The 55,745-nt window shown below is 69.8% G+C and carries 56 protein-coding genes and 1 riboswitch (1 of these 57 running past the window's edge); of the genes, 27 read left to right on the top strand and 29 right to left on the bottom strand.

Translation table 11 applies throughout. The features are described from left to right. Both B9S57_RS15585 and B9S57_RS15580 read left to right on the top strand, forming a co-directional pair. Positions 1 to 317, top strand: partial view of a hypothetical protein gene (locus B9S57_RS15585; RefSeq protein WP_103516177.1) — the 3' portion only. It extends 253 nt beyond the left edge of the window; the window shows 317 of its 570 coding nt (coding positions 254-570); its start codon lies beyond the left edge, outside the window; its stop codon occupies positions 315 to 317. Continuing rightward, positions 307 to 2,004, top strand: a complete 1,698-nt coding sequence (locus tag B9S57_RS15580) for a relaxase/mobilization nuclease domain-containing protein (protein ID WP_103516176.1) — start codon at positions 307 to 309, stop codon at positions 2,002 to 2,004. Before B9S57_RS15585 ends, B9S57_RS15580 begins: the two co-directional genes overlap by 11 nt. A gap of 173 nt (positions 2,005 to 2,177) precedes the next feature. Here the strand turns inward: B9S57_RS15580 and B9S57_RS15575 are convergent, their stop codons facing one another. Continuing rightward, positions 2,178 to 2,876 carry a hypothetical protein gene (locus B9S57_RS15575; protein WP_103516175.1) on the bottom strand — a complete coding sequence of 233 codons (699 nt, stop codon included), beginning with the start codon at positions 2,874 to 2,876 and terminating at the stop codon, positions 2,178 to 2,180. 181 nt (positions 2,877 to 3,057) lie between these two features. Here B9S57_RS15575 and B9S57_RS15570 point away from each other — a divergent pair, with 181 nt between their 5' ends. After that, positions 3,058 to 3,561 (top strand): DUF2716 domain-containing protein, encoded by a 504-nt coding sequence (locus B9S57_RS15570; RefSeq protein WP_258036401.1) that lies wholly within the window; start codon positions 3,058 to 3,060, stop codon positions 3,559 to 3,561. A gap of 94 nt (positions 3,562 to 3,655) precedes the next feature. Here the strand turns inward: B9S57_RS15570 and B9S57_RS15565 are convergent, their stop codons facing one another. The 4 genes from B9S57_RS15565 to B9S57_RS15550 form a co-directional block, all read right to left on the bottom strand. Further along, positions 3,656 to 4,201, bottom strand: coding sequence for an HAD domain-containing protein (locus tag B9S57_RS15565; protein ID WP_103516173.1), 546 nt, complete (start codon positions 4,199 to 4,201; stop codon positions 3,656 to 3,658). A gap of 15 nt (positions 4,202 to 4,216) precedes the next feature. Beyond that, on the bottom strand, positions 4,217 to 4,909 hold the full coding sequence (locus B9S57_RS15560) for a bifunctional 2-polyprenyl-6-hydroxyphenol methylase/3-demethylubiquinol 3-O-methyltransferase UbiG (RefSeq protein WP_103516172.1): 693 nt from the start codon (positions 4,907 to 4,909) through the stop codon (positions 4,217 to 4,219). Continuing rightward, positions 4,910 to 5,821, bottom strand: a complete 912-nt coding sequence (locus B9S57_RS15555; protein WP_103516171.1) for a phosphotransferase — start codon at positions 5,819 to 5,821, stop codon at positions 4,910 to 4,912. 79 nt (positions 5,822 to 5,900) lie between these two features. Beyond that, a complete protein-coding gene (locus tag B9S57_RS15550) occupies positions 5,901 to 6,650 on the bottom strand; it encodes a hypothetical protein (RefSeq protein ID WP_103516170.1) in 750 nt (249 codons plus the stop codon). Positions 6,651 to 6,852: 202 nt separating this feature from the next. On the opposite strand from B9S57_RS15550, the gene B9S57_RS15545 reads away from it, so the two are divergent. From B9S57_RS15545 to B9S57_RS15525, 4 genes are all read left to right on the top strand, one after another. Next, positions 6,853 to 8,208: a transcriptional regulator gene (locus B9S57_RS15545; protein ID WP_103516169.1), complete on the top strand. Its 1,356-nt coding sequence runs from the start codon at positions 6,853 to 6,855 to the stop codon at positions 8,206 to 8,208. Position 8,209: 1 nt separating this feature from the next. Next, positions 8,210 to 8,740: an NUDIX domain-containing protein gene (locus tag B9S57_RS15540; RefSeq protein ID WP_103516168.1), complete on the top strand. Its 531-nt coding sequence runs from the start codon at positions 8,210 to 8,212 to the stop codon at positions 8,738 to 8,740. A gap of 526 nt (positions 8,741 to 9,266) precedes the next feature. After that, the gene (locus B9S57_RS15535) at positions 9,267 to 10,010 is read left to right on the top strand and encodes a hypothetical protein (RefSeq protein ID WP_146057763.1); all 744 of its coding nucleotides are present in this window, start codon (positions 9,267 to 9,269) and stop codon (positions 10,008 to 10,010) included. A 501-nt stretch (positions 10,011 to 10,511) separates the two neighbouring features. After that, a complete protein-coding gene (locus B9S57_RS15525) occupies positions 10,512 to 13,244 on the top strand; it encodes a tetratricopeptide repeat protein (protein ID WP_181011359.1) in 2,733 nt (910 codons plus the stop codon). 597 nt (positions 13,245 to 13,841) lie between these two features. Here the strand turns inward: B9S57_RS15525 and B9S57_RS15520 are convergent. The 4 genes from B9S57_RS15520 to B9S57_RS15505 form a co-directional block, all read right to left on the bottom strand. Beyond that, on the bottom strand, positions 13,842 to 14,723 hold the full coding sequence (locus tag B9S57_RS15520; protein WP_103516164.1) for an SDR family oxidoreductase: 882 nt from the start codon (positions 14,721 to 14,723) through the stop codon (positions 13,842 to 13,844). Continuing rightward, the gene (locus tag B9S57_RS15515) at positions 14,720 to 15,082 is read right to left on the bottom strand and encodes a DUF952 domain-containing protein (protein WP_103516163.1); all 363 of its coding nucleotides are present in this window, start codon (positions 15,080 to 15,082) and stop codon (positions 14,720 to 14,722) included. Before B9S57_RS15515 ends, B9S57_RS15520 begins: the two co-directional genes overlap by 4 nt. 9 nt (positions 15,083 to 15,091) lie before the next feature. Beyond that, positions 15,092 to 16,096, bottom strand: a complete 1,005-nt coding sequence (locus B9S57_RS15510; RefSeq protein ID WP_181011358.1) for an NAD-dependent epimerase/dehydratase family protein — start codon at positions 16,094 to 16,096, stop codon at positions 15,092 to 15,094. A 72-nt stretch (positions 16,097 to 16,168) separates the two neighbouring features. Continuing rightward, positions 16,169 to 17,122 (bottom strand): LysR family transcriptional regulator, encoded by a 954-nt coding sequence (locus B9S57_RS15505; RefSeq protein WP_103516162.1) that lies wholly within the window; start codon positions 17,120 to 17,122, stop codon positions 16,169 to 16,171. Positions 17,123 to 17,376: 254 nt separating this feature from the next. Here B9S57_RS15505 and snpA point away from each other — a divergent pair, with 254 nt between their 5' ends. After that, entirely contained in the window at positions 17,377 to 18,048 is a 672-nt protein-coding gene (gene snpA / locus B9S57_RS15500; RefSeq protein ID WP_258036400.1) for a snapalysin, read from the top strand. Positions 18,049 to 18,195: 147 nt separating this feature from the next. Here snpA and B9S57_RS15495 read toward each other — a convergent pair whose 3' ends face one another. Together B9S57_RS15495 and B9S57_RS15490 are read right to left on the bottom strand one after the other, a co-directional pair. Further along, positions 18,196 to 18,555, bottom strand: coding sequence for a DoxX family protein (locus B9S57_RS15495; RefSeq protein ID WP_103516160.1), 360 nt, complete (start codon positions 18,553 to 18,555; stop codon positions 18,196 to 18,198). A gap of 196 nt (positions 18,556 to 18,751) precedes the next feature. Further along, the gene (locus B9S57_RS15490; protein ID WP_181011357.1) at positions 18,752 to 19,246 is read right to left on the bottom strand and encodes a cupin domain-containing protein; all 495 of its coding nucleotides are present in this window, start codon (positions 19,244 to 19,246) and stop codon (positions 18,752 to 18,754) included. Between the two features lie 81 nt (positions 19,247 to 19,327). Between B9S57_RS15490 and B9S57_RS15485 the strand changes: the two genes are divergently transcribed. After that, positions 19,328 to 20,179, top strand: coding sequence for a LysR substrate-binding domain-containing protein (locus B9S57_RS15485; RefSeq protein ID WP_181011356.1), 852 nt, complete (start codon positions 19,328 to 19,330; stop codon positions 20,177 to 20,179). Positions 20,180 to 20,225: 46 nt separating this feature from the next. Here B9S57_RS15485 and B9S57_RS15480 read toward each other — a convergent pair whose 3' ends face one another. The 4 genes from B9S57_RS15480 to B9S57_RS15465 all read right to left on the bottom strand — a co-directional run bounded on the left by B9S57_RS15480 (position 20,226) and on the right by B9S57_RS15465 (position 24,203). After that, positions 20,226 to 20,894, bottom strand: a complete 669-nt coding sequence (locus tag B9S57_RS15480) for a DUF6304 family protein (RefSeq protein WP_103516157.1) — start codon at positions 20,892 to 20,894, stop codon at positions 20,226 to 20,228. A 78-nt stretch (positions 20,895 to 20,972) separates the two neighbouring features. Continuing rightward, entirely contained in the window at positions 20,973 to 21,569 is a 597-nt protein-coding gene (locus tag B9S57_RS15475) for a GNAT family N-acetyltransferase (RefSeq protein WP_103516156.1), read from the bottom strand. Between the two features lie 93 nt (positions 21,570 to 21,662). Then, positions 21,663 to 22,706, bottom strand: coding sequence for a family 2 encapsulin nanocompartment cargo protein polyprenyl transferase (locus tag B9S57_RS15470; protein WP_103516155.1), 1,044 nt, complete (start codon positions 22,704 to 22,706; stop codon positions 21,663 to 21,665). A 93-nt stretch (positions 22,707 to 22,799) separates the two neighbouring features. Beyond that, positions 22,800 to 24,203 (bottom strand): family 2B encapsulin nanocompartment shell protein, encoded by a 1,404-nt coding sequence (locus B9S57_RS15465; protein WP_103516154.1) that lies wholly within the window; start codon positions 24,201 to 24,203, stop codon positions 22,800 to 22,802. A gap of 268 nt (positions 24,204 to 24,471) precedes the next feature. Here B9S57_RS15465 and B9S57_RS15460 point away from each other — a divergent pair, with 268 nt between their 5' ends. Next, positions 24,472 to 25,482, top strand: a complete 1,011-nt coding sequence (locus B9S57_RS15460) for a questin oxidase family protein (RefSeq protein WP_103516153.1) — start codon at positions 24,472 to 24,474, stop codon at positions 25,480 to 25,482. Here the strand turns inward: B9S57_RS15460 and B9S57_RS15455 are convergent. Then, a complete protein-coding gene (locus B9S57_RS15455; protein ID WP_258036399.1) occupies positions 25,463 to 25,966 on the bottom strand; it encodes an FAD-binding oxidoreductase in 504 nt (167 codons plus the stop codon). The genes B9S57_RS15460 and B9S57_RS15455 overlap by 20 nt on opposite strands. A gap of 130 nt (positions 25,967 to 26,096) precedes the next feature. On the opposite strand from B9S57_RS15455, the gene B9S57_RS15450 reads away from it, so the two are divergent. The 4 genes from B9S57_RS15450 to B9S57_RS15435 all read left to right on the top strand — a co-directional run bounded on the left by B9S57_RS15450 (position 26,097) and on the right by B9S57_RS15435 (position 29,576). Then, positions 26,097 to 26,549, top strand: a complete 453-nt coding sequence (locus B9S57_RS15450; RefSeq protein WP_103516152.1) for an Rrf2 family transcriptional regulator — start codon at positions 26,097 to 26,099, stop codon at positions 26,547 to 26,549. 131 nt (positions 26,550 to 26,680) lie between these two features. Then, complete coding sequence (locus B9S57_RS15445) at positions 26,681 to 27,877, top strand: globin domain-containing protein (protein ID WP_103516151.1); 1,197 nt, start codon at positions 26,681 to 26,683, stop codon at positions 27,875 to 27,877. Positions 27,878 to 28,020: 143 nt separating this feature from the next. Then, positions 28,021 to 28,611: an N-acetylmuramoyl-L-alanine amidase gene (locus B9S57_RS15440; protein WP_181011355.1), complete on the top strand. Its 591-nt coding sequence runs from the start codon at positions 28,021 to 28,023 to the stop codon at positions 28,609 to 28,611. Between the two features lie 29 nt (positions 28,612 to 28,640). Beyond that, positions 28,641 to 29,576 (top strand): 1-aminocyclopropane-1-carboxylate deaminase/D-cysteine desulfhydrase, encoded by a 936-nt coding sequence (locus tag B9S57_RS15435; RefSeq protein ID WP_103516150.1) that lies wholly within the window; start codon positions 28,641 to 28,643, stop codon positions 29,574 to 29,576. Here B9S57_RS15435 and B9S57_RS15430 read toward each other — a convergent pair. After that, complete coding sequence (locus B9S57_RS15430; protein ID WP_103516149.1) at positions 29,552 to 31,153, bottom strand: Na+/H+ antiporter; 1,602 nt, start codon at positions 31,151 to 31,153, stop codon at positions 29,552 to 29,554. The two genes, B9S57_RS15435 and B9S57_RS15430, sit on opposite strands and share 25 nt — an antisense overlap. Positions 31,154 to 31,188: 35 nt before the next feature. Between B9S57_RS15430 and B9S57_RS15425 the strand changes: the two genes are divergently transcribed. From B9S57_RS15425 to B9S57_RS15415, 3 genes are all read left to right on the top strand, one after another. Next, positions 31,189 to 31,449: a UBP-type zinc finger domain-containing protein gene (locus B9S57_RS15425; RefSeq protein WP_103516148.1), complete on the top strand. Its 261-nt coding sequence runs from the start codon at positions 31,189 to 31,191 to the stop codon at positions 31,447 to 31,449. Between the two features lie 230 nt (positions 31,450 to 31,679). Next, positions 31,680 to 32,093, top strand: a complete 414-nt coding sequence (locus B9S57_RS15420; RefSeq protein WP_033298218.1) for an anti-sigma regulatory factor — start codon at positions 31,680 to 31,682, stop codon at positions 32,091 to 32,093. Next, positions 32,090 to 33,052: an RNA polymerase sigma factor SigF gene (locus B9S57_RS15415; protein ID WP_374935940.1), complete on the top strand. Its 963-nt coding sequence runs from the start codon at positions 32,090 to 32,092 to the stop codon at positions 33,050 to 33,052. Before B9S57_RS15420 ends, B9S57_RS15415 begins: the two co-directional genes overlap by 4 nt. A gap of 28 nt (positions 33,053 to 33,080) precedes the next feature. Here B9S57_RS15415 and B9S57_RS15410 read toward each other — a convergent pair whose 3' ends face one another. Further along, on the bottom strand, positions 33,081 to 33,530 hold the full coding sequence (locus B9S57_RS15410; RefSeq protein WP_181011354.1) for a hypothetical protein: 450 nt from the start codon (positions 33,528 to 33,530) through the stop codon (positions 33,081 to 33,083). Positions 33,531 to 33,678: 148 nt separating this feature from the next. On the opposite strand from B9S57_RS15410, the gene B9S57_RS15405 reads away from it, so the two are divergent. Next, positions 33,679 to 34,647 carry a diacylglycerol kinase family protein gene (locus B9S57_RS15405; RefSeq protein WP_103516147.1) on the top strand — a complete coding sequence of 323 codons (969 nt, stop codon included), beginning with the start codon at positions 33,679 to 33,681 and terminating at the stop codon, positions 34,645 to 34,647. 320 nt (positions 34,648 to 34,967) lie between these two features. After that, positions 34,968 to 35,225, top strand: a complete 258-nt coding sequence (locus B9S57_RS15400; protein ID WP_003953983.1) for a WhiB family transcriptional regulator — start codon at positions 34,968 to 34,970, stop codon at positions 35,223 to 35,225. 195 nt (positions 35,226 to 35,420) lie between these two features. On the opposite strand, the gene B9S57_RS15395 is transcribed toward B9S57_RS15400, so the two are convergent. Then, positions 35,421 to 36,887, bottom strand: coding sequence for a sensor histidine kinase (locus B9S57_RS15395; protein ID WP_103516198.1), 1,467 nt, complete (start codon positions 36,885 to 36,887; stop codon positions 35,421 to 35,423). Between the two features lie 527 nt (positions 36,888 to 37,414). Here B9S57_RS15395 and nagB point away from each other — a divergent pair. Next, positions 37,415 to 38,200 (top strand): glucosamine-6-phosphate deaminase, encoded by a 786-nt coding sequence (gene nagB, locus B9S57_RS15390; RefSeq protein WP_103516146.1) that lies wholly within the window; start codon positions 37,415 to 37,417, stop codon positions 38,198 to 38,200. 78 nt (positions 38,201 to 38,278) lie between these two features. Here nagB and B9S57_RS15385 read toward each other — a convergent pair whose 3' ends face one another. The 4 genes from B9S57_RS15385 to B9S57_RS15370 form a co-directional block, all read right to left on the bottom strand. Then, on the bottom strand, positions 38,279 to 39,802 hold the full coding sequence (locus B9S57_RS15385) for a glycoside hydrolase family 3 protein (protein WP_103516145.1): 1,524 nt from the start codon (positions 39,800 to 39,802) through the stop codon (positions 38,279 to 38,281). Between the two features lie 9 nt (positions 39,803 to 39,811). Then, positions 39,812 to 40,651: a carbohydrate ABC transporter permease gene (locus tag B9S57_RS15380; protein ID WP_103516144.1), complete on the bottom strand. Its 840-nt coding sequence runs from the start codon at positions 40,649 to 40,651 to the stop codon at positions 39,812 to 39,814. Continuing rightward, on the bottom strand, positions 40,648 to 41,634 hold the full coding sequence (locus B9S57_RS15375; RefSeq protein ID WP_103516197.1) for a carbohydrate ABC transporter permease: 987 nt from the start codon (positions 41,632 to 41,634) through the stop codon (positions 40,648 to 40,650). Before B9S57_RS15375 ends, B9S57_RS15380 begins: the two co-directional genes overlap by 4 nt. An 81-nt stretch (positions 41,635 to 41,715) precedes the next feature. Beyond that, complete coding sequence (locus B9S57_RS15370; RefSeq protein ID WP_103516143.1) at positions 41,716 to 42,999, bottom strand: extracellular solute-binding protein; 1,284 nt, start codon at positions 42,997 to 42,999, stop codon at positions 41,716 to 41,718. 286 nt (positions 43,000 to 43,285) lie between these two features. Here B9S57_RS15370 and B9S57_RS15365 point away from each other — a divergent pair, with 286 nt between their 5' ends. Continuing rightward, a complete protein-coding gene (locus tag B9S57_RS15365) occupies positions 43,286 to 44,056 on the top strand; it encodes a GntR family transcriptional regulator (protein ID WP_103516142.1) in 771 nt (256 codons plus the stop codon). A gap of 126 nt (positions 44,057 to 44,182) precedes the next feature. Here the strand turns inward: B9S57_RS15365 and B9S57_RS35470 are convergent, their stop codons facing one another. Then, entirely contained in the window at positions 44,183 to 44,317 is a 135-nt protein-coding gene (locus B9S57_RS35470) for a hypothetical protein (protein ID WP_258036398.1), read from the bottom strand. A 20-nt stretch (positions 44,318 to 44,337) separates the two neighbouring features. Between B9S57_RS35470 and B9S57_RS15360 the strand changes: the two genes are divergently transcribed. From B9S57_RS15360 to B9S57_RS15340, 5 genes are all read left to right on the top strand, one after another. After that, on the top strand, positions 44,338 to 44,544 hold the full coding sequence (locus B9S57_RS15360; protein ID WP_103516141.1) for a DUF3311 domain-containing protein: 207 nt from the start codon (positions 44,338 to 44,340) through the stop codon (positions 44,542 to 44,544). Further along, positions 44,541 to 46,175, top strand: a complete 1,635-nt coding sequence (gene mctP / locus B9S57_RS15355) for a monocarboxylate uptake permease MctP (protein ID WP_103516140.1) — start codon at positions 44,541 to 44,543, stop codon at positions 46,173 to 46,175. The genes B9S57_RS15360 and mctP overlap by 4 nt, the downstream gene beginning before the upstream one ends. 150 nt (positions 46,176 to 46,325) lie before the next feature. Next, positions 46,326 to 46,829 (top strand): GNAT family N-acetyltransferase, encoded by a 504-nt coding sequence (locus B9S57_RS15350; RefSeq protein WP_103516139.1) that lies wholly within the window; start codon positions 46,326 to 46,328, stop codon positions 46,827 to 46,829. Between the two features lie 39 nt (positions 46,830 to 46,868). Next, a riboswitch (cobalamin riboswitch) is annotated at positions 46,869 to 47,005 on the top strand. Positions 47,006 to 47,141: 136 nt separating this feature from the next. Continuing rightward, positions 47,142 to 49,538, top strand: coding sequence for a ribonucleoside-diphosphate reductase subunit alpha (locus B9S57_RS15345; RefSeq protein ID WP_103516138.1), 2,397 nt, complete (start codon positions 47,142 to 47,144; stop codon positions 49,536 to 49,538). After that, positions 49,538 to 50,554, top strand: a complete 1,017-nt coding sequence (locus tag B9S57_RS15340; RefSeq protein WP_103516137.1) for a ribonucleotide-diphosphate reductase subunit beta — start codon at positions 49,538 to 49,540, stop codon at positions 50,552 to 50,554. Before B9S57_RS15345 ends, B9S57_RS15340 begins: the two co-directional genes overlap by 1 nt. Here B9S57_RS15340 and B9S57_RS15335 read toward each other — a convergent pair. Beyond that, a complete protein-coding gene (locus B9S57_RS15335) occupies positions 50,551 to 50,763 on the bottom strand; it encodes a hypothetical protein (RefSeq protein WP_103516136.1) in 213 nt (70 codons plus the stop codon). The genes B9S57_RS15340 and B9S57_RS15335 overlap by 4 nt on opposite strands. Before the next feature lie 81 nt (positions 50,764 to 50,844). Between B9S57_RS15335 and B9S57_RS15330 the strand changes: the two genes are divergently transcribed. Beyond that, positions 50,845 to 51,819, top strand: a complete 975-nt coding sequence (locus B9S57_RS15330) for a GlxA family transcriptional regulator (RefSeq protein ID WP_103516135.1) — start codon at positions 50,845 to 50,847, stop codon at positions 51,817 to 51,819. A gap of 22 nt (positions 51,820 to 51,841) precedes the next feature. Here B9S57_RS15330 and B9S57_RS15325 read toward each other — a convergent pair whose 3' ends face one another. From B9S57_RS15325 to B9S57_RS15310, 4 genes are all read right to left on the bottom strand, one after another. Further along, complete coding sequence (locus B9S57_RS15325) at positions 51,842 to 52,579, bottom strand: D-Ala-D-Ala carboxypeptidase family metallohydrolase (protein ID WP_103516134.1); 738 nt, start codon at positions 52,577 to 52,579, stop codon at positions 51,842 to 51,844. 180 nt (positions 52,580 to 52,759) lie between these two features. Then, on the bottom strand, positions 52,760 to 53,398 hold the full coding sequence (gene def, locus B9S57_RS15320) for a peptide deformylase (protein WP_103516133.1): 639 nt from the start codon (positions 53,396 to 53,398) through the stop codon (positions 52,760 to 52,762). Positions 53,399 to 53,478: 80 nt separating this feature from the next. Further along, a complete protein-coding gene (locus tag B9S57_RS15315) occupies positions 53,479 to 54,471 on the bottom strand; it encodes a hypothetical protein (protein WP_103516132.1) in 993 nt (330 codons plus the stop codon). Positions 54,472 to 54,562: 91 nt separating this feature from the next. Beyond that, positions 54,563 to 55,744 carry an HD-GYP domain-containing protein gene (locus B9S57_RS15310; protein ID WP_103516131.1) on the bottom strand — a complete coding sequence of 394 codons (1,182 nt, stop codon included), beginning with the start codon at positions 55,742 to 55,744 and terminating at the stop codon, positions 54,563 to 54,565. Position 55,745: the final 1 nt, after the last annotated feature.

The raw sequence follows: 55,745 nt of genomic DNA, 5'->3' as shown, positions 1-55,745 counted from the left end.
GCACCGCCGCTCACCAGCGCGGTCAGAGGTTCGCCGGATTCGTCGGGGACGCAGCCCTGGCTGTTGCACAGGGCAAGGCGGCGATGGTCGGCAGCCCGGAGGACGATCCTCTCCGCCCGCTGATCGAGGCCGTCGAGGCGCACACCGTCGCGCTGAACCGCATCGGCGGCAACCTCAACCAGATCACCGCAGCCATCAACCGAGGAACGGTGCCCGAGCGCGCCGAGACGGTTCTCGACCGCGTCGAGCAAGCAGCACAGAACAGCTTCCACCTCATCGACCAGCTCCTCGCGAACGGCACGACCCATGGTTCCTGACGTCTCCACCGGCTCCGACAGCCGCGGACTGATCGCCTACCTCTTCGGCCCTGGGCGCCGCGACGAGCACACCAACCCCCACATCGTCGCTGCATGGGACATGACCGGCGCCCCGGACCCCGGCCGCGACCCGGCAGCCACCTACTCCCAGCTCGCCAGGCGACTCGACCACCACGTCGACCTCCGCACCCGCGAGCTGGGCGGCAAGAAGCCACCGCAGCACGTCTGGCACTGCCCAGTCCGCACCGCCCCCGGCGACCGCTACCTCACAGACACCGAGTGGGCCGAGGTCGCCCGCCGCGTCGTGCACGCCACGGGCATCGCCCCCAACGGCGACGAGAAGGCATGCCGATGGATCGCGGTACGCCACGCCGACGACCACATCCACATCATGGCCACCACCGTCCGCGCCGACGGACGCCGCCCACGCACTCACCAGGACGGCCGACGGGCTCAGGCCGAGTGCCGCAGGATCGAGACCGAGTTCGGTCTGCGCCGCCTGAAGTCCGGTGACCTCACGGCGCCTCGCACCCCCACCGGCGCCGAGCGCGCCAAGGCCGAGCGCCAAGGTCAGACCGTGACGGCACGGCAGTGGCTGCGCGAGCGGGCGTACGCCGTCGCCGCTGCCGTACACAACGAGGCCGACTACTTCACCGTGCTGCAATCCCTCGGCATCAAGGTCAAGACACGCCTCGGTCCTGAGACCGGCGACGTGATCGGCTACAGCCTCGCTGCACCCGGCGACACCAACAGCGCCGGCGAACCCGTCTGGTACGGCGGCTCCAAGCTCGCACCCGACCTCTCCATCAACCGCCTCCGCGAACACCTCCCCGACCAGGAGATGACCGACCGCCCCCGGTATGCGGCAGACCCTGCCGAGCCGTGGGAGCACACCATCACCGCGATACAGATGGCGCACTCCGTCCTCGACTCCGATGACGATGCCGCCGCCCAAGGCCACCTCGCCGCCTTCGGCGACGCCCTGTACAACATCGCCAGCTCCACGAGCGGCCCACACCGAGCGGAACTACGGGCGGCGGCGATGGCGTTCAACCGCGCCCGCCGCTCCGCCACCCGCGCCGACCACCAGGCCGCCACTGCCCTGCGCCAGGCCGCCACGGAACTCGCCTATGCCTCCAACGAGCCCGGCGGACTCGCCATCGCCCTGCTCTTCGCCACCGTGCACCTGGCCCGCGCCGCCGCCACCTGGCACGAACAGCGCGGCCACGAACAGCAGGCCGCTGCGGCCGAGGAAGCCTTCCTCCACCTCCATGCGGGCTACCAGCAGGCCGCCGCACCGGCCTTGGCGGAGCTTGCCCACCGCACACCACGAGCCGCCACCGCCAGCCGCTTCGAGCAGGACGTACGCGCGGCCCTCCCCGACCACGCCGACCGGATTCTCACCGACCCCACTTGGACCGCCCTGACCACAACCCTCGCCCAAGCCGAAACCGCAGGCCACAACCTTCGACGTCTCCTGACCGAGGTAAGTGCCCAACGAGAGCTCGACAGCGCCGAGCGCCCCGCCGAGGTCCTCAACTGGCGCATCGCCGCACAACCGAACCGGCGGACGCAAGCCGCTCGCAGGCAAAGCGCCATCAACGGCACATCAGTCAGGTCCGCCACGCCACACCCGCCGGCTACGCCAGTGACCACGAGGCCCGAGGAGCGCAGTCGGCACCGCTGACCGCGGATTCTCCCAGCCAGATTCCCGACGAAGGGACCGGCGGGCAAAGGCCGGCGCAGCCCCCGGTGCGACACGTTCCCCGAGGGAACACCGGAAGTGTTCCCTCGGGGAACGCCCAACCCTGAAAGGACGGGGCTTTCCGTTCAGTTCCGGATGGCGTACCAGATCAGCGATCAGCTTGAGCGCTGAGCGGTTGCCTGAAGGTGCTCATAGAGGAAGGGGGCGTCGAGACGTGTGTCGATGACACGATCGCGCACGTCGGTGAGAAGCCAGCCCAGCAGTTCGGCAGTGGCGTCGTACTCATCGTAGAAGCCCATGCGCAAGTCGGTGATCTCGAACTCGAACATCACGTCGTCAACGAGGTCTGCCAAGTGCGCATCGGCGGCTGGGGTATTGGTCGCGGTCCATACGTTCAGCCAAGGACGCAGGCTGTTGGTGGCCACGGTGATGACGCTGAGGGAATCCCTGACGGGCACGGGGCTGGGGTGAGTATGCAGCGTGCTCTGCCACCAAGCGGACCAGACGTCCTGCAGGGCCTCGGCCAAGGGCAAGTCCCAGGTGGCCCAGCCCGCGTGGATCAAGCGGGAGGCAATGAGCTCCTCGTCGATGTGGAGCCGGCCTGTGACGAGTAGCCGAATGATGCGCGGGACGAGGTGACGATAGAGACGAGGAAAGTCTTCCCAATGATCAGGCGTCTTTGCGGCAACCGAGGAACCCAGGTTGTCGCCTATGAGGTGCAGCGGGCCGGAGAGTTCGGCGAAGTCGCGATCGCCGTAGCAGTACGTGCATCCTGTGACGAGGAAGGAACCTTCTGAGGCGAAGGCGTGGTCCAGGGCATCGAGAGCTGTCATGAGCTGCTCAGAGCAAGACATGAAGACCTGCCGGGGGACTCCGTCCGGGTGACCGGCGAAGATCGCAGGCTATCAGGCCGTCCCCCGCCTTTCACGGAATACCTTGATGGTCCGAGTGGAGGGGAGCGCAGTTCCGTGTAAGGACCTATCTCCGATCCTTACACGGGCGACTCGATAGGGTCGGGCCATGATGGAGAGTCCCGTGGTCGAGCTACTTGAGACCGAGTACCGGCGCGTTTGGGACCGCTTCTACGACGAGTTCACGTTCCGGCCGAGTACGAGTTCATTCAAGTGGCCGGCCATCAAGGAGCCCGTCGCATCGGTTACCTGGAGCCTTGCCGTGCTTGACGACGATCCTGAATACGAGCGTTTGGACCGCTTGGTCGAGGTGGTCGAGCAGGGGCTGAAGTCCTGCATGGGTCGGAGCGGAACACTGCTCGCGCTCGACTGGCAGCACACGTCGTATCGCTTCGCACCGCTGGGCGTCGGCGGCCCGGGGCAGCTGGCCTGGCCTTTGAGCCCGTATCCCGATGGGGACTACTACATCTACCTCTCGGAAGACTTCCGGACGGGCAGTTTTGGGCACCCCTGGGAACAGTCCCTCTGTCTGTTCGGTCAGGAATTCCTCGACGCCGCATCCGCGGAGGTGGAGAAGCTTCTCGGCCAGCCGATCCGTAGGTCCGGCAGGGCAGTCGGCACCGCCTGAGTTGGGCCCCCGACTCCACAGGAACCAGGGAGTCAACCCCACAGCGCATCCTGACGCCCTCGCTGCTCTGCTCGCGGCAGCGAGGGCATGAGCGTCAAACGGCGCGGGCTGTGGGTAACTGCGCGAGCCACATCGTCACCTCGGTCAGATGCTCGGGCTGCAGACCGAGATGTGGGTCGGGCTGAACGATCAGTGTCGGCGTTCCGCTGGCAGTACGCTCCGCCGTCCAGTCGTGGTCGAGGCTGGTGAAATCGTCGTCGATCCAAACGGCGGGGGCGTCTGCCAGCCAGACGTCGACGTGGTCGCGTTTCCAGAGGTAGCCGTCGGGGTGGCTGGTGGTGATCTGGGGGCGAGGCAGGTCGAGGTAAGGGAAGTCGGGCAGCCCCAGGAGAGGGCCGATGATCGTGGTGGCGTCCCTGCGCCAGCTCGTGCACCACACGGGGGTGACGAGTCCGCTGGTCAGGAGGTCGGTGAGCATGCAGCCGTGGCTCGGGTCGAGCCAGATGGGCACGGGGTCGTCGGGGTGCCGGCCGGTGGGCAGGACGGTGTGCCGTACGTGGGTGGGCGGGGTGCTGCCGTCGGCGGCCGGGAAGGGGATGAGGACGCCGTCGATGTCGAGGAGCAGGTAGGGCAGGGGCATCGTTTCCTCCATCGGTCAACGTTTGCGGGCGGTGATCAGGAGGGTGGTGGGCCACGGGTCGCGGCGCGGGTGCCGCAGCTCCACCGCCGAGGTGACGCGCAGGCCGGTCCGGGAGAGGTGGGCTCCCCAGCGGCGGGCGTCGAACTCCCATCGGGCTAGGGGCAGTCGGGTGCGGTCGGGCATGGTGACGTAGTCCTCGCGCGGACGGTCGTCCGTGGATGGATGTCTTCCGGCCCGTGCCGGGTGGGGGACGGAGAAGGCCAGGACACCGCCAGGTTTCAGGCGTCGGGAAATGGCGGCGAGGAGGAGCTCGGGGGCGACGAGGCCGACGGCGCCGAAGACGGAGTAGATCGTGTCGAAGGTCTGGCCGGTGGCCTGTAGGTGGTGCAGTGCGTGGCCGGCGGTGAAGGTGGCGCCGTCGATGTGGCCGTAGTGGGAGCGGGCGCGGCGTACCTGGAGGCCGATCAGGTCCACGCCGGTGGCGCGGGCCTGGTGGTACTTCGCGAGGTGGGCCACGTTGTGGCCGGGGCCGCAGCCCAGCTCCAGGAGGCGCTTGCCGGACAGGTCCCGTCCCAGGATCTCGGCGCCGGGACCGAGGCCGGCGTGGGTGCTCCATTCCATCCGGGCCGGCGCGGTGAGGGCGTGTGCGGGGGCGGCGGCTGTGCGCTGGGCTGCGTGGGCGTACCAGGGGGAGATCTGGGCGAGCACCTAGACCTCCAGAAGTTGGACCACGTCGTTCAGGTGGCGGCGGACGACGGGGATGTAGGCGGGGTCCTTGGCCGGGTCGTCGATCCAGCGGATGGCCTGCTCCATGAACCACTCCACGGCCCACATGCGATGCCAGCCCAGGGCCCATGCTTCTGCGGCCAGGCCGCCCCGAGCGGCGAGGGCGTCCTCATGACCACCTGCAGTGACGTACTGCTCTAGGAACACCCGCATGCGGAAGGGGCTCGGTACGTCGGTGGTGCCGTGGTACGAGGCGAGGTCGATCAGGCCGGGGCCGGTGAAGGCGCGTGCGAAGTCGAGGAGGTGCCATCCGTTCTCCCCGATGTGGACGCTCGTGGGGTGGAACTCGGAGTGCACCCAGCCGAACGGGTCGAGCGTCGCACCCTGGACACGGGCCTCGGCCGCGGCGGAGATCTTCCCCAGTGTGGTCTCGATGTCGTCGCAGTCCCTCCATCGGTCGGCTTTCCGCAGCCGCTGGAGGTGATTGAGGGCTCGGCCGGGCAGGGCTGCGAGGCCCTCGCCGTCGAGGAGTGGCAGACCGCCCGCCGGGCGGACTGCGTGGAGCATGACGGCGGCGGCGACACCGTCGAGGTCGTCGGCGTCCCGTACGGGGTTGCCGAGGTCGTCCATGAGCATCCCGAGCCACTTGTCCTGCATGGCAGTGGCGTGGAGGGCGGGCACCGGGAGGCCGCGCTGGTATGCCGCCCGCAGGGCCTGGGCCTCGCGGTCGAAGGGCTCTTTGGCGTACTTGAAAATGGCTGTCGTGCCGTCGGGGAAGGTAACGCGTTCGACGCCGGACATGCCCCAGACGCGAATCTCGGCACGGTGGGGGAGGGGCTTGCCGACGAGGGTGCACAGGTCGTCCAGCAGGGTGGCGGACGGGCTCTGGTCCATGGGGGGTCTCCAGGGGCTGGTGGGCTCCGGGGCGGGCGCGCGCGAGCTGGCCCGCCCCGGAGCCGTACTGGGGGCGGGGTTACTCGGCTGCGGTCACACGGTGGGCGTAGACCTGCTCGATCCAGCCCGCCTTGAACTCGGCCAGGTCGTCACGAAAGTTGGCCATCGAGGCACCGTAGGGCGCGACGACGCCGCCGGACTGGTCCGGCACGGACTGGCAGCCGTGCACGAGCCGACCGCCGAGCGCGGCGTGGGCCTTGATGGACTCAATCCGGCGGTGCTCGTTGAACCAGCCGCCGTGGTAGACCTCGTCCAGCATCCCGCCCGTCTCGTCGTCCAGGTCGAAGACGACGGACATGGCGGCGGGGAAGAACCAGCACGGGCCGACGTTGGAGATGTGCCCGTCCAGTTCGACCTTGTTGAGCGCCATCAGCGTGGCGGCCTCGCGAAGCATGCGCAGGTGGTCGGCGGTGATCTGCGGGAGGCCGAGGCCGGCCAGGTGCTCCTCGCGGAAGAGGTACGCGTACACCCCGTACGCCGTCGTCAGCACACGGGCGGCGTCGGAGGTGGATTCGCTGTGCTGCTTGATGAAGTCGAGCGCGAGCTGCTCGACCGCGCTCTCGGTCGTCTCGTTCACGTCCAGGAGCTGCGCCTTCACCAGCTCCCAGTCGGCGACGAGCCAGGTGTTGGACTCGAAGCGGAAGAAGTACTCGGCCGGGTCGATGGTGATGCGTCGGCCGTCGACCTGGATGCCGGGCAGGCGGTTCCAGCGCGGGTCGAAGGCGTCGGGCAGCTCGACCGTGATGGTCGCGGTGTCGATGGTGGTCACCGTGTCTCCGTCTCTGATCGTCCGGACCGGGGCACAGGAATGCCCGAGCCCGTTGGGGCGTACGGAACTTGGGGGCCGCCCGGCCCGCGATGCCGTGAGTGGGGCGGCTCTCGATAAGTGAACCGCCCGCTACGCAGAGTGGGTACGGTGTGACCGAGGCCAAGCGGTATACACGGTTTACGGAATCGGAGCGGAGGCGATCGTGCCGGCACCGACCAGCGCCAACTCCCGCCTGCGCGACACGATCAACGCCACCGGATGCACGTACGAGGCACTCGCCAAGGACGTACGCCGCATCGCCGCCGAGAACGGCGAACTGCTCCAGACGAACAAGTCGGCCATCTCCCACTGGGTGGGCGGTGCCCGCACGCCATCCGGCCAGGCAGGCCAGTACCTCGCCGAAGCCCTCTCACGGCGGCTGGGCCGCGTCGTCACCCGAACCGAGCTCGGCCTCCACTCACCCGACACGGAGTCGCCACCGGACACCGACCCCGTCACCGCGGTCACCGACCTCGGCCGCGCGGACGTCGAGCGCCGCCGCTTCCTCGCCATCGCCGCCTTCACCACGGCCGGCGTGGCCATGCCGCTACAGCACGACCACGAAGCCACCTCGCGCATGCTCCGCGCCCGCACCGCACGCTCCCTCATCGGCAGCGACGACATCGACGTCGTACGACAGATCACGGCAGCCTTCAGCGCCGCCGACGAACGGCTCGGCGGCGGGCACGGCCTGACCACAGTCACCGCGTACCTCGCCGACACGGCAGCCCCAATACTGCGCGGCCGCTTCCCCACAGAAGCCTTACGCCAGGCAGCCTTCGGCGCCGTCGCCGAACTCGCCTACCTCGCAGGGTGGAAGCACCACGACCTCGGACACGAAGGCGCTGCCCAGCGCTACTACCAGGTCGGCTACCAACTCGCCTGCGAAGCCGACCCCCACGGCCATGCCGCCTGGATGATGCGCGCCCTCGCCCATCAATCCCTCAGCCTCAAGCAACCCCACCACTGCGTGGACCTCGTCAAAGGAGCCCTCACCCGCGGCCTCGGCCACGTAGACGGCCAGACGGAAGCGCTCCTCCACATCACGCACGCCCGCGCCTACGCAGCCGTCGGCGAGAACCCATTGGCCGCTCGTGCTCTCCTCGCCGCCGAAGACGCACTCCTGCGCGAAGACGGGCCCCAGCCCAGCTTCTCCCGCGTCAGCGGCCCAGCAGCCGGCACCGTGTCCAGCCACACCGCCCGCACCCTGACCGACCTCGCCGACCACATCGGCACGGAACAGCAGCACCGCGACGCCCTCACCCGCTGGGACCCGGAGAAGTACAAGCGCGTCCACGCCCTCACCCACGCCGACCTCGGCGACAGCCTCGCCGCCCAGGCCCGAGCCGACGAAGCCGTCGCGGCCTGGACCCAGGCCCTGGTCCTCATGGAGGGCATGACCTCCGACCGCACCCGCAAGGCCATCACCTCGATCCGCTCCACGCTCGCGATCTACCAGCGCCGCCGCGTCCCCGGAGCCGCAGATCTCGCCCGCCGAGCCCGCGAGGCCCTCGCCTAACATGCCCAACAACCTGCCCGACGAAGGGAACCTCGTGGCTCAGCAGACCGACAACCGCCCCCAAGCCCTCAAGCCGGCGCTCGACTCGATGACGCTGCTGGTCGCGGCCGTCATCGTCCACGACAAGGCGGCCAACCGTGTCGTGCTCCTGCAGCGCAGCGAGAACGCCAAGTTCGCCCAGGGCCTGTGGGACTTGCCGGTCGGCAAGAGCGAGCCGGGGGAGCCGATCACCGAGACTGCGGTCCGCGAGCTGTACGAGGAGACCGGCCTCACGGTGAAGCCGGAGGCCCTCAAGGTCGCCCACATCATCCACGGAGCCTGGGGCGTTGAGTCCCCCAATGGCTTCCTCACGGTCGTCTTCGCCACCCACGAATGGACCGGCGAACCCGAAAACCGCGAACCCAGCAAGCACTCCCAGGTCCGCTGGGTCGACGCAGACGCAGTGCCCGACAATTTCGTCGACACCACTTCTAGCGCCCTTCACCGATACCTCACGGGAGGCCCGGAGGTCTCCCTCGATGGCTGGCAGTAGATGCGTCCAAGTGATTTCCAGGCAGATGCTCCGCCGCGCGTCCCCGGACCGGGAGACATCTGATGCCCGTACCTCACCAACTTCCGTCGGCGGCACCACCCGCTCCCGGAGGGTTGTCGCACCGTCACCGCGTGGTCAGGATGTACCCATGACAAGGTCATATGACCCGTGGACCTGGGAGTGGCGTCGGCTCCGGTGCCTTGCAGGCTGCGGTGACCCTGTGAAGCGCAATGTTGATGCATGGGTGGAGCTGTACGGGGCGCAATCCGGAAGTTGGCTCGCAGCGTCCCGCATAGACGCGGGACGGGGATTCGCCGACCCACTTCCGCCCCCTACTGGTGAGCCGCTGTACATGCTGGGAGCTGCACACCGGACTTGTCTAGACTCGGCCGTCAAACTCCTTCGGCAAGGACGTGCGGTTCTCGATCAACCCCTTCAAGAGGCGTTTGTCGACGTGCCTCCCCGTGGCTCGGAAGAGACATATTCGCTACCCACGCAACGCGGCCTGTGTCCCTTCTGCCCGAACTTGGAGCAGAAGCCAACAAAGGAGCACATCTACCCGAAGTGGCTGATTCGGGAGCTGCGCCGGCTAGGCGTAAAGAATGGCTCGCCGGATCCACGGCAGCGGAAGATCGAATGGCCGACCGCTCCCGCGTGCCAGCGCTGCAACAACAACTGGATGTCGGTCCTCGATAACGACGCCTCTTCGATCATGCTCCCCATGTTCTTCAGCACCCGCCTCGTAAGCGAGGAAGAGCAGCTGAGACTCGCTCTATGGGCGGCCATGAAAGCGGTGCTCTTCGACTCCGCTGGCGAAGCTGTCATCCCTCGCGGGTTCAGTCAGAGCCTGGAGATCTTCCGCCATCCGCACCCCGGCATGCACGTATGGATCGCGGCGTACCACGACAGCAACCCGTTGGCCCTCGTCATTCGTCCCATCTATGCACCCCAGCCGACGAAGGGGGAAATCGATCAGCTCAATGGCTGGTGTGCCACCTTCTCCGTGCTTCGGGTCGCCTTTCAGGTGTTCATTCCGTTCGTAGAAGGAAATCTCGCTCCACTCCCGGACTTCCACGGCTCGGTGGCGGAGCTGTGGCCCCCATCGGGCAAGGTCCTGGATTGGCCGCCGCCATACTATTTCGACAGCGAGTCCATAAACGGCCTCGCGGCACGGATTCACGACAACCGAGACGTCGTCAAGATGGAGGTCACCCTCACAGAGGCCGTCCGGGAGCCGCCCGAGCTGCCTGACTCTGCTCCCGCCCCCTAGAACAGCGCAGCCGCATCTACGGAAACGCTCATCGCCGAACAGGAAGCCATCTAGGCTGGTCTGACGTGAACTGGGGTCACTTTCGAGGGGAATATATGTCTCGCACGGGCAGGATCACCGTTGGAGTGATCGCCGCACTTGGTATCGCATCCACTCCGGTGGTCTGGCTGTTGGACGGCCCTGGTGCGGGCCAGTTCATCGGTGCCACTGTGCAAGCCGGGACGGGAATCGCTGCGGCATTCTGGACCTGGCGTCAGGGGCGGAGCAGACCAGACCCTGTGACGGCTACACCACTGTCGGACACGGCCATCGACACGGGGGAAGCAAAAGCCACCAGCGGCGGTTCGGCGCGCACCGGCGTGCGACGCCCTCGGGCCGTAGGGGATGGGACAGCCCGAGCCGTACGCACCGGAGACGCAACCGCAGACGGTAAGGGGAGCAGCGCTAGTACTGGTATCGACTACAGCTAAGCGATCACAGGTCTAAAGGATGGCAGCCGCAATGACGTGGACCAAGGGTGGCTCCCCGCTCTTCGACGATGGCGATCGTCCCAGCGTCGGTGCGGTAGAACCAACTGACGCGGTCGTCGTAGCGGATACAGGGGATGCCGAAGCTAGCGACAACGGATCAGCCAACACCGGTTATCGCGGGCCGTCTCCTGACGTCCCCAGCGATGGGGCAGCAGAACTAGCAGTCGTTACGCACACTGGAGCAGCCACCGCTTCCTCCGGCGGGGTGGCCAACAGCGGCTACATCGCCAAGTTGACGGTGATCCAGCCACACGTCCCGCGCGCGCCGGCCCCCTGGCCGCACCAGGTGGGCGTACTTCCGCCCACGGCAACCGCCTTTCAAGAACGGCCTTCGGCAGATGCCCTCCGTGCAATACCGCCTGGCAGCTCGGTGATCCTCACGGGCACCGGGGGCGTTGGCAAGACACAACTCGCGGCCAGCCTCGCACGCAGCGCCTGGGAGTCCAGTCGCATCGACGTTTTGGTGTGGATCACCGCCGGTAACCGCGCGGCGGTGATCTCCGCGTATGCCCAGGCGGCAGCAGAGATTTTGGGAATCTCCCCCACTGATCTGGAGCACGCTGCTAGAGCCTTTCTTTCTTGGTTGGAGCCGAAAAGAGGCGCTCAACTCTGCCGTTGGCTAATCATCCTGGACGGTCTTGCTGACCCCAGCGATATGCGTGGCCTCTGGCCGCCTTCCAACCCTCATGGCACCACAGTGGTGACAACGCAACGCCGGGATGCGGCCTTGGCCGGGCAGGGTCGACAGTTCGCGGACGTCGGCCTATTCACATGCGGCGAGGCGCTCTCCTACCTGACCGAGTTCTTGGCGATACACGACCGCATCGAACACCCTGATCAGTTGGCAGAACTGACGACCGACCTCGGGCACCTGCCGCTCGCGCTCTCCCAGGCTGCGGCCTACGTCGTCGACGCGGCAATGAGCCTCTCTGACTACCGAAGCATCTTGAAGGAGCGGGCAACAGAACTCCGGGACGTACTTCCTGACCCGAGTGCCCTCCCCGACGATCAAGACACGACCGCCGCTGCCGCCTGGTCACTCTCGATTGAGCGTGCCGACCTCCTCCGCCCCGCTGGCCTAGCACGTCCGATGCTGCAATTGGCCTCGACGCTCGACGGAAGCGGCATTCCTATCTCAGTTTTAACCAGCAAGCCTGCACTGACCTACTTGGCCGACAGCAGGGCGATCATAAGTGGAAGCCGGCCGCCCCTCACTGAGGTGTCCGCCACTGATGCCCTTGGTGCAGTGCGATCATTGCATCGTCTGAATTTGGTTGACCATAATCGTTCGGATGCGTGCCAAACTGTACATACGCACCAACTAATTCAACGCGCAACCCGTGAGGCCCTCCCCCCTGAAGCACGAACCAAGCTAGCAAGCGCCGCTTCCGATTCCCTGGCGGCGAGTTGGCCGGATATTGATCGCAATACCAGAATGGATCAGGCGCTTCGAGCCAATGCCGAGACTCTCCTACAGGTAGCTGGCGATAAGCTATTCAATCCCTACCCACACGTAATTCTTTTCCGATTGGGAAGGAGCCTTGGAGAGGCCGGGCAAGTAGATCTAGCTATATCGCATTTTCGCGACGTCGCGGCCACATCAGAGCGTATCAACGGGCACCTGCATCCGCTCGCTCTAGCAGCACGTGGGAACCTCGCAGCCTGGTTTGGCGAATCGGGCGCCCACACCGAAGCGGTCACCGAGCTCGAATCGATCCGAATCTCCCAGAGTCATCTCCTGGGCGCTAATCACCCGCACACCCTCACTAGCCGATTTAACCTCGGGATATTCCGAGGACGGTCAGGCGATTATTTGGGTGCAGTCAAGGAACTTCGGAGTCTTTTGCCAGACCAAATGCTCACCTGGGGCGAATACCACCGCGAGACGCTTTTCACCCGTCACGAACTCGCCCGTTGGACGGGTAGGGCTGGCGACATTGCTGCCGCAATCGACAACCTTCAGTCACTGGCCGTCGACCAAGAACATGCCCTCGGCCCGACCGACCCGGACACGCTGTTCACCGAACATGACCTCGCTTGCTGGAAGGGCCAGGCAGGCCAGCCCGTCCTCGCAGCCAAGAGCCTTGCGACCTTGAGAATCTCCCTTACTGACGTCCTGGGGGCCGACCATCCACGCACCCTCACCCTCCGAGGCGACCTTGCCAGGTGGCGAGCCAAGGCGGGTAACCCTGCGGGTGCCGTACGGGACCTCAGACGCCTACTAAGCGACCGGGAACGAATTCTTGGCCCCAGTCATCCATCCACCCTTACAACGCGAAACGACCTAGCTTCTTGGATTGGCGAGGCCGGGGATCCTGCTGGTGCAGTTCGCGAATTCTCCTCGCTCATACCGGACCTTGAGAAAGTTCTAGGACCAGGAAATATCGTAACCCTCACGGCCCGGGACAACCAGATAACGTGGCGCGCACGCAGCGGCGAGATCCTTGGCACCGATAGGGAATCGAGTAGATTACTGCTCGACATGGCGGATTTTTTGGGTTCTACGCACCCCACAACTCTCACAGCACGCCACAATAATGCTGACCGCCAGGGAGCATCAGGCGATGCAGCAGGGGCCGCGGTTAGCTTCAGGATCCTTTTGATCGACTTCGAGCGAAACCTCGGTGTAGACCATCCCTCAACCGAAGTATGCCGAAGGGGCCTTGCTTATTGGGAGAGTCGCCTCAGAGGTGGGGGAAGGTAATAAAGGTAAGCGCGGGGCCATTTTTAGCGCTGCCTCTGGAGTGAGGACGGCTTGGCGGCTGTCGTGGCACCGTGCGGGAAGCTGACGAGATCCACAACACGTGCCTGGTCAGATCTTTCACTGCCTCCACGTTCACGCAGTGGTGTGCTTGTGCGAGTAGCCGGCCCGTCGCTCATACGGTTCGCACTCAGCGCGCCCGCGCAGCACTTTGAACAGTCGGGGGCCCGAGGGGTCGAACGCCCACGGTGGCACGGCAGGGCCGCCATCCGTCTGAGTAGCTGCATCTGCTGCAGCGGTACAAGGTCCACAGTCCGCACACAGTCCGCAGGACACCCAATTACGACTGTCGTACCCCATCGCTAGCCATCAGGAAAAGGCCAGGTCAGCAACCCACAGGAGACATCCCGGCAGGTCACCGACCCGGCCCATTACTTGGAGACCAAGAAGGCCTGATCTCTGGTTGGGGGGTACGACCTGCGATTCCGCCGGTCATACCGCCTGTCCTTCCGCACCCGGTCCGCGGGACGCCGAGCACGGCGTCCCGCACGGACCGGGTGCGGTCTTCTTTCCCGGCGGCGAAGCCCCGGCACGCCCGGATCAGGCGTCCATCAGCAGGTGGCGGTAGCTCTCCGGGTTCCTCCGGAGATAGTCGGCCAGGCTTTCGGCCGGGCGTCCCGTCAGCGTGGGAACGGCGTCCGAGACCGTGTCCAGCTCACCGGCCGCGATCGCCTCGTACGAGGTGACCCAGCCGGCCACCTCCCACTCCTCGGCGCCGTAGCCGGCGCGTGAGGCGTAGGCCTCCTCCCTGGTCTCGGGGACGTACCGGATCTCGCGTCCGGTACGGCGGCTCAGCTCCGCGGCCGCCTCCGCCAGCGTGAACGCCTCGGGCCCCGTGAGGGCGTACGTCACGCCGTCGTGGACGGCCCCCTCGTCCAGCAGGACGGCCGACGCCGAGTCCGCGATGTCCTCGTGGGAGACGGCCGAGACCCGCCCCTCCCCTGCGGGGCCGCGCAGGACGCCGTCGGTAGCGGTCATCGCGGGAAGCCCCGCCAGATACCAGCTGTCCCGCAGGAAGGTGTGACGCACGCCCGTCATCCTGATGTGCGCCTCCGTGTGCCAGTGGTCCCGGGCGAACGTGAACGTCGCATCCGGTGCCGCGCCCAGGAACGACACGTACACGATGCGCTCGACTCCCGCGGCGAGGGCGGCGTCCACCGCGGTGGTGTGCTCCAGCACCCGGCCCGGGCTCTCGTGCGCCGAGACGAGGAAGAGGGTGTGTGCGCCGTCGAGCGCACGGTGCATGGCCTCCCCGTCCCCGTACGCGGCGGGAGGCGCCGCGACCGTGCCGGGCAGCCGGGGCAGCCGGGAGGGGTCCCGGCCGAGGAGACGCACGGGGACGCCGGTCCGGGCCAGCCGCGCGGCGACCCTGCCGCCGACCGCCCCGCTCGCGCCCGTGACCGCGACGAGGGGGCTGATCACCGGGCCCCGCCCGCCTCGGCCGCGGCGCGTACGGTGTGCTCGGCCAGGGTGCGCACCTCCACGACCGCATCGGCGGGCAGCGGCCCGTAGAAGTGGGGGAACTCCTCGCCGCCGGGCTCCACGGCTTCGAACCGCACGGGCGCCGGGAGCCGCTCCGCGTCGATGACCAGCACGACCAGGCCCTCGTCGTCCGATCCGTACAACGCCCGTGCGACCGATGGGAGCTGATGGGGCAGCGAGCAGTGGATGAACCCTTCCTCGCTCAGGGTCCGGCCCTTCGTGGACATCTCGTACGTCCCCGCTCTGCGGGCGGCCTCCCACAGGGGCGCTTCGGTGAGGTGCAGCAGCTGTTCGGTCATCGGGCCACGCTAAGGGCTGCCGGGCGAGGCGAGGAGCTTCGCCTCGGCCTGCGCGTCGAGACCGACGGCCGGCCGGTCGGGCCGCTGGGGAGCCGTGCCTCCGAGACCGCTCAGCCAGTCCCAGGTGTCCGCGACGGTCTCGGCGACGGGTCTGCACCGCAGTCCGGCCGCGTGCGCCTTGGTGACATCGCCCTGGTGCAGCGTGTCGTAGAGCTCTCCGGCGGGCAGCCAGACCGGCAGGTCCGTCCACGGTTCGACACCCGCCGCAAGGAGCAGAGCGGGGTCGGTCCAGCGCAGTCGGGCACGGGAGCCGGTGACCCGGACACAGGCGTCCAGGAGCTCGCCCATCGTCGCGTGCCCCGGGCGGCTCACCGTGTTGAACGCACCTGACAGGCCGTCCGCCGCGGCATCCAGCAGCCAGTCCGCCAGGTCGCGGGCGTCGATGTACTGGAGGGCGGCATCCGGTGGTCCCGGTGCGATCATGTCGCCGCCCCGTGCGGCCCGGCCCAGCCACCACGGCAGCCGGCCGATGTTCTCCCTGGGGCCGAGGATCAGCCCCGCCCGGGCCAGCAGCGCCCGGTCGCCGAAGGCTTCCTGCGCCGCGAGCTCCCCGCCGCGCTTGGCCAGGGCGTACGACACGTCCGGGCCGTCTCCGGGAGAGGCCCCGGTGACCAGCGGCCCGTCCTCCCCCAGCCCGGCGGGGGTGGGGTACGCGTACACGGACCTGCTGGAGACATAGCTGAAGTGCCCCGCTCTCCGCGCCAGCAGTCCGGCGGCGTCCCGCACGGCCGAGGGTGCGCCGCTCCATGTGTCGACCACCAGGTCCCAGGTGCCACCGGCCAGCTCCGCGAGGCCCGCCTCACCCGCCGTGCGGTCACCGGTCAGTGTCCGCACCCCGGGCGGCGCCGCGTGGCGGCCGCGGTGGAGGACGGTGACCTCCCATCCACGCCCGAGGGCCGCGTCGGTGACCGCGCGTCCGACGAATTCCGTACCACCCAGGATCAAGAGCCTCATGTCGTGGTCCTGCCCGGAGTGGCGGACGGACGAAACAGGACCTCGCTCTCGGCAGAACGGGGAACTCCGCGCTCAGGACGTGTACGCGAGAGGGCTACTGTGGCGCAGCAGCCACCGGTGGTACTGCTCGGCCCGCCGTGCCGCGTCGCGGTAGGCCGCCTCCAACTCCTCGTACACGGCGTCCATGTCCGCGCCCGGCCGCGAGACCAGCAGCAGCCGCACGGCGAGCGGGTCGCCGCGCAGCGGGCGGATCGCCATGTCGTCGCGCGGGCCCGAGGTCGGCTGGCACGGGGCGACCGCCTCTCCGAGGACGACGAGGGAGGCAGCCGTGAGGTAGTCGCCGTGCAGGACGGGCGGATCGAGGCCGGCGGCGCCCAGGACCCGGCGCACCCCGTCCCATTCGCCGTCCACCGAGGGGTCGACCATCCACCGGTCGCCCGCCAGGTCCCCGAGGTCGACCACAGGCCGTCCGGCCGCCGGATGGTCCCGCGCCAGGGAGATGAACTGCGGTTCGCGTTCGACGAGTACGCGCTGGACGAGCCCGTCGGGAACGGCGAGCGGGAAGCCCTCCACCTCGTGCACGAAGGCCACGTCGAGCCGGCCGGCCGCCACCGCTCCGAGCAGCGCCCGCGCCGAGACGTCCACCCGGAGCGAGATGTCGGTGCCGGGCAGCCTCACCCGAAGCCCGCGCAGCCATCCTCCGATGACCCGGCTCGCCGTCGATCCGATCCTCAGGCGGGGGCCGTCGGCCCGGGCTGCCTCGGCCTCGGCCAGCGCGGCCCCCACGAGGGCGGACATGCCGTCCAGCAGCGGGCGGGCGCGGCTGAGGACGGCACGGCCCAGCAGGGTGGGCCGGCAGCCGGTCCTCTCCCGGCGGAACAGCTCCGCCCCCATCGTCCTCTCGATCCGCTGGAGCTGGGTGGTGAGCGAGGGCTGGCTGACGCCCAGCCTCCGCGCCGCCCGGTGCAGGCTGCCCGTGTCAGCGATGGCGCAGAGCGCCCTGAGGTGTCTCACCTCGAGCTCCATGACGGCGAGAGTATGGCTGTTCGCACCTCGAGCACCAGATGCCCCAACCCCACCAAACGGGGACGGTTCAGGGGGTGTCGGGGCGACCGGAACGTGCTGATTCCGTGCGCGTTCCGCCGGGCGATAGGGCGGCGCTATCGCCGGTTGACATCATCCGCTGCGGCCCGGCCGGGCCGAGACTCAGTCCGTACCCCCACCCGTTCCCCGTCCGTTCCTCCGGGCGGGGTCCTTCGGACAGGCAGGAGACACCCCCCATGAGACACCCCAGGACAGCCGCCATGTCAGCCGTGGCCGGTCTCGGACTCGCACTCGCCGCCGCTCTGGGCACCGCACCCGCGGTCGCCGCCGCCCCTGCTCCCGCGTCCTCCCAGGACACGGCCCGGGCCGGTTTCGCCGCGTACGCCGGATCGAGCGAGAACGCCGCCGCCAACAAGGCCTTCTTCGAGGCCGTCATGAAGTCCGTGGCCGAGAAGCGGGCCGCGAACCCGGGCGCCCAGGCCGTCACCGTGGTCTACAGCACCACCAACGCCCCCAGCTTCCGCAGCCAGATAGCGAGCAGCACCAGCATCTGGAACAGCTCGGTCAGCAACGTCAAGCTGCAGGAGGGCTCGAACGCGGACTTCGCCTACTACGAGGGCAACGACTCCCGGGGCTCGTACGCGAGCACGAACGGGCACGGCAGCGGCTACATCTTCCTCGACTACGCGCAGAACCAGCAGTACAACTCGACCCGTGTCACCGCACACGAGACGGGGCACGTGCTCGGGCTGCCGGACCACTACACGGGGCCGTGCAGCGAGCTCATGTCGGGCGGCGGCCCCGGGACGTCCTGCACGAACGCCTACCCGAACGCCACCGAGCGCTCGCAGGTGAACTACCTCTGGCAGAACGGCCTCGCGGCCGCTCTCGCCCGCGCCACCTCCTGACGGCCCGCGCCTCGCGCCGAAGGGGCCCCTCCGCCCGGAAGGACACCACCGGCCGCCTCGGTCCCTGCTCCGCCCCGTCGAGCCTGGCTCGGCGGGGCGGAGCCGTCGGCATCGGATTCGCACCCTCGGTCCGTGTTCCGCGCCCGGTCACCGACCGGTGGCGAGCCAGACGGTCACGGCCGCGGCGGCGATGAGCCCGGCGTTGAGTTCGATCCGGCGGTCTCCGCCGGTCAGGTGGACGGCGATGGCACAGGCCTGCAGGACGACGAGGCCGATGGCCGCGGCAAGGGCCAGCGAGGGGGCGATGCCGGTCAGCGGTGGCAGGAGCAGGCCGGCCGCGCCGAGCACTTCGACCGTCCCCAGCGCCCTGAGGGCAGGCAGGGGTAGGCGGTCGACCCAGGCCATCATCGGGCGGAGCTGATCACGGCTGCGGATCACCTTCAACGTTCCCGCGTAGCAGTAGAAGAGGGCCAGCAGTCCGGCCACGATCCAGGAGGCGATGTTCATGGTTCCCGTTCATGGCCGCCGGTTCACGGGGCCCGTCGTGTGCTTCGTGTGCGCCGATGGCGCCGTGGGCGCCGTGCGTCGTGGGCGTCGTGGGCGTCGTGCACCGATGGCCGGGGAAGCCTCGGAGGAGGCGGCAGACCACGGCCTCGCCTCCCGGCCGGAGCACGGGTGGCCGGCCCGTTCCGTCGCCCCGCGCTCAGGCGAGGTCGGTGGCGGGCTCGGTCGCGTAGCGGCTCATCGCCTCGATTCCGGTCCCTCGCGTCATCGGCCGGCCGTCGGCGAACGCCCCCTGCAGGTCCCGGAAGTACTGCAGGTACAGGTCCGGCGTGAAGGTGCTGAGCATGACGGCGGGGCGGTCGGTCAGGTTGGCGAAGGTGTGAGGGGCGCCCGGCGGAACCATCACGAACGTGCCCGCGGTGACGTCGTGCTCCGTGTCCCCGACGGTGAACCGGACGGTGCCGGAGAGGACGTAGAAGCCCTCGTCGTGCTGGGCGTGGCGGTGCTGCGGCGGCCCCTGGGTGCGCGGGGCCAGGACGGACTCGGCGACCGCGAGACGGTGCCCGGTCCGGCTGCCGTCCTCCAGAACACGCATGCGCGTGGTGCCCAGGACGATCGTCTCACCGTCACCCGGGCCCACCACCGACACGGCCGGGCCGGCGGCCGGCTCGCTGGTCATGGCTCTATCGGTCATGTTCACCAGTGCACCGCCGGGCCCCCTCCGGTGTCCAAGACCCTTCTCGCAGCACCGATACCTCATGGGTATCGTTGCAGCATGGAGCTACGGACCTTGCGCTACTTCGTGGCAGTCGCCGAGGAACTCCACTTCGGCCGGGCCGCCACCCGACTGCACATGAGCCAGCCGCCGCTGAGCCGGGCCATCAAGCGGCTGGAGGCCGACATCGGGGCCCTGCTCCTCACCCGCTCGCCCACCGGTGTCACGCTCACCCCGGTGGGCACGGTTCTCCTCGACGAGGCCCGAGCCCTGCTCGACCACGCCGACCGTGTCCGTCTACGCGTCGGCGCCGCAGCCGGCGCCGCAGCCCTCACCGTCGGCATCCTGGGCGACGGCACCGACCCGGGCGTCTCCAGGCTGGCCGCCGCCTACCGCCACAACCACCCCGGCATCGACATCCGCATCCGGGACGCCGACCTGACCGATCCGACGTGTGGACTGCGGGCCGGGCTGGTGGACGTCGCCCTCACCCGGGCGCCGTTCGACGAGACCGCCCTGACGGTGCGTGCGCTGCGGAGCGACCCGGTCGGCGTGGTCCTGCGCGCCGACGATCCACTGGCCCGCCGCGACCGGCTGCGGCTGGCGGACCTGGACGACCGCCGCTGGTTCCAGTTCCCGCAGGGCACCGACCCCCTGTGGCAGTCGTACTGGAACGGCGGCAGGCCGCGCGAGGGGCCGGTGGTGCGCGCCGTCCAGGAGTGCCTGCAGGCGGTGTTGTGGAACGGCACGATCGGCCTGGCGCCCTTCGGGCACAGCCTGCCCGCGGAGTTCACGGTGGTCCCGCTGATCGACATGGCACCGAGCCGGGTGGTGGCGGTGTGGAACGAAGGTGACACCAACGCGTTGGTCCGCTCCTTCGTCGAGACCGCGGGGGTCTCCTACCGCCACTGAGCCCCGGCGGTCGGTGCGCAGCCACGTCCCGTGGACACGGGAGCCGTCAGGCGAGCTCCAGGGGGAAGGCCCCACGGTGTCCGGTGCCCGCGCCGTGCGCCGGGCGCGGTTCGAACTCCCGGCAGCTCCAGATCTCCTGGACGAATCCGGTACGCCGGTCCCACAGGCCCGCGACGTCCTTCCCGTCCGAGACGTCCCGGTAGGCGTCCTTGGCTCCGCGGAAGCAGGCCAGGCCTCCGGACAGACCGCGGACCGGGGCCGGGAAGTAGTCGGAGAAGGCGCAGGCTATGCAGGTCTGCAGGTGCATGTCCGGCGGCAGGATCCGCTGGATCGTTGCCAGCGCTGAAGCGAAGTCGCCCTCGGCGCGGTTCGACTCGTAGACCGCGCCGTCCAGATGGAGTGCGAGGTAGAGATCCGGGTCCGCCCTGCGCAGGGAGAGCAGGCAGCTGAGAGTGGCCTGGCGGACCGTGCCGGAGACGAGCACGGGCAGCGGGAGGTCCCACTCCAGGACGCAGTCGTCGAGCACACCGTCGACCAGGTCGAACAGGCCGTCGCCGACCGGCGTGCCCGCCGCCGGGCCCAGGCCGTCGAAACTCTCGCCCTCGAAGTCCGTGCCCCGGACGCGGATACGGAGTTGCTGTCCGTCCGTGGTGAGAATGACGGCCTCGGAACCATGGCGGTCCCGGTACCAGCCTGCCCACGACTCATCTGTCATGAGCAGGGACTGTAGTCCGTGCCCCGGGGGCGGCCCGGGGCACCCTCCCCTTCCGGGACCCCGTCGGCCGGGACCCGCTCATCCGCCTTGCGGCTCACGCCACATGGGCCACATCGGCGGGCCGCCGGGGAGGTCCACGGTCCGCCCCGTGAAGGTGAAGCCGAGCCGCTCGTACAGAGCGCGGCTGCGCGCGCTGCTCGCCTCCAGATAGGCAGGGGTCCCCTCCTGGTCGCACCGGTCCAGGACCCCCCTCATCAGGGCCTCCCCGATGCCCTCGCCCTGGCGCTGCGGGGAGACACCGATCATCAGGAGGTACACGTGCGCCCGGTCGTGGGGATGGGCGGCGCCCGTCAGCCTCCCCACCAGCTCGGCCCGTTCGTTGCCGGGATCCGCGGTCTCCCTCATGAGCGCGGGGGTGTCGTCGTCCTCCGGAGGGACGCCCGCCGGCACGGAGAGCCAGAGAGCCGTCGCCGTACCGTCCTCCAGCAGGTCGATCCGGCCTCCTTCCAGCGTGATGTCGGCGAAGACTCCGAGGAACTTCCCGTGGACCGCGCGCCGGTGCTCCTCGTCCGGGAAGACCCAACTGCTCACCGGATCGTCGTGGAATGCCTCGTCCAGGATCCGTACGACCTGATCCCTGTCCCGCTCGTCCGCCTGCCGCACGCGTACGCCCATGACCGGCCCCGCCCCTTCGCCCCGTGATGGTGATCCCAACCGACCCACAGAATCCTAGAGTTGGGTGTCGTCCCCGGTCACGGGCGGCCCGGTTCAGTGCGTTCTGCGGGTGACGAACTCGGCCAGCGCCAGCAGGTCCCCGGCACCGTCAGGATCGGGCACGGCGCGGGACAGGTGATGGACGGCCCGGGCCATCCGGTCCGCCGCGGCGGTCTGGGCCCAGTCCCGGCCGCCGGCCCGGTCCACCGCGTCGGCGGCGCTCCTCACCTCCCCCGGTGTGTTCATGGGGCCCCGGTAGAGCGCGGCCAGCTCGGCGGCGGCCGGGGTGTCCGAGGTGAGCGCCGCCACCACCGGCAGGGACTTCTTGTGGGCGGTCAGGTCGGCCCCGACCGGCTTGCCCGTGCGGGCCGTGTCGCCCCAGATGCCGATCAGGTCGTCGATCAGCTGGAAGGCGAGACCCGCCTCCCGGCCGAAGCCGTCCATGGCCCTGACCTCCCTCTCACCGGCCCCGGCGTAGAGCGCGCCGAGGGCGCAGGCGCACCCGAGCAGGGCTCCCGTCTTGGCCATGGCCATGGCCAAGCACTCGTCCAGTGTGACGTCGTCGGGCCCGCGCTCCTCCAGGGCGCAGTCGGCCTGCTGTCCCGCGCAGAGCTCGATGACGCAGGTGGAGAGCCGGACCGCGGCCTCCGCGGACGCGGGGTGCGGGTCGTCCGCCAGCAGCCGCAGGGCGAGGGAGGACATGGCGTCCCCGGTGATCACGGCGTCCGGCACCCCGAACACCGCCCAGGCGGTGGGGCGGTGCCGTCGCGTGGTGTCCTCGTCGATGACGTCGTCGTGCAGCAGGGTGAAGTTGTGCGCGAGTTCGACGGCGACGGCCGCCCGCATCGCCGCCTCCGGGTCGCCTCCCAGGGCGCGGGCGGCGGCCAGGACGAGTGCGGGCCTGATGGCCTTGCCGGCCTGCCCGGAGGCGGGTGTGCCGTCGGCGTTCTGCCAGCCGAAGTGGTACATGGCGACCCTGCGGATCGCCCCGGGCAGCGTCTCGACGGCTGCGCGAAGATGCGGATCGACGGCGTTGCGGGTGTGCTCGAGCAGCGCGGCTGCCTTGCGGCCCTCCATCGCGGCATCCGTACTGGTCATGGTCACGGTCACTCCTTCCGGGCGCCACGCGGCACCTTGGTCGCGGCCTCGGCCTGCCGGGCCCGGGCGGTCGGCGCCCGGGCCCGGGGAGTGTCACCGCCAGCGGCTCACCTCCACGTTCTCCAGGACGCCCAGGGCATCGGGCACCAGAACGGCGGCGGAGTAGTAGGCCGTCACGAGGTACGACATGATCGCCTGGTCGTCGATGCCCATGAAGCGCGCCGAGAGGCTCGGTTCGATCTCGTCGGGGATGCCGCTCTGCTGGAGTCCGATGACCCCCTGGTCCGCCTCCCCGGTCCTCATGCAGATGATCGACGTGGTGCGGGCGTCGGTGACCGGGATCTTGTTGCAGGAGAAGATCGGCACGCCTCGCCAGGACGGCACGTGCTCTCCCCCGACCTCGACGGTCTCCGGCACCAGGCCCCGCTTGTTGCACTCGCGGCCGAAGGCCGCGATGGCCCGCGGATGGGCGAGGAAGAGCTTCGATCCGCGCCGCCGGGACAGGAGCTCGTCCATGTCGTCGGGGCCGGGCGCCCCGTCGTGGGGCTGGATCCGCTGCCCGTAGTCGCAGTTGTTGAGCAGCCCGAACTCCCGGTTGTTGACGAGCTCGTGCTCCTGGCGCTCGCGCAGCGCCTCGACGGTGAGCCGCAACTGCTGCTCGGTCTGGTTCATCGGCTGGTTGTAGAGGTCGGCCACCCTGCTGTGGACCTTCAGCACGGTCTGGGCGACGCTCAGTTCGTACTCGCGCGGCGCCGACTCGTAGTCGACGAAGGTGTGCGGGACGACGCTCTCCCCCACATGGCCCGCCGACAGGTCGATCTCCGCCTCGCCGTACTTGTTGGTGCGCTGGTGCGGGATGGCGAGGAGCCCCGCGAGGTGGTCGCGGAGCGAGTCCGCACGGGCCGCGAGGTTGAGCACGTCCGACCGGCGCAGGGTCAACAGCGTGCAGGCTGTCACCGCACGCGCCGTGTACTCCCAGCTCGCGTCCCCGTCGATCAGGACGTGGTCACCGAAGTAGGCGCCGTCGGCCAGGACTCCGAGCACGGTCTCGTCGCCGTAGGGCCCGGTCCCGATCTTCTCGATCTTGCCGTGCGCCAGGAGGTGGACGCGGTCCGCCGCGTCGCCCGCCGCGGCGAGCACCTCACCGGCCGCGACGTCGCGCTGTTCGCACCTGCGCGCCAGCTCGGCGAGCACCTCCTCGTCACCGAAGTCGCGCAGCGCGGGAAGTTCGCCGAGCTCGGCCGGGATGACAGTGACCCGGTCGCCGGTCTGGACGAAGGTCACCCTGCCGTCCCCGACCGAATAGCTCAGTCGGCGGTTCACCCGGTAGGTGCCGCCCTGCACCTGGACCCACGGCAGCATGCGCAGCAGCCACCGCGAGGTGATCTCCTGCATCTGCGGGGCGGACTTGGTCGTCGTCGCGAGGTTCCGCGCAGCCGCTGTGCCGAGACTCTGCTGCGGCGGCTGCGTGTCGCGAACCTCTTCACCAACGGACATCCGACATCCTCTCGATCATGGGCTGACCTGCAGGAAGAACACTTCCAGCCGGAGGACACGGCGCGCTATTACACAAAAGAGTGTGACTAACCGGGCGTGGGACGGGAACGTTGCCCGCATCCGGGCGCCTCATACAGTCCGGGCGGAAGCGGGTCGGGCGGTCGCGGGCGGAGCACGGCTCGGGCCCGGGTGCCTAGGACTTCGGCCCGCTCCTGACCCCGACCTCCGCCCGTTACGGCGCCGGACAGGGCTGCCTAGCGTTCTCGCCATGGATACGACAGGCACCCTCGACGAGGCACTCCAGCGGTTGCACGTCTCCGGTCCCGAGCGGCTCGGCAGGCTCACCAACCACGCGCCCATGGCCGTCGAGGCCCTCGCCGCCAACGGCCGGGCGGAGTCCGTCCACCGCTGGCTCGACGTGTACGCGTCCCGGCTCGAGGAGTTCCCGCCCGGCGTGGAGCCGGTCACGGACGCCGGCTGGCGTTCCGCCCTGGGTGATCCGCGCCGCGCCGCCGACTGGATCGGCTACTTCGGCCGGGAGACCGCCGAGCATCCCTGGCGTGACGTGCTCGCCCGGTGGTGGCCCCGTCTCCTGCCCGGCATGTACGGCGGATCGACGCATCCGGTGATCCGCGTGGGCCACGCCGTGCGCACGCTCCTGGCCGGCGAGAGCACCGAGCCCCGGCTGAACGAGCTCGCTCACGGCCTCGGTTACTGGGCGGCGCGCCACCGACCCGTCACCGGCCTCACCCTCTTCGCGGGCGCCGACACCGCCGCCGGGGCCCTCGACGCGGTACGGCCCCTCGCCCGGCGGGAGGGCGGCTTCCCCGACCGGCTCGGCCGTGTCACGGGTGTGCCGGTGTGGGCCGCCACGGTCACGGACCCGGACGAGGGGCACCGCCGGCTCACCGAACTGGTCAGGGCCGCCACCCACCGGTACGCCACCCACGGCCACGGCGAGGAGACGATGCTGGTCCACGCGGCCACGGCACCCAACGCCGTGCTCCGGACGCTCCCCGCGCTCCCGCGGGACCTCTGGGTGCCGAGCCTCCGGGCCGCCTGGACCGCGTCGGCGGCGGTGACGGCCATGTACGCCCCCGACGCCCCGGTGGCCTACGTCCCGCCGGGCCCGGTCACCTCCGAAGAGGTCTTCGAGCGGGCCGTGGCCCACGGCGACGAGCACGTCGTCAAGCTCACCGACACGGCCCTCGACATCGGCGACGAGCGGGCACTCGCCGCGGCCCTGCGGGCCGTCGAGCTCAGCGACCCGCTGAGGTAGGCGGCAGGGACGGCCGGCCGGATCGCTTCCGCGGGAAGGCCCGCGAGTGCCGAAGAGGCGGTCGGTCCGACGCCAGCGGGGCACCCGACACGAGAACCTTGCCCGGGTCGAGGATCCCGTACGGATCCAGGGCAGCCTTGACGGCTCGCTTCATGACGCCCGGCTGGACGACGGCAAGGCGTTCCACCGGGTCGATGCGCAGGATCCGGTTCATGTCCTCGAACGAGAGGGCGACGGCGCCGTCCACCGCGTTGGCCCCGCCCGACAGTCCCGTACCGGCGCCGCGCGGGATCACCGGGATCCGGTGATCGACGCGGTACGCCACGACAGCCCGCACCTCGCCGGTGCTCTGGGGGCGCGCGACGGCGTGAGGCAGCCCCGCCGGGGCCCACTCCGCCTCATCGCGCGCGCAACGGCCCAGGCTGTCCGGGTCGGTGATGACCTTGACCGCCGGTATCCCGTCGGCTGCGTCCGGCTTCGGCACGGCCGCTGACCACCTTTCGCACGCCACACGTGCCCCGCATCCGTCACGGAGCCCCCCGTCATGGCACTGCCTCTCGGGCCGAGGACGGCCTTAAGTTGCATCCCTGTTGCAACTTACCTAGGCTGCGACCATGCGACTGACGCGATTCACCGATGTGGCACTCCGGGTACTCATGCGCCTGACCGCCACCGCGGAGGGCGAGGACCCGCCGACCACCCGCGAGGTGGCGGCCACCATGCAGGTGCCTTACACCCATGTCGCGAAGGCCGTCGCCCGCCTCCAGCACCTCGGCCTGGTCGACGCGCGACGCGGCCGGGGCGGGGGCCTCTCCCTCACCACGGCCGGGCGGTCGGCGTCGATCGGCACCCTGGCGAGACAGCTGGAAGGGCCGGGCGAGGTCGTCGAATGCGAGGGCAGCACCCCGTGCCCCCTGCGCTCCGCGTGCCTGCTCCGCTCCGCGCTGCGCCGGGCCGAGGAGGCGTTCTATGTCTCGCTCGACCCCCTCACGGTCGCTGATCTCGTCTCCTCACCCACCGGCCCGCTGCTGCTCGGCATCACTCGCGGCCGGCCCGCACCCGGCTGATCCGCCGCAGCCCGGCCGGACCCACCCGGCCGCGCCCACGACCGGGCACACCCTGCCTCAAAATTCGTATCTCATATCCCAATTAATGGCCGCCTTCTCGCGGTCCGCTCTCCCCACCGAGGAGTCAACCCATGCTCTCCGACACGTCGACCGCCACCGTCCGAGCCACGCTGCCTGCCGTGGGGGCGGCCGTCGAGGACATCGCGGACCTCTTCTACAGGAATTTGTTCGACGCCCACCCGGAGCTCCTGCGGGACGTGTTCAACCGGGGGAACCAGGCTTCCGGCGCACAGCGCTCGGCGCTCGCCGGCTCCATCGCCGCCTTCGCCACGCACCTGGTCCAACACCCCGGTACCCGGCCCGACGTGATGCTGGCCCGCATCGCCAACAAGCACGCCTCACTGGGCATCACCGCCCCGCAGTACGCGATCGTGCACACCCACCTCTTCACCGCGATCGCCGAGGTGCTCGGCGACGCGGTCACCTCCGAGGTCGCCGCCGCCTGGGACGAGGTCTACTGGCTGATGGCCAACGCCCTGATCGCCGCCGAGGAGCGGCTCTACGCGCAGCAGGGCGTGACGGCGGGCGACGTGTGGCGCGAGTGGACGGTGACCTCACGCACCGAGGACACCCCCGACGTCGCCACCTTCCGGATCACTCCCGCCGACGGCACACCGGCACCCGCCTTCCGACCGGGTCAGTACGTCTCCGTCCAGGTGGAACTCCCCGACGGCGCCCACCAGATACGCCAGTACAGCCTCACCGGGGCGCCGGGGCCCGGTCCGCGCTCCTTCTCGGTCAAGCGGGTGCGGGGCGGCGAGGGCCCGGAGGGCGAGGTCTCCGCCCACCTGCACTCAAGGCTGCGCGCGGGCGACCGGCTGCGCGTCTCGGCCCCCTACGGCGATCTGGTGCTCGACGGCTCCGACGCCCCGCTTCTCCTCGCCTCGGCCGGCATCGGCTGCACCCCGATCCTGTCGATGCTGGAGGACCTGGCCGAGAACGGGCACCGGTCGCCGGTCACCGTGGTGCACGGCGACCGGTCACCCGCCGACCACCCGCTGCGCGTCCGCCACAAGGCGCTCACCGACGAACTCCCCGGCGGCTCAGCCCATTTCTGGTACGAGGTCCCGGAACCAGGTCGGCCCGCCGAGCGCACCGGGAGGGTCGATCTGAGCGGACTGAAGGTCGAGCCGGGCACCCACGCCTACCTCTGCGGGCCGTTGCCCTTCATGCGCGCCGTCCGCTCCCAGCTGCTGGACAGGGGCGTGGCTCCGGCCGACATCCACTACGAGGTGTTCGGTCCCGATCTCTGGCTCGCCCAGGACTGAGCACGGCCCACCCGGAGCACGCGGACTGTCCGGATGGAATCGCACACGAGGCGAACAGCACCGGGACAGGTTTGGCGGAGCCTCCAGTTCCGGTAGAAGCGCTGTACGGACACACGCTCCCCCACGGCACGAAGGAGTTGGCCATGTCCTCACCCATGTCAGCGAGCAGTTTCCTCAAGGCCCTGAAGGACGAAGGGCTCACCGTCGTCCAGGTGGGCGACTGGCGTACGCACAACCGCAACCACAAGGGTCCCTGGGGGCCCGTGCACGGGGTGATGATCCACCACACCGTGACGAAGGGCACGGCCCGCACGGTCGAGATCTGCCGGGACGGCTACTCGGGGCTGCCCGGCCCGCTCTGCCACGGTGTGATCGCGAAGGACGGCCGGGTCCACCTGGTCGGCTACGGCCGGGCCAACCACGCCGGGCTGGGCGACGACGACGTCCTGCGCGCCGTCATCGCGGAAAGGCGCCTGCCGTCGGACAACGAGTCCAACACCGACGGCAACCGGCACTTCTACGGCTTCGAGTGCGAGAACCTCGGCGACGGCAAGGACCCGTGGCCCGCCGTTCAGCTGGAGGCCATCGAGAAGGCCGCGGCGGCGGTCTGCCGCGTCCACGGCTGGGACGCGCCCTCGGTCATCGGGCACCGGGAGTGGCAGCCCGGCAAGGTCGACCCGCGCGGATTCTCGATGACGGGCATGCGCAACCGGATCCACGACCGGCTGAAGTAGGGCGGTGCGGGTCGGCACACAATGAAGGCATGGACGACGAAGCGCCCGACCTCTCCCGGCTGCGGCCGGTGCTGCCCTCACCCCTGCAGCCGGCCGAGGACGAGCGCTTCGCGCGGCACGGCGTGACGCTGCTGCTCAAGCGCGACGACCTGATCCACCCGGACCTGCCGGGCAACAAGTGGCGCAAGCTCGCCCCCAATCTCCGGGCCGCCGCCGGCCGGACGGTGCTGACCTTCGGCGGAGCCTGGTCGAACCACCTGCGGGCCACGGCAGCCGCCGGACGCCTGCTCGGCTTCCCCACCATCGGCGTCGTACGGGGCGACGAGCTGGCCCACCGCCCGCTGAACCCCTCCCTCGCGCGGTGCGCGGCCGACGGCATGCGTCTGCACTTCGTGGACCGCCCGACCTACCGCGCGAAGACCTCTCCGGACGTCCTGGAAGGCCTGCTGAGCCTCTTCGGGGAGTGCGTGGTCGTCCCGGAGGGCGGCAGCAACGCGCTCGCCGCACAGGGCTGCACAGAGCTCGGCCGTGAGCTGCGCGGCCGGACCGGGACCGTGGCGGTCGCCTGCGGCACCGGCGGCACCCTGGCGGGGCTGGCCGCCGGGCTCGGCCGGGGGCAGTGCGCCCTGGGCGTGCCCGTCCTGCGGGGCGGCTTCCTCGGGGAGGCGGTCCGCGGTCTGCAGCGGGAGGCGTTCGGCGGCCCGGCCGGGGAGTGGTCGCTGGACGAACGCTTCCACTTCGGCGGGTACGCCCGCACGACACCGGAGCTGCACGCCTTCGCCGACGGCTTCGAGGACCGGCACGGCCTGCCCGTCGAACGGCTCTACGTGGCCAAACTCCTGTACGGGCTCACGGTGCTGGCCGGGGAGGGGGCTTTCGCCCCGGGGTCCACGGTCACCGCGGTCGTCACGGGACGCCCCGGACCGGCCGCGGACCACGGTCACCCGTCGTCCGACTCCCGGTAGGCGGCCGCCTCCTCCAGGTCCAGCCGCCGCAGCAGGGCCCGCAGCATCTCGTCGTCGATCCGCCGCTCGTCCCTCAGGTGCACGAAGACGTCGCGCTCGGCGGCGATCATGTCCCGCGCCAGCCTGCGGTAGGTGTCGTCCGCCGACTCGCCGGTGATCGGATTGGCCGCGCCGAGCCTCTCCCACACAGCGTTGCGGCGGCGTTCCATGACGGCGCGCAGCCGTTGGGTGAGGGGGTCGGGGAGTTCGTTGCGCGGGTCCTCCAGCAGGACCTCCAGGCGCGCGTCGGCCGCCGCGGACGCCTCGCTCTGCGCCTGCGCCTCGGCCAGCGTGTCGGCGCGCGCGCTGCGTTCGGGGAGCTTCAGCACGCGTACCAGGAGGGGCAGGCTGAGCCCTTGCACGACGAGGGTGCCGATGACCGTCGTGAAGGTCAGGAACAGCACCAGGTTGCGCGCGGGGAAGTCCTCCCCGTCGTGCATGGCCACGGGGATGGAGAAGGCGATGGCCAGGGAGACGACGCCCCTCATCCCTGCCCAGCCGACGATCAGGGTCGAGTTCCACGCGGGCGTCCCCTCGCGTTCCCTGATCCGCCTGGAGAGCCGCGGCGGCAGATAGGTCGCCGGGTACACCCAGACGAAGCGCACCACGACGACGGCGACGAACACGAGGACGGCGTAGCCGAGGGCCTCGGCCACACCGTACGAACCCAGCCCCCTGAGCACGAAGGGCAGCTGCAGCCCGATCAGCGCGAAGACCGCGGACTCCAGGACGAAGGCGACCATCTTCCAGACAGCCGCCTCCTGGAGGCGCGTCGCGAAGTCGACCTGCCAGGAACGGTGCCCGAGGTAGAGGGCGACGACGACGACGGCGAGCACCCCGGAGGCGTGCACCCGTTCCGCCGCCGCGTAGGCGACGAAGGGGATCAGCAGCGACAGGGTGTTCTGGAGCAGGGCCTCCTTGAGGTGCGTCCGCAGCCAGTGCAGCGGCACCATCAGCAGCAGGCCGACGGCGATCCCGCCGACCGACGCCAGGAGGAACTCGCCGATCCCGGCGCCCCAGCTCATGCCCTCGCCGACGGCCGCGGCGACGGCCACCTTGAAGGCGGTGATCGCGGTGGCGTCGTTCACCAGGGACTCGCCCTGGAGGATCGTGGTCACCCGTCCGGGCAGGCCGACCCTGCGGGCGATCGCGGCGGCCGTGACGGCGTCCGGAGGGGCGACGACCGCGCCGAGCACCAGGGCTGCGGTGAGCGGCAGATCCGGCACCAGCAGGTAGGCGAGCCAGCCCACGGCGACGGTGGCGAAGAGCACGTACCCGACGGAGAGCAGGGCGACCGGCCGCGCATTGGCCCGCAGATCGAGGTAGGAGCTGTCGACCGCCGCCGTGTAGAGCAACGGCGGGAGCAGCAGGGGCAGCACGACGTGCGCGTCGAGCGTGTAGGTCGGCACCCCCGGCAGGTACGAGGCCAGCAGGCCGGCGGCGACCAGCAGCAGCGGCGCGGGGACGGGGGTCCGGCGGGCCGCCCCCGCCACCGCCGCGCTGACCGCGATGAGCGCCACCAGCGGCAATGCGTCCATCTCACTGTCCTCACATCCGACGTAACGTGGCCATCATGAGTGAGTGCCTCCACGTATCCGAACTGCCGCGCCCCGAGCCCGCCCCGCTCGACGACACCTGCCCGGAGTGTCTGGTGGCGGGCACCCATCCCGTGCAGCTGCGTCTCTGCCTCGTCTGCGGGCACGTGGGCTGCTGCGATTCCTCGCCCCTGAAGCACGCCACCGCGCACTTCGAGGCGACCGGACACCCGGTGATGCGCAGCTTCGAATATGCGGAGAGCTGGCGCTGGTGCTTCGTGGACGGTTCGATCGTCTGACGTCTGGGTACGTCAAACCGGCGCCGGTTCTTCGCAATTGACCGCCGCAGACCCCTAGCCACTGTGTGTACTCATGTGCCTACCATGAGTAACTATGAGGTTGCGGTCTCGGCGACACGGCATCATGGGTCGCGACAGCGTCGCCGAGCCACAGGACCGACGACGGACCGCACGGCCCCGGGCACTCGTCCCGGAGCCTCGAACGAGTTTGTGCCACCTTGGAGGTGAGGGTGTCCCAGATCGCAGGCGAGCCCGGGAACCAGGACTTCGTAGAGGTCCGGCTGCCCGCTGCGGGTGCCTACCTGTCCGTGCTGCGTACGGCCACGGCCGGCCTGGCAGCACGCTTGGACTTCACTCTCGACGAGATCGAGGATCTCCGCATCGCGGTCGACGAGGCCTGCGCGATCCTGCTCCAGCAGGCCGTGCCCGGCTCCGTCCTCAGCTGCGTGTTCCGCCTCGTCGGTGATTCCCTCGAGGTGACCGTCTCGGCCCCCACGACGGACGGCCGCGCACCGGAACGCGACACCTTCGCCTGGACGGTGCTCTCCGCACTGGCCGGCAAGGTCGAGTCCACGGTCGCCGACGACCGTACGGTCAGCATCAGCCTCTACAAACAGCGCGGCGCGGGACCCGGGCCGGCGTGAGCGACGGGAACGGGGACGGTCCTGTGCGGGACGAGACGATCCGGTCGGGGGCGGCGCGCCCGGCAGCCCTCCCGGAGCAGCAGGCCCGGCCGCATCCGGAGGGCGGGGCGGACGGTGCGGACGGGACGCAGGGCCACCCGGTCGCGGTGGAGCAGTCGCAGGCGGAGCGGGCGGGCCAGATGAGCGAGCACGGGCACCACGATCCACACGACCGCAGCGGGGCGCGGGCGCTCTTCATCGAGCTCCGGGAGCTTCCCGACGGCTCGGCGGAGAAGGCCGAGCTGCGCAACCGGCTGGTGCGGATGCACCTGCCGCTCGTGGAGCACCTGGCCCGCAGGTTCCGCAACCGCGGGGAGCCGCTGGACGACCTGACCCAGGTCGCCACGATCGGCCTGATCAAGTCGGTGGACCGGTTCGACCCGGACCGCGGCGTCGAGTTCTCGACGTACGCGACCCCCACGGTCGTCGGCGAGATCAAGCGCCATTTCCGGGACAAGGGCTGGGCGGTCCGTGTGCCCCGGCGCCTTCAGGAGCTGCGGCTGTCGCTGACCACGGCCACCGCCGAGCTCTCCCAGCAGCACGGCCGCTCCCCCACCGTGCACGAGCTGGCGGAGCGACTGGGCATCTCCGAGGAGGAGGTCCTGGAGGGGCTGGAATCGGCCAATGCCTACAGCACGCTCTCGCTGGACGTCCCCGACACCGACGACGAGTCGCCGGCGGTCGCGGACACCCTGGGCTCCGAGGACGAGGCGCTGGAGGGCGTCGAGTACCGGGAGTCGCTCAAGCCGCTGCTGGAGGACCTCCCGCCACGCGAGAAGCGGATCCTCCTGCTGCGCTTCTTCGGCAACATGACCCAGTCACAGATCGCCCAGGAGGTCGGCATCTCCCAGATGCACGTCTCCCGGCTCCTGGCCCGCACGCTGGCCCAGCTGCGGGAGCGGCTGCTCGTCGAGGAGTAGCGCCCGGGGGTCCTGCCGTAAGCGGGCGTCAGGCGTCGGGAGTCGTCCGCGGCCCCCGGATACCCAGTGCCTTCGTGGTCGCCGGGTTGAGCACCAGCACGAGCGCCGTCACGGCGACGGCGGCGAGGAAAATGCCCGCGGGGATCAGCGCGCCCTGGGCCCGCAGCAGCGTCCAGGCCACCGGCAGGGCCATGAGCTGGGTGATGAGTGCCGGGCCCCGGCTCCAGCTGCGCCGCCGCAGCAGCCCGCGGGCGGCGAACAGCGGGATCAGACCGAGTGCCACCAGCGTGAGTCCGCCCATCTCGGCCTGCTGGATGCTGTCGGGGCTTCCGAACAGGCCGACGGCCAGCATGTAGATCCCGCCGACGGCGAGCGCCGCGCCTTCGAGGGCGTTGAGTGCGGCCAGGGCGGCGATCCGGGCGGGCTTCTCCGGGCCGGCCGAGGGCGACGGGGAGGGCGTGTTCTGCTGAGTGCTCACGCCCTTCAGATTCGCATCCCGCCCCGCCGATCGCGAAGCCGGGGCCGCGGCGGACCCACCGCGGGGAGCGGTCACTCCCCGTGACCGGCCGTGGACCCGGTGGATCAGGACTTCAGGGGCGTTCCGCGCGGTAGGTACTCTGGCGGGCATGCGCGCACTCCTCGTGGTCAACCCAGCTGCCACCACTACCAGCGCGCGGACCCGCGACGTGCTGATCCACGCCCTGGCGAGCGAGATGAAGATCGAGGCCGTGACCACGGAGTACCGCGGTCACGCCCGGGACCTGGGGCGACGGGCCGCCGACTCCGACGACATCGATCTGGTGGTCGCCCTCGGGGGTGACGGCACGGTCAACGAGGTGGTCAACGGACTGCTGCACAACGGTCCCGATCCCGAGGGGCTGCCGAGCCTCGCCGTGGTCCCCGGCGGTTCCACCAACGTCTTCGCCCGGGCCCTCGGCATCCCCAACGACGCCGTCGAGGCGACGGGCGCCATCCTGGACGCCCTCGCCGACCGCAGTGAGCGCACGGTGGGTCTGGGTCTCGCGGCCGGCACCCCGGGCACGGCGGACGAGGCCGTCCCGGGACGCTGGTTCACCTTCTGCGCGGGGCTCGGCTTCGACGCCGGCGTCATCGGCCGTGTCGAACAGAAGCGCGAGCGGGGCAAGCGGTCGACCCATGCGCTGTACGTGCGCCAGGTGCTCCGGCAGTTCATGGACGATCCGCACCGGCGCAACGGCCTCATCACCCTCGACGTCCCCGGCCAGGACCCGGTCACCGACCTCGCACTGTCGATAATCTGCAACACCGCACCCTGGACCTACCTGGGGAACCGTCCCATATACGCCTCCCCGAAGGCCTCCTTCGACAGCGCCCTGGACATCCTCGCGCTCAAGCGGCTCTCGACCCCCGCCGTGACCCGGTACGCCACCCAGCTGCTCACTTCGACCCCCGAGAAGGGCCCACACGGCAAGCACGCCGTCTCCATGCACGACCTCACGGACTTCACCTTGCATTCAAAGGCTCCACTACCCTTCCAGATGGACGGTGACCACCTGGGGCTGCGTACGAGCGTGACGTTCACAGGCGTACGCCGTGCACTGCGTGTGATTGTGTGAGTGGAAGGGGCGAAAGTCCTTTAACTCGAACGTTTGGGCTGGCCCCCACCCCTTAGAAGTACGGCTGTGACCTAGTCGACACCGAGGAATCAAAAAAAACTTTCCAGAAGGGGTTGTATCCGCCGCCGAGGTTTGCGAATCTCTACATGGCGATCGGGACGGCCCGCAACATCGGCCTCCACTGAGAGCCAGAACCCCTCCTCACCACAACAGGACCACAACCAGTTCATCTGGGCGTCGGACCTTCGTCTGCGGGGGGATTCGTGAAAGCGTTCACATTCACAAGCATCAGCATGTAATACCAAGGAGAGGTAGCAGCCATGGACTGGCGTCACAACGCCGTTTGTCGTGAGGAAGACCCGGAGCTGTTCTTCCCCATCGGCAACACCGGTCCTGCGCTGCTGCAGATCGAGGAAGCCAAGGCCGTCTGCCGTCGCTGCCCCGTCATGGAGCAGTGCCTGCAGTGGGCGCTCGAGTCCGGCCAGGACTCCGGCGTCTGGGGTGGCCTCAGCGAGGACGAGCGCCGCGCAATGAAGCGCCGCGCCGCTCGCAACCGGGCGCGTAACGCCAGCGCCTGACCGACGCCCCCGCACGACGAGCCTCAGCCAGGCGGCGCGTACGGAGCGTACGCACAGCCCCGCCTTCGAGTCGCAGCGCGCAGTACCCCCCGAAGCGCATCGCACCGTGAGCACCACGCAGTGGGCCCGGACCGTCACCACGGTCCGGGCCCACTGCGCTGTGTGCGCACCGACCCGTGGCCGGTCCCGCTACCGCTACTTGTCGTTCTGCACGGGGATGTCCAGCACCACCTGCGTGCCCCGCTCGGGGGCGGGAACCATGCCGAAGCTCCCGCTCAACTCGCCCTCCACCAGGGTCCGCACGATCTGGAGTCCCAGATTGCCGGCCCGCTGGGGATCGAACCCCTCGGGCAGCCCGCGCCCGTCGTCCGTCACGGTGATCAGCAGCCGCCCCTCGGCCGGCGAGCCCCCGCGCACCGCGGCCACCTCGACGGTGCCGTGTTCGGCGACGGTGAACGCGTGCTCCAGGGCGTTCTGCAGCACTTCGGTGAGCACCATCGAGAGCGGAGTGGCGACCTCCGCGTCGAGGACCCCGAAGCGCCCGGTGCGGCGGCAGGTGACCTTCCCGGGCGAGATCTCGGCGACCATCGCGATCACCCGGTCGGCGATCTCGTCGAACTCGACCCGCTCGTCCAGATTCTGGGACAGCGTCTCATGGACGATGGCGATCGAACCGACGCGCCGTACCGCCTCGTTGAGGGCCTCGCGGCCCCGCTCCGAATCCATCCGGCGCGCCTGGAGGCGCAACAGGGCGGCCACCGTCTGGAGGTTGTTCTTCACCCGGTGGTGGATCTCCCGGATGGTGGCGTCCTTCGTGATCAGTTCCCGCTCGCGGCGGCGCAGTTCCGTGACGTCCCGGAGCAGCACCAGCGAACCGATGCGCACCCCCTTGGGCTTGAGGGGAATCGCGCGCAGCTGGATGACCCCGCCCGCGCCCTCGACCTCGAACTCCCGCGGGGCGTACCCGCTCGCCACCTTGACGAGCGCCTCGTCCACCGGGCCGCGCGACGGGGCGAGTTCGGCGGTCGTCGCGCCGAGGTTGTGGCCGACGAGGTCCGAGGCGAGACCGAGGCGGTGGTAGGCGGAGAGGCCGTTGGGACTGGCGTACTGCACGACACCGTCGGCGTCGAGCCTGATCAGACCGTCACCCACGCGCGGCGACGCGTCCATGTCGACCTGCTGGCCGGGGAACGGGAAGGACCCGGCGGCGATCATCTGGGCCAGGTCGGAGGCGGACTGGAGATAGGTGAGCTCAAGCCGGGACGGCGTACGCACGGTGAGGAGGTTGGTGTTCCTGGCGATGACGCCGAGGATCCGGCCCTCCCTCCGCACGGGGATCGACTCGACCCGGACGGGCACCTCCTCCCGCCACTCCGGGTCCCCCTCGCGCACGATGCGGCCCTCGTCCAGGGCGGCGTCCAGCAGCGGCCTGCGGCCACGCGGCACGAGGTGGCCGACCATGTCGTCCTGGTAGGAGGTCGGGCCGGTGTTGGGCCGCATCTGCGCCACGGAGACATAGCGGGTCCCGTCGCGGGTGGGCACCCACAGGACGAGGTCGGCGAAGGACAGGTCGGAGAGCAGCTGCCACTCCGAGACCAGCAGATGGAGCCACTCGAGGTCGGTGTCACTCAGGGCTGTGTGCTGGCGGACCAGATCGTTCATGGAGGGCACACGTGCGAGCGTACCTGTGGAGAAGGAGAGGTTCCGAACCGATCGGCCCGCCGATGCGTGACACTGTGAGGGGGCGGTCCCGCACGGGAGAATGTCCGCACCGATGGATGGACACGGCCTAATGGTCTAGTCCACAATGCACCACGTAGGGGCTCGACGGTCAGGACCCGCCCCCTGCGCGACAGACCTCCGCTCTCCCCGCACAGGAGGGCGGACCGAGGTATTCGGCGCTCTCTGCCCTGACTGCGCCGGTGCCTCCAGTGGCCGGAGGCACCGCACACCGCCGGCCAGGTAGCTCCGGGCTGCGGTGCCGGACGGGCTGAGGGTCCCGTCCCGGCGCCGCGGCCCGCGGGTGTTTCCGGGGCGCACCCCCTTGCGGACGCGGCCGTCCGCCGACAGGGCGACAAGCAGTGGCGCACCCACGGACGGTTCACCTCCGGACCGCCTCGTTCTGCTAGATTGGGCTCATAGATTGGTCTATACCACATGACGCCACTCTCCAGATCGGCAGGCACAGCGTGGAAGTTGTCATCGTCCCGGACGCCACGGCAGGCGGCGAACTCATCGCGGAGGCCGTCCGAGCCCTGCTGAGCCGCAAGCCCGATGCCCTGATCGGCGTTGCCACCGGCTCGACCCCGCTGCCCATCTACCAGGCCCTGGCGGCGAAGGTGCGTTCCGGCGCCGTCGACGCCTCGCGCGCCCGCATCTGCCAGCTCGACGAGTACGTCGGACTGCCCGCGGGCCACCCCGAGTCCTACCGGTCGGTCGTACTGCGCGAGGTCATCGAACCGCTCGGCCTGTCCGAGAAGTCCTTCATGGGCCCGGACGGAGCCGCCGAGGACGTACAGGCCGCCTGCCAGGCGTACGACGCCGCGCTCGCCGAGGCCGGCGGAGTGGACCTCCAACTGCTCGGCATCGGCACCGACGGACACATCGGCTTCAACGAGCCGTGCTCCTCGCTCGCCTCCCGCACCCGCATCAAGACGCTGACCGAGCAGACGCGGATCGACAACGCGCGCTTCTTCGAGGACGACATCGAGCAGGTGCCCCACCACGTCATCACCCAGGGCATCGGCACGATCCTGGAGGCCCGTCACCCGATCCTGCTCGCCACCGGCGAGGGCAAGGCGGAGGCGGTGGCACGGACCGTCGAGGGCCCGGTCGCCTCGATCGTGCCGGCGTCGGCGCTCCAGCTTCACCCGCACGCCACGGTCGTGGTCGACGAGGCGGCCGCGTCGAAGCTGACGCTGGCGGACTACTTCCGCGCCACCTACGCGGCGAAGCCGCAGTGGCAGGGCCTGTAGAGCCTGCCGTACGCGTGAGGGCCGGACCACCTCGGAGGTGGTCCGGCCCTCACGCGTTGCGGGACGGCCCCTGGGGGCTCAGGAACCCGTGCCCGTGATCGCCTCCGCCGCCGCGGCCCCGCACACGCGGGCGGCGCCGTACGTGGCGATGTGCAGCGCACCCCGGGGAGGCGCCACGGGCAGGCCCATCTCGACCACGACCGTGTCGGGGCGGGCCGCCAGCACCGCGTCCAGCGCCTCGCCCATCCACGCGTGGCGGTGGACGTCGCGGACGACGGCGACGATGCGCCGCTCCCCCGCCGCCTCCAGCACCTCCGCGGCCACCGACGGGCTCCCGGCGCCGTACGTGCCCGTCTCCGTGCCGGGCAGAATCCGCGACAGCTCGGCCGCCACACCCCACGGGGTCTCGTCGCCCACCGCGATGTTGGCGACCGGCGTGAACGCAGCGACGTAGGCCGGCTCACGGAGCGGTGCGGCGGTCCCCGTGACCGTCACGGCCCGGCGGGCCGCGACCAGTCCGATTCCGGCTCCGGCGCCGGGCGCGGTCCCCTCCTGCATGTCCGCGCCCGGCTCCGGGGCAGCCCCCCTGACCCTCTGCGTCCAGGACGCGAGGGCCCGTACACGTGCGGCCGCGTCGGCCAGCCGCTCCTCGGGCAGTTCACCGCTGCGCACCGCCGCCACCAGCGCGTCACGCAGCCGCAGCACGGTGTCCTCGTCGGCCAGCCCGCCGCCGACGCAGATGGCGTCGGCGCCCGCGGCGATCGCGAGGACCGATCCGCGCTCGATGCCGTACGTGCCGGCGATGGCGTCCATCTCCATGCCGTCGGTGACGATCAGCCCCTCGTAGCCCAGCTCCTGACGCAGCAGACCGGTGAGGATCTGCGGGCTCAGGGTCGCCGGACGGGTCGGGTCGAGTGCGGGAAGCAGGATATGGGCGCTCATCACCGATTTGGAACCCGCCGCGATGGCGGCCCGGAAAGGCACCAGCTCACGGGCGTGCAGGGTGTCCAGGTCCACATCGATGCGGGGCAGCGCGTGGTGCGAGTCGACCGCGGTGTCGCCGTGCCCGGGGAAGTGCTTGGTGCAGGCGGCGACACCGGCGGCCTGGAGCCCCTCCACGTACGCGGCGGTGTGCCGGGCGACGAGCGCGGTGTCGGCGCCGAAGGACCGTACGCCGATGACCGGGTTGTCCGGATTGGAGTTGACGTCCGCGGACGGCGCCCAGTTGAGGTTGACCCCGCAGTCGGCCAGCCGGCGGCCGAGGTCGCGGGCGACGGCCCTGGTGAGGTCCACGTCGTCGACGGCGCCGAGGGCGAGGTTGCCGGGGAAGGAGGAGCCGTTGCGGACCTCCAGCCGGGTCACGTCGCCGCCCTCCTCGTCGATCGCGACGAGGACGTCGTCCCGCTCGGCCCGCAGCCGTGCGGTGAGCGCGGCGAGCTGCTCGGGAGAGTGGATGTTCCGGCCGAACAGTCCGACGGAGGCCAGGCCTTCGCCGACCCTGCGCAGGAGCCAGTCGGGGGCGCTCGTGCCGGTGAAGCCCGGCTGGAGGACGGCGAGAGCGTCGCGGGTGACGGTGTCCGTGGTGGATACGAGGGTGGTCATGGGGCTGCGTTATCCCTTCACTGCGCCATCGGTCAGACCGCTGACGGCCTTGCGCTGCAGGAAGACGAAGAGGATGAGGATCGGGATGGCGAAGATCGACGAAGCCGCCATCGTGGCGCCCCAGTCGTCGCCGAACTGGCTCTGGAACTGGGACAGCCACAGGGGCAGGGTCTGGGACTCCGCGTCCTTGTTCAGCACCAGTACCAGCGGGAACTCGTTCCACGCCGTGATGAAGCCGAAGAGCGAGGTGGACATCAGACCGGGCGCCAACAGCGGCAGGATCACCTTCACGAAGGCCTGGGGGCGGGTGCAGCCGTCGACCATCGCGGACTCCTCCAGCTCCTTGGGCACCGCGGCGACGAAACCGCGCAGCGTCAGGAGGGTGAAGGGCAGCACCATGACCATGTAGAAGAGAGTCAGCGGGATCAGGCTGTTGAGCATGTCCGCGTCGCGGACGATGAAGTAGATCGCGATGATCATGACTTCCCAGGGGGCCATCTGGGCGATCATGAAGCCGATGATGAATCCGCGCCGCCCCTTGAAGCGCATCCGGGCGAGCGCGAAGGAACCCGCGAGCGCCAGGACGAGGGAGAACGTCACGGCCAGGATCGTGACGGTGAGCGAGTTCCGGACCAGGGTCCAGAAGTTGTCGGCGTCGACCGCGGTCCTGAAGTGGTCGAACGTGATGTTCGTCGGGAACCACACGGGGGTGTCGGCGACGATGTCCGGGGTCGGCTTGAAGGCCGTCGCGAACATCCAGTAGACGGGGAACACGAAGCCGACGACGAGCAGGAGGGCCGTCGCGTTGGGCCAGACGCGGCGGAACGTTGACGTGGCCGAGCGCTTCACTTCTCGTCCTCCTCTTGCTTGAAGACGATCCTCAGGTAGAACGAGGTCAGGGCCAGCAGGATCAGGATGGTGAGCATGGCGATGGCAGAGCCCATGCCGTAGTGCTGGTTGCCGATGCCCTCGATGTACGCGTACACGGGGAGGATCTCGGTGAGCCGGTTCGGGCCGCCCTGGTTGATGGCGAAGACCTGGACGAAGGCCTTGAAGACCCAGATGATCTCGAGGAACGTCGTGGCGAGGAGGAAGGGCTTCAGGAACGGCATGGTGACCGAGGTGAAGCTCTTCCACGCGTTGGCGCCGTCGAGCGCGGCGGCCTCGTAGAGCTCCTTGGGGATGGTCGTCGTGGCGGCGTAGAGGTTGATCGCGACGAACGGGATCGACTGCCAGACGATCAACAGAGTGATCACGAAGAAGGTGGAGAACTGGCCGCCGGTCCAGTTGTAGTCCGCCATGGAGTGGAACCCGACCTGGTCGAGCACCCAGTTGACGACACCGAACCTGGAGGCGAAGAGCCACTGGTAGACCGTGGTCGCCGCGATGATGGGCATCGCCCAGGCGAGAACCAGGCCGAGGAGCAGGGTGACCCGCATGCGCTTGCCGAGCCGGGCGAGCAGGAGTCCGACCAGGGTGCCGAACACCATGATCAGGATGACGTTGGTGCCGGCGAAGAGGATCGATCGGACGGTGACGTTCCAGAAGTCCGCGCTGCCGAGCACCTCCTTGTAGTTGTCGACCCCGTTCCACTCGGTGAGGTGCTGGATCAGCTGCCTCATGTTGAGGTTCTGGAACGACAACAGGGTGTTCTTGACCAGGGGCCATCCAAGGAACACCACGGTCGCGGCCACGGGCAGGAGCAGCAGCAGGTACGGGGCCAGCTCGGCGGGTCTGCCGCCTGCCCGGAATCTGCCCGGTCCGCGGGAACTGCCTGCCCGCTTCACTGCCTCCGTGGGCACGGAGGGCGGCCGTTCGGTCTGCACGGTCATGCTCGCCATCTCTTTCTCGGCACCATGGGACACAGCCGGGGGCGGGCTCCCTGATGGAGTCCGCCCCCGGCGTTTTCGGCCTTACTGCTTCTGCGCGAGGCGCTTGTTGAACTCCGCCTCGACCTGCTTGGCGGCCTCTTCGTTCGACTTGCCGTTCAGGACCGCCGTCATGAAGGTCTTGATCGGGTTCGGGGCGTTCTCGACCGCTGCCCACTCGGGGATCAGCGGCGTGGTGCCACCGACCTTGGAGGACGGTGCGGCGGCCTCGGCGACCGGGTTGCCGGTCAGGTTGGAGTTCAGCGACTCCTTGTTCGGGATGACGCCGTTCAGCTTGGCGAGCTGGCCCTCGTACTTGTCGGAGAGCGCCATCTTCAGGAACTCCTTGGCGAGCTCCTGCTTCGAGCTGCCCTCGGCGACCGCGAGGTTGGAGCCACCGAGGAAGACGCCCTCGGGCTTGTCGGCCGTCTCACCCGGAATGGTGAAGTAGCCGATCTCCTTCTCGATGTCCGGGTTGGCGGCGATCGCCGTACCGGCCTCCCAGCCCATGCCGATGAAGGCGCCGGTCTTGCCCTTGGCGAAGACGTCCGCCTGCTGCGGGGTCGCCTCGTCCTTGTCCTTGGGGGCCTTGGAGTAGTCCTGGTACTTCTTGTACAGGTCCATCGCCTCCCCGATCTTCGGGTCGGCGAGGTTGGAGACCCACTTGTCCCCGTCCTTCTTGACGAGCTCCGCACCCTTGCCGATGGTGAGGCCGTCGAAGAAGTACCAGTTCTGGCCGGGCAGGTAGAGCGGCTCGGCCTTGCCCTTGGCCTTGATCTTGTCGAGCGCGGCGAAGAACTCGTCACGGGTCTTCGGGGTCTCGGTGACACCCGCGTCGGCGAAGACCGACTTGTTGTAGAGGACCACACGGTTGGCGAAGTACCACGGGGCCGCGTACTGCTTGCCGTCGACGACGGAGGCCTTGTTCAGGTTGGCGGCCCAGTCGCCACCGATCTCCGACTTCAGGTCACCGAGGTCGGCGAGTCCGCCGGTCTTGGCGTACGCCGCGGTCTGGGTGTTGCCGATCTCGAAGACGTCCGGCGGGTTCTCCTCGGAGAGGGCGGTCGTCAGCTTCTGCTGGATACCGTTCCACTGCTGGACCTCGAACTTGACCTTCGCGCCGGTCTTCTTCTCGAACTCGGCGGTAAGATCCTTCTGCCACTGCTCCGGTGTCGAGCCGTCCATGGCCCAGACAGTCAAGGTCTGTCCCTTGTAGCTGTCCGGACCTGACTGCTTGCCGCTGTCGCTGCCGCCGTCGTCGGAGCCACATGCTGCGATGCTGACCATCATGCCCGCGACGCCGATCGCCGCGATGAGCTTGCGCTTCACGCCAAACCCTCCTCAGGGTGCTACAACCCCCCCACCCACTCGCGAGGACGTAAGCCTGGCGCTACCTGTGGGGCTGGGACCTGGTCTTTAATGGTTTAGACCAGTACCGGGAGCTTGGCCTAGACCTTTAGGGGTGTCAAGGGTGTATAAGAAGTGCACTCGCGTCCGTTATCGGACCGACACCTGAGGGAGGGCGACGAGCCGTGACCGGACCGTGCCACCATGTGAGCCGCGACAGACGGAGGAGCCGGTGACGGCAGCAACGCAGCAGTCGGGAAGGCGGGCCATGGGCGCCGACGGGGGCAGAGTGACGAGCGAGACCGGTGCGGGCGCGGGTGCGCGTACGGCACGCGTCCCGAAGTACTACCGGCTCAAGAGCCATCTCCTCGACATGACGGACACGATGCCGCCCGGCACCCCGGTGCCGCCCGAGCGGACCCTGGCGGCGGAGTTCGACACCTCGCGCACCACCGTGCGCCAGGCCCTCCAGGAACTGGTGGTCGAGGGCCGGCTGGAACGCATCCAGGGCAAGGGCACCTTCGTTGCCAAGCCGAAGGTCTCCCAGGCCCTGCAACTCACCTCGTACACCGAGGACATGCGCGCACAGGGGCTGGAGCCCACCTCCCAGCTGCTGGACATCGGGTACGTCACGGCGGACGACACGCTCGCCGGGCTCCTGGACATCACCGCGGGCGGCCGGGTGCTGCGGATCGAGCGGCTCCGACTCGCCAGCGGTGAGCCGATGGCCATCGAGACCACCCACCTTTCGGCCAAGCGCTTTCCCGCGCTGCGCCGTTCACTGGTGAAGTACACCTCGCTCTACACCGCCCTGGCCGAGGTGTACGACGTCCGGCTCGCCGAGGCCGAGGAGACCATCGAGACCTCGCTCGCCACGCCGCGCGAGGCGGGACTGCTCGGCACGGACGTGGGCCTTCCGATGCTCATGCTGTCCCGGCACTCGATCGACGGGGACGGTGAACCGGTGGAGTGGGTGCGCTCGGTCTACCGGGGCGACCGGTACAAGTTCGTGGCCCGCCTGAAGCGTCCCACCGACTGAGACGTCTTGGACCTCCGGCGCCGCTGATCCCCCTGTCGCACACAGGGGGATCAGTCATTTCGGGCGACACCGGACCGTTGCAGGACCGCAATGCGGACGGGGGGTGACGGTGGCCGGGACTCTCGCTTAGATTTCCTGCGCATTACACCAGGTGATCAGCGAGGGGACGGAGTCGCCACATGCCAGAAGAAACCGGTGCACACCCACCGACAGCACCGACAGCACCGGCAGCACCGGCAGCACCGGCAGCACCGGCAGCACCGACGGTGACACCCGCCAGGGTGGTCATCGCGCTCTGCCTGATCGCCCCGTTCGTGGCGATGCTCTGGGTGAGCTCGTACGCGAAGGTCGAACCGACCTTCATCGGCATCCCGTTCTTCTACTGGTACCAGATGCTCTGGGTGCTCATCTCGACCGCGCTGACCATGATCGCGTACAAGCTGTGGCAGCGTGACCAGCGCGCCCGCAAGGGGGGTGCCTCCGCATGAAGGACGGCGTCAACGGCGTAGCGCTCGCCGTATTCATCTTCTTCTTCCTGGCCGTCACGGTCATCGGTTTCATGGCCGCGCGCTGGCGCAAGGCCGAGAACGAGGCGAGCCTCGACGAATGGGGCCTGGGCGGAAGGTCGTTCGGCACCTGGGTCACATGGTTCCTGCTCGGCGGTGACCTCTACACGGCGTACACCTTCGTCGCGGTCCCCGCGGCGATCTACGCGGCGGGAGCGGCCGGCTTCTTCGCCGTCCCCTACACGATCCTCGTCTACCCGCTGATCTTCACCTTCCTGCCGCGCCTGTGGTCCGTCTCGCACAAGCACGGCTACGTCACCACCTCGGACTTCGTCCGAGGCCGGTTCGGCTCGAAGGGGCTCTCGCTGGCGGTCGCCCTCACCGGCATCCTGGCCACGATGCCGTACATCGCGCTCCAGCTGGTCGGCATCCAGGCGGTGCTGGACGTCATGGGAGTCGGCGGCGGCGAGAACACGCACTGGTTCATCAAGGACCTGCCGCTGCTGATCGCTTTCGCCGTCCTCGCCGCGTACACGTACTCCTCGGGTCTGCGGGCGCCCGCACTCATCGCGTTCGTCAAGGACGGCCTGATCTACCTGGTCATCGCGGTGGCCATCATCTACATCCCGATCAAGCTCGGCGGCTTCGACGACATCTTCGCCAAGGCGGGCGAGGCGTTCTCGGCGAAGAACGACGCCGCGGGGAAGCCCGTCGCGGGCCTCGTTCCCGGGGACATGGGCCAGTGGGGCTACGCCACCCTGGCACTCGGCTCGGCGCTGGCGCTGTTCATGTATCCGCACTCGATCACGGCGACGCTCTCCAGCCGCAGCCGCGAGGTGATCCGGCGCAACACCACGATCCTGCCGCTGTACTCGCTGATGCTCGGCCTGCTGGCCCTGCTCGGCTTCATGGCGATCGCCGCCGGCGTCAAGGTGGACAACGGCCAGCTGGCGATCCCGCAGCTGTTCGAGAACATGTTCCCCGACTGGTTCGCGGGCGTGGCCTTCGCCGCGATCGGCATCGGCGCCCTGGTGCCGGCCGCGATCATGTCGATCGCCGCGGCGAACCTCTTCACCCGCAACATCTACAAGGACTTCATCAAGCCCGACGCCACCCCGGCCCAGGAGACCAAGGTCTCCAAGCTGGTCTCGCTGCTGGTCAAGGTCGGCGCCCTCGTCTTCGTCCTCACCATGGACAAGACGGTCGCGATCAACTTCCAACTGCTGGGCGGCATCTGGATCCTCCAGACGATGCCGGCCCTGGTGGGCGGTCTGTTCACCCGGTGGTTCCACCGCTGGGCCCTGATCGCCGGCTGGGCGGTCGGCATGCTCTACGGCACGCTGGCCGCGTACGGCGTCGCCAGCCCGTCCCAGAAGCACTTCGGCGGCTCCTCCAAGGAGATCCCCGGCATCGGTGAGATCGGCTACATCGGTCTCACCGCGTTCGTGCTGAACGTCGTCGTCGTGGTCGTGCTGACCTTCGTCCTGAACGCGCTGAAGGCCCCGGCCGGCATCGACGAGACCTCCCCGTCCGACTACACCGCGGACGTCGGCGACCCCGGCGTCCAGGAGAAGCTCCCGCCGGCCACGGTGGGCGCCCCGGGCGGTCACTGACCCATGGCGTCACCCGAGCACGACGCGGCCCCGGCAGGGTCGAACGACCCTGCCGGGGCCGCCTTGCGCACCGAGCCGGACCGGGGAGGCCCGGCACCACGGCCCGACACGCGGGGGCGCCGCACCGGCCCTCTGCGGCAGACTGCGCCCATGGACGTATCGATCAGACCGGTCCGGCCCGCCGAGCACGAGGACCTGGGCGAGATCACCGCCAGGGCGTATCTCGACGACGGGCTCCTGGACTTCGGGGCCGAGGACCCCTATCTGGAACAGCTCCGCGCGGTGGAGCGCCGGGCGGCCGAGGCCGAGGTGCTGGTCGCGGTGGATGCCGGGGACCACGTGCTGGGTGGTGTCGCCTACGTACCGCCCGGGAGCCCGTGGGCCGACATCGCCGGTGACGGCGAGGCGGAGTTCCGGATGCTGGCCGTCTCGCCGGACGCCCGTGGACGGGGGACGGGCGAGGCGCTCGTACGGGCGTGCGTCGACCGGGCACGCGCCGCCGGAGGGCTCTCCAGGATCGTCCTGTCGACGCACCCGGCCATGCTCGGCGCACATCGGATCTACCGGCGCCTGGGCTTCGTGCGGACCCCGGAGCGGGACTGGAACCCGCTGCCCGGCGGCCCTCCCCTCCTCACGTACCGTCTGGATCTCTGACCTTCACGACACAACATGTGGGGGCTTCTTCAATCAGCAGCCCCCACATGTATGCTCGACCTCGCTGTCGCCGCAGGGGAATCCGGTGCGAATCCGGAACTGTCCCGCAACGGTGTGATCGGTGCGCTTTCGTGCACCGCGGAGTCCGAGGACCTGTCGACAGTGCGTCCGGCTCGACCGAACCGGGCGCCGAGACGTCCGGGCCCCGCGGAGGGCCGGTGGACGCCGTGCGCCGTGCCGCCCCGCCCCGGGCGCCGCCGTGTCCGGCTGCCCCGCTCCCGCAGGCCCAGAGCCGAGCGAGGGATAGCCCCAGTGACCATCGCGCCAGCCGATCCGGTTTCAGCAGCGGAATTCGAAGGCCGCACGACCGACGCGCCCGGGACCGCGCTCCTGCGTACCCTGACCGGTCTCACCGCCGATCTGCCCGACACCGACCCCGGACGGGTCGCCGCCGCCGCGCTGCGCGGCCGCAACGCCCGGTCGGACGAGGCGGAGCTGCGCTCGCTGGCCACCGAGGCGGCCGCCGGCCTGATCTCCGAGGACCCTGCCTACTCCCGGCTCGCCGCCCGGCTCCTGACCCGGGCCATCGCGGACGAGGCGGCCGGTCAGGGCGCGGTCTCCTTCTCGGCCTCGGTCGCCGTCGGACACCGCGAGGGCCTGATCGCGGACCGCACCGCCGAGTTCGTCACGCTGCACGCGGACGCGCTGGACGCCCTGGTCGACCGGGCGCTCGCCGACGGCGCCGACGACCGCTTCGGCTACTTCGGCCTGCGGACGCTGCACAGCCGGTACCTGCTGCGCCACCCGCTCACCCGCGAGGTCGTCGAGACCCCGCAGCACTTCATGCTGCGGGTGGCCGCCGGGCTCGCCGAGGACACCTCCGAGCACGCCCTGGGCGAAGTCGCTTCGCTGTACGGCCTGATGAACCGGCTGGACTACCTGCCGTCCTCCCCCACGCTCTTCAACTCCGGGACCCGGCACCCGCAGATGTCCTCCTGCTACCTGCTGGACTCCCCCAAGGACGAACTGGACTCGATCTACGACCGCTACCACCAGGTGGCGCGGCTCTCCAAGCACGCGGGCGGCATCGGTCTGTCGTACTCCCGCATCCGTGCCCGGGGTTCACTCATCCGGGGCACCAACGGGCACTCCAACGGCATCGTGCCGTTCCTGAAGACGCTGGACGCCTCGGTCGCGGCCGTGAACCAGGGCGGCCGGCGCAAGGGGGCTGCCGCCGTCTATCTGGAGACCTGGCACACGGACATCGAGGAGTTCCTGGAGCTCCGCGACAACACCGGTGAGGACCAGCGTCGTACGCACAACCTCAACCTGGCGCACTGGATCCCGGACGAGTTCATGCGCCGGGTCGACGCGGACACCGGCTGGTCGCTGTTCTCCCCCGCCGATGTGCCCGAGCTGGTCGACCTGTGGGGCGAGGAGTTCGACGCCGCCTACCGCGCCGCCGAGGCCAGGGGCCTGGCCCGCAAGACCATGCCGGCGCGCGAGCTGTACGGCCGGATGATGCGCACGCTCGCGCAGACCGGCCAGGGCTGGATGACGTTCAAGGACGCCTCCAACCGCACCGCGAACCAGACCGCCGAGCCGGGCCGGGTCGTGCACTCCTCGAATCTCTGCACGGAGATCCTGGAGGTCACCGACGACGGCGAGACGGCCGTCTGCAACCTCGGGTCGGTCAACCTGGGCGCGTTCGTCGAAGGCGGCTCGATCGACTGGGAGCGGCTGGACGCCACCGTCCGCACCGCCGTGACCTTCCTCGACCGGGTCGTGGACATCAACTTCTACCCGACGGAGCAGGCCGGGCGCTCCAATGCCCGCTGGCGGCCGGTGGGCCTGGGCGCCATGGGCCTCCAGGACGTCTTCTTCCAGCTGCGCCTGCCCTTCGACTCCCCCGGGGCCCGCGCGCTCTCCACGAAGATCTCCGAGCGGATCATGCTCGCCGCCTACGAGGCGTCCTGCGACCTCGCCGAGCGGTCGGGCCCGCTCCCCGCCTGGTCCGAGACCCGGGCCGCGCGCGGGGTCCTGCACCCCGACCACTACGCCACCGAGCTGAACTGGCCTGAGCGGTGGGACGCGCTGCGCGCCCGTGTCGCGAAGACCGGCATGCGCAACTCCCTGCTGCTCGCCATCGCGCCGACGGCGACGATCGCCTCGATCGCCGGGGTGTACGAGTGCATCGAGCCGCAGGTCTCCAACCTCTTCAAGCGCGAGACGCTCAGCGGAGAGTTCCTCCAGGTCAACGCCTACCTCGTGGACGAGCTGAAGAAGCTCGGCGTCTGGGACGCCCGCACCCGTGAGGCGCTGCGCGAGGCGAGCGGCTCCGTGCAGGGCTTCGCCTGGATCCCCGAGGACGTGCGGGCGCTGTACCGCACGGCGTGGGAGATCCCGCAGCGCGGTCTGATCGACATGGCGGCGGCGCGTACGCCGTTCCTCGACCAGAGCCAGTCGCTGAACCTGTTCCTGGAGACGCCGACGATCGGCAAGCTCTCCTCCATGTACGCGTACGCCTGGAAGCAGGGGCTGAAGACGACGTACTACCTGCGTTCGCGCCCGGCGACCCGGATCGCCCGCGCGGCGTCGGGCAAGGCCGCCGCCTCCGCCCCCATTCCCGTACAGCAGGCGTCGTCGCCCGACGCGGACGCGATCGCCTGTTCTCTCGAGAACCCCGAGTCCTGCGAGGCCTGCCAGTAATGAGCACATCCGAGAACAAGAACCTGCTCGACCCGGGCTTCGAACTGACCCTGCGCCCCATGCGCTACCCGGACTTCTACGAGCGCTACCGGGACGCGATCAAGAACACCTGGACGGTGGAGGAGGTCGACCTCCACTCCGACGTCGCCGACCTGGCGAAGCTCTCGCCGGGTGAGCAGCACATGATCGGCCGGCTGGTGGCGTTCTTCGCGACCGGCGACTCGATCGTCTCCAACAACCTCGTGCTGACGCTGTACAAGCACATCAACTCGCCCGAGGCCCGGCTCTACCTGTCGCGGCAGCTGTTCGAGGAGGCCGTGCACGTCCAGTTCTATCTGACGCTGCTCGACACCTACCTGCCCGACCCGGAGGACCGTGCGGCCGCCTTCGACGCCGTCGAGGAGATCCCCTCGATCCGGGAGAAGGCCCAGTTCTGCTTCCGGTGGATGGACTCGGTCGAGAAGATCGAGCGGCTGGAGACGAAGGCCGACCGCCGTCGCTTCCTGCTCAACCTGATCTGCTTCGCCGCGTGCATCGAGGGGCTGTTCTTCTACGGGGCCTTCGCCTACGTCTACTGGTTCCGCTCGCGCGGCCTGCTGCACGGTCTCGCCACGGGCACCAACTGGGTGTTCCGTGACGAGACGATGCACATGAACTTCGCCTTCGAGGTCGTGGACACCGTCCGCAAGGAGGAGCCGGACCTCTTCGACGACGAACTGGAGCAGCAGGTCACGGACATGCTGCGGGAGGCGGTCGAGGCGGAGCTGCAGTTCGGCCGGGACCTGTGCGGCGAGGGCCTGCCCGGTATGAACACCGAGTCGATGCGCCAGTACCTGGAGTGCGTCGCCGACCAGCGGCTCACCCGGCTCGGCTTCCCGGCGCTCTACGGCTCGGAGAACCCGTTCTCCTTCATGGAGCTCCAGGGCGTCCAGGAGCTGACGAACTTCTTCGAGCGCCGGCCCTCCGCCTACCAGGTGGCGGTGGAGGGGTCCGTCGGCTTCGACGACGACTTCTAGGCCTTCGCCCAGGACCTCGTGCGGGGGCGCCGCGCGGCCGTGAACGGCTGCGCGGCGCCCGCCGTTTCCGGGGCCCGCGCCTCCCCGACCCGTTGCGCCTCTCTCAGCGCGCGGTCGATCCGGCGCTCCCGTGCCAGTCCGGCGAGCGCGGGCAGCAGGACGAGGGTGAAAAGTGCGGCTATGGACAGGTAGCTCAGGAATGTGTTCATGGCTCCACTGTCGTCGCTCCGGCGCCATCAGGGCAGTGGCAGGACTGTCGCACAGCATCGAATTACTGCCACACTGGCGTCATGCTGAACAATGTCGCGGTCCTGTTGCTCGACGAGGTCCACCCCTTCGAACTCGGTGTGTTGTGCGAGGTGTTCGGACTCGACCGGTCCGAGGAAGGGCTGCCGGTGCAGGACTTCGCCGTGGTCTCGGCGAAGGGACAGACCCTGAGGACCCACGCCGGATTCACGATCAGCACCCCGCACGGGCTGGACCGCCTGGAGGAGGCCGACCTCGTCGCCGTGCCGGCCGGCAGCAGCTTCGCGGACCGGGAGTACCCCGAGGAGATCCTGGAGGCCCTGCGCCGGACCGTGGCGCGCGGTGCGCGGGTGCTGAGCGTCTGCTCCGGCGCGTTCGCCCTCGGCGCCGCCGGACTCCTGGACGGCCGCCGCTGCACCACTCACTGGCGGCACGCCGAGACACTGGCCCGGCGCTTCCCGAAGGCTGTCGTGGAACCGGACGTGCTCTACGTGGACGAGGGTCCGGTCATCACCTCCGCGGGCACGGCTGCGGGGATCGACGCCGCCCTGCATCTGGTCCGCCAGGCGCACGGACCCGCCGTCGCGAACGCGATCGCGCGCCGCATGGTCGTCCCCCCGCACCGGGACGGCGGGCAGGCGCAGTACGTGAAACGGCCGCTGCCCCGCACGCGGTGCGACACGGTCGGAGGCACCCTGGCCTGGATGGAACACCATCTCGACCAGGAGATGACCGTCGAGCAGCTGGCCGACCGGGCCCACATGTCACCCAGGACCTTCGCCCGCCGCTTCCAGCAGGAGACGGGCACCACGCCCTACCGCTGGCTGCTCCGGCAGCGCGTACTGCTGGCGCAGCACCTGCTGGAGACCTCGGACGAGACCGTGGACATGGTCGCGGGACGGACCGGCTTCGGTAACGCGGCGGCACTGCGCCACCAGTTCGTGCGGTCCCTCGGCACGACGCCGAACGCGTACCGCCGCACCTTCCGGGGGCCCTCCGACCTGACCGAGGTGGCCTGAGCGGAGAGCCCCGGGGCCGGTGTCAGATACCGCAGCCGGAGGCCGACCAGAAGTGGCTCGGTCCCTGGTTCACGTGGATGTGGTCGCTGTGGCCGGCGTAGCCCGGGCCGAGGATGCCGTTGAAGCCGTGGTTGCGGGCCTGCTTGGCGATCGTGCACAGCGAGTGCGGACCGGAGCCGAGGTCGACGGCGTCGCCGTACATGTGCCGGCTGTTCGACGCTCCGCCGACCGCCGAGTTGCAGGAGACGGATCGGAAGCCGCTGGTGACGCGGATGGACTGGTCACCGAGTGCGTGCCGGAGTGCCTCCAGCTTCCACATGCTGCTCAAGGCGTTGGCCTTCGCGGTACCCGCCGCGACCTTGCCGCCGGCCCAGGTGCTGTTGCACTTGTTGAGTTCGGGGTAGGTGAAGTGGATCGGGGTGCAGTCGTTGTCCTGGAGCGCGTAGAGCTTCGACTGCGTGGCCGGTCCGGCAACCCCGTCCGCGGCGAGGCCGTAGGCGGACTGGAAGCGCTTGACCGCGGCCTTGGTGGCCGGGCCGAACGAGCCGTCGATGGCCAGGACCGAGTTGTAGCCCGGGTATCCGGACACTCTGATCTGGAGCTGGGTGACATCGTTGCCCGACGCCCCCTCCTGCAGGGTCCGGGTCCAGGTGTAGCAGCCGTCGGCCTGGGCGGTGCCGGCGGTGGCCAGGCCACCACCCACACACGCAGCCATGATCATGACAAATCCGAGCAGTACGCGTGAGGCACGTCGGAACATGGGGTCTCCCTGTCGCGGGGCGGATTGACGGAAGTGAGCCTGTCGGAAGGTATCTACCCGCGTCAACTACGCCTGGGACAACACCTGTTGAAGCTAGGTCCGTCGGACGTGGCTCCCGGCGGGACGAGGACAGGGCCTCACCGGGAAGTCCGGCGGGCCCTGTACTCGTGCGGCGAACGCTCAGTCGTTCGGGACGACCTCGTAGCGCGGGGTGCCCTCCGCCATCTGCTTCAGCGCGTCCTTGCGGTCACGCTTGGAGAGCCGGTCGATGTACAGGTAGCCGTACAGGTGGTCCGTCTCGTGCTGCAGGCAGCGCGCGAAGTAGCCGCTCCCCCGCACCTTCACCGCGTTGCCCCGGGCATCCTGACCGCGCACGACCGCGTAGTCGGGACGCGCGAGCGCGGCGTACGCCGTCGGCACGGAGAGGCAGCCCTCATTGGAGTCGTCGAGGTTGCGCTGATCCGGCGCGAGGTCCTCCAGCACCGGGTTGCAGATCGCTCCGACGTGCCGCACCCCGTCGTCGTCCGGGCAGTCGTAGACGAAGACCTTGCGGTCCACACCGATCTGGTTGGCGGCCAGGCCCACGCCCTCCGCCGTCCGCTGGCTGGCGAACATGTCGTCGATCAGCTGCGCGAGCTCGTCGTCGAACTCCGTGACGTCGCTGCACTCCTTGTGCAGGACCGGGTTGCCGACCACCGTGATCGGGCGGGAGGTGCCGCGCTCGCGGTGCGCCGCCTCGCGCGCCTCGCAGTCCTCGGTGTCCACGAGGAATCCCTCGTCGTCCACACCCGCCTGCTGGTCCGTCTCCTGCTGCGACATGTCCGCCGTACGCCTTCCTGCAACCTGAACCCGTGAGTACCCGCACCCGCATCGGTGCCCGTACAGCCTACGGGCACCTGTCAGCAGACTTCTTCCAGATCCCGCCACTCACGGCTGTCCGGGCTGTCCGCCACCCAGCCGTCCAGCAACCCGCGCACCAGCCCGGCGGGGGCCGCTATGCCGCACTCCCGCTCCGGCACCCACAGGTCGCCGGCGGTGCGGTGACCGAGGGGGCCCGGGTGGCCCGGCTCACTGTGGTCGTGCGGATCCTGGTGCTCGCCGTCGCCCTCGTCGCTCTCCATCCGGCTCTCCGAACACGCGCGGCAGAGCAGCCGTACGGAGGACGACCAGTCCTCGGCGGCGAATCCCGCGTCGGACGCGAGCTGCTCCAGCGCGTCCCTGTCGTCCTCGGTGGCCGCCTCCAGGAGCACCACCCAGGTGGGGACGGGAGAGGGCGCCCACAGCTCGATCTCGTCGAAGACCGGATACGACGGCCCGGCGGCCGTGACCCGCTCGCCGTTCGGCACCCCGTCGTGCAGGACGACCTCGCCCCAGCGCCGCCCCGAGGACGGCAGCGGGATGGAGAGCACCTCCATCCGTGCCGGATCGAGCCTGCGCCCCCAGACGACCTCGGCCTCGCCCTCGGGCGAGAGCCGCACGGCCGCGCTGCCCAGCTCCATGCCCGTGGGCTCGCTGTTGGCCGCCGCGTTGTGCTGCCCGGTGCCCGGCACCTTCAGCCCGTACGCCTGCCAGGCCCGCCGCGCCAGCGGCCAGTCCTGGAGCGCGGTGGCCGCGATCCCGACGTTCCACCAGTCCGGGGCTCCCGACTCACGGTCGAGCAGGGCGACGGCCCGCAGTCCCGCGGCCCTCGCCTGTTCCCAGTCGTGCCGGAACTTGTGCAGCAGCGCCAGATTGAACCAGGACTCGGAGAGCCAGGGCTCCAGATCCGCCGCGCGCGTCAGCAGCGCCCCCGCGTCCTCGTACCGGCCGTCGCCGATCAGCGTGAACGCGCGGTCCGTGGCCTGCCGCCAAGAGGCGGACGGCCGATGCCGTACCTTCCCGAAGATCCTCACGATTCCCGCCTGTCCCGACTGGACACCCTCGTTTTCCGCTCTCCTTCGCATCCAACCATGCCCGGCCGGACGCCCGCTCATTACCCATGGGTTACCCAGCCCCGACCGGGGCCGGACCGCCCCGTGCCAGGACCCTGGCCAGTGCTTCCACCACCTGCGGCTGGTAGTCGTGGCCGGTGCCGAGCCTGAGCTGCTCCAGAGCCCCCAGGGGCCCCTTGACGCCTTCCCCGCACAGGTCGTCGTACGCGTTGACCGCGCGGACGATCCTGGCGGCGGGCTGCTGTTCCCTGTACGGATCGGCCTGCTGCTCCACCACCAGGGCGACCGCGGGGTCCGCTCCGGTCTGCCGGACCACGGCGCCTCCGAGCAGCGCGATCCTGCGCTGCTCGGCCGCGGGGAGCACGGCCGTCGCCCCGTCGGCCACCGGGTCGACCAGCGAGAGCTGGCCGATGTCGTGCATCAGGGCCGCGTACTCCAGCACGGTCAGTTCCGGGCCCGCCAGCCCCATCTCGCGCCCGACGGCCGTCGAGAGATCGGCCACCCTGCGGGCATGCCCGTGCGGGGTGTAGCCCGCGATCTCCGTGGAGCGCGCCAGCGAGGCGATCGTCTGCCGGTAGGTCGTGCGCACGGCGGCGTACCGGCGGAACGACACCTGGGTGAGCAGCAGCGGTACGCACAGGACGGGCAGCGCCCACAGCCCCGCGACGGCGACCCCGAGCGCCATGACCGCACCGGTCGCGCATACGGCGGAGCCGATACCGCTGAGCGCGCGGAGCTCGTCGCGGAGCTGGGGCCCGAAGGGACGGGACGTACCCGCCGCGAGCGCCGCGAGGACGGCGTCGCACAGGGCGGTGAGCACCAGCAGGACGAGCAGGAAGAGCGCGAAGTACGGCCCTTCCCCGAACCAGCGTTCCGACCGGCCCGCGTGGTGGAGCGGCTGGAAGCACAGGGCCGCGAAGGCCACGGCCAGGACGCGGCGGGCCGCCTGGTCCGGCCCGGGGCCGCTGCCGCGCGCCATGTGCGGCACGGAGGCCAGCAGCTGCGCCGCGACGACGACGGTGACGACCTGGAGGACCCCGTGCGCCGTCTCCTGCCCGGCGCTGCGCCCGAGCAGTGCGTACGCGAGTGCCCCGGCCGCCCCCAGGGGCGCGGGTTCGCGCTCACCGGGCAGGGCGCCCCAGCGGGCCAGCTCACCGACGGCGACGAGGAATCCGAAGGCGAGGGCGTGACCGGGCTCGACGACTCCGTTCCACAGGGTGTGCCCGAGCGCCACG

It is taken from the genome of Streptomyces sp. SM10 (assembly GCF_002910915.1).
Taxonomy (GTDB): domain Bacteria; phylum Actinomycetota; class Actinomycetes; order Streptomycetales; family Streptomycetaceae; genus Streptomyces.
Note: the sequence above shows the minus strand (reverse complement) of the source record. Positions and strands in the feature narration are given on the sequence as shown.

Excerpts from the sequence above, each read along its gene's own strand:
- B9S57_RS15405 (WP_103516147.1), top strand. The coding sequence starts at position 33,679 with ATGCGCGCACTCCTCGTGGTCAACCCAGCTGCCACCACTACCAGCGCG.
- B9S57_RS15485 (WP_181011356.1), top strand. The coding sequence starts at position 19,328 with ATGGAGCTACGGACCTTGCGCTACTTCGTGGCAGTCGCCGAGGAACTC.
- B9S57_RS15445 (WP_103516151.1), top strand. The coding sequence starts at position 26,681 with ATGCTCTCCGACACGTCGACCGCCACCGTCCGAGCCACGCTGCCTGCC.
- B9S57_RS15480 (WP_103516157.1), bottom strand. The coding sequence starts at position 20,894 with ATGACAGATGAGTCGTGGGCAGGCTGGTACCGGGACCGCCATGGTTCC.
- B9S57_RS15505 (WP_103516162.1), bottom strand. The coding sequence starts at position 17,122 with ATGGAGCTCGAGGTGAGACACCTCAGGGCGCTCTGCGCCATCGCTGAC.
- B9S57_RS15375 (WP_103516197.1), bottom strand. The coding sequence starts at position 41,634 with ATGACCGTGCAGACCGAACGGCCGCCCTCCGTGCCCACGGAGGCAGTG.
- B9S57_RS15540 (WP_103516168.1), top strand. The coding sequence starts at position 8,210 with ATGCCCAACAACCTGCCCGACGAAGGGAACCTCGTGGCTCAGCAGACC.
- B9S57_RS15435 (WP_103516150.1), top strand. The coding sequence starts at position 28,641 with ATGGACGACGAAGCGCCCGACCTCTCCCGGCTGCGGCCGGTGCTGCCC.
- B9S57_RS15450 (WP_103516152.1), top strand. The coding sequence starts at position 26,097 with ATGCGACTGACGCGATTCACCGATGTGGCACTCCGGGTACTCATGCGC.
- B9S57_RS15565 (WP_103516173.1), bottom strand. The coding sequence starts at position 4,201 with ATGCCCCTGCCCTACCTGCTCCTCGACATCGACGGCGTCCTCATCCCC.
- B9S57_RS15430 (WP_103516149.1), bottom strand. The coding sequence starts at position 31,153 with ATGGACGCATTGCCGCTGGTGGCGCTCATCGCGGTCAGCGCGGCGGTG.
- B9S57_RS15350 (WP_103516139.1), top strand. The coding sequence starts at position 46,326 with ATGGACGTATCGATCAGACCGGTCCGGCCCGCCGAGCACGAGGACCTG.
- def (WP_103516133.1), bottom strand. The coding sequence starts at position 53,398 with ATGTCGCAGCAGGAGACGGACCAGCAGGCGGGTGTGGACGACGAGGGA.
- B9S57_RS15385 (WP_103516145.1), bottom strand. The coding sequence starts at position 39,802 with ATGACCACCCTCGTATCCACCACGGACACCGTCACCCGCGACGCTCTC.
- mctP (WP_103516140.1), top strand. The coding sequence starts at position 44,541 with ATGAAGGACGGCGTCAACGGCGTAGCGCTCGCCGTATTCATCTTCTTC.
- B9S57_RS15400 (WP_003953983.1), top strand. The coding sequence starts at position 34,968 with ATGGACTGGCGTCACAACGCCGTTTGTCGTGAGGAAGACCCGGAGCTG.
- B9S57_RS15580 (WP_103516176.1), top strand. The coding sequence starts at position 307 with ATGGTTCCTGACGTCTCCACCGGCTCCGACAGCCGCGGACTGATCGCC.
- B9S57_RS15515 (WP_103516163.1), bottom strand. The coding sequence starts at position 15,082 with ATGACCGAACAGCTGCTGCACCTCACCGAAGCGCCCCTGTGGGAGGCC.
- B9S57_RS15470 (WP_103516155.1), bottom strand. The coding sequence starts at position 22,706 with ATGACCAGTACGGATGCCGCGATGGAGGGCCGCAAGGCAGCCGCGCTG.
- B9S57_RS15425 (WP_103516148.1), top strand. The coding sequence starts at position 31,189 with ATGAGTGAGTGCCTCCACGTATCCGAACTGCCGCGCCCCGAGCCCGCC.
- B9S57_RS15495 (WP_103516160.1), bottom strand. The coding sequence starts at position 18,555 with ATGAACATCGCCTCCTGGATCGTGGCCGGACTGCTGGCCCTCTTCTAC.
- B9S57_RS15340 (WP_103516137.1), top strand. The coding sequence starts at position 49,538 with ATGAGCACATCCGAGAACAAGAACCTGCTCGACCCGGGCTTCGAACTG.
- B9S57_RS15330 (WP_103516135.1), top strand. The coding sequence starts at position 50,845 with ATGCTGAACAATGTCGCGGTCCTGTTGCTCGACGAGGTCCACCCCTTC.
- snpA (WP_258036400.1), top strand. The coding sequence starts at position 17,377 with ATGAGACACCCCAGGACAGCCGCCATGTCAGCCGTGGCCGGTCTCGGA.
- B9S57_RS15440 (WP_181011355.1), top strand. The coding sequence starts at position 28,021 with ATGTCCTCACCCATGTCAGCGAGCAGTTTCCTCAAGGCCCTGAAGGAC.
- B9S57_RS15395 (WP_103516198.1), bottom strand. The coding sequence starts at position 36,887 with ATGAACGATCTGGTCCGCCAGCACACAGCCCTGAGTGACACCGACCTC.
- B9S57_RS15325 (WP_103516134.1), bottom strand. The coding sequence starts at position 52,579 with ATGTTCCGACGTGCCTCACGCGTACTGCTCGGATTTGTCATGATCATG.
- B9S57_RS15575 (WP_103516175.1), bottom strand. The coding sequence starts at position 2,876 with ATGTCTTGCTCTGAGCAGCTCATGACAGCTCTCGATGCCCTGGACCAC.
- B9S57_RS15525 (WP_181011359.1), top strand. The coding sequence starts at position 10,512 with ATGACGTGGACCAAGGGTGGCTCCCCGCTCTTCGACGATGGCGATCGT.
- B9S57_RS15510 (WP_181011358.1), bottom strand. The coding sequence starts at position 16,096 with ATGAGGCTCTTGATCCTGGGTGGTACGGAATTCGTCGGACGCGCGGTC.
- B9S57_RS15475 (WP_103516156.1), bottom strand. The coding sequence starts at position 21,569 with ATGGGCGTACGCGTGCGGCAGGCGGACGAGCGGGACAGGGATCAGGTC.
- B9S57_RS15465 (WP_103516154.1), bottom strand. The coding sequence starts at position 24,203 with ATGTCCGTTGGTGAAGAGGTTCGCGACACGCAGCCGCCGCAGCAGAGT.
- B9S57_RS15555 (WP_103516171.1), bottom strand. The coding sequence starts at position 5,821 with ATGGACCAGAGCCCGTCCGCCACCCTGCTGGACGACCTGTGCACCCTC.
- B9S57_RS15335 (WP_103516136.1), bottom strand. The coding sequence starts at position 50,763 with ATGAACACATTCCTGAGCTACCTGTCCATAGCCGCACTTTTCACCCTC.
- B9S57_RS15460 (WP_103516153.1), top strand. The coding sequence starts at position 24,472 with ATGGATACGACAGGCACCCTCGACGAGGCACTCCAGCGGTTGCACGTC.
- B9S57_RS15365 (WP_103516142.1), top strand. The coding sequence starts at position 43,286 with ATGGGCGCCGACGGGGGCAGAGTGACGAGCGAGACCGGTGCGGGCGCG.
- B9S57_RS15490 (WP_181011357.1), bottom strand. The coding sequence starts at position 19,246 with ATGACCGATAGAGCCATGACCAGCGAGCCGGCCGCCGGCCCGGCCGTG.